The organism is Sphingobacterium sp. B16(2022), assembly GCF_012030425.1.
Taxonomy (GTDB): domain Bacteria; phylum Bacteroidota; class Bacteroidia; order Sphingobacteriales; family Sphingobacteriaceae; genus Sphingobacterium; species Sphingobacterium anhuiense.
In genome coordinates, this window is the sequence record NZ_JAAUVN010000002.1 from 865,071 (window position 1) to 922,741 (window position 57,671).

At 35.7% G+C, this 57,671-nt stretch carries 33 protein-coding genes (2 of these 33 cut by a window edge); 17 read left to right on the forward strand and 16 right to left on the reverse strand.

Features of this window, described 5'->3' with window-relative positions; genetic code table 11:
- From HCX49_RS13820 to HCX49_RS13855, 8 genes are all read left to right on the forward strand, one after another.
- Positions 1-454 carry the 3' portion of an SDR family NAD(P)-dependent oxidoreductase gene (locus HCX49_RS13820; RefSeq protein WP_132842080.1) on the forward strand. Its footprint begins 335 nt before the window's first position, so the window shows 454 of its 789 coding nt (coding positions 336-789); its start codon lies off the left edge, out of view; the stop codon is at positions 452-454.
- Between the two features lie 3 nt (positions 455-457).
- Entirely contained in the window at positions 458-1,606 is a 1,149-nt protein-coding gene (gene dgoD / locus HCX49_RS13825) for a galactonate dehydratase (RefSeq protein WP_168127412.1), read from the forward strand.
- 18 nt (positions 1,607-1,624) lie between these two features.
- Positions 1,625-2,383: an HpcH/HpaI aldolase family protein gene (locus HCX49_RS13830; RefSeq protein WP_168127413.1), complete on the forward strand. Its 759-nt coding sequence runs from the start codon at positions 1,625-1,627 to the stop codon at positions 2,381-2,383.
- Positions 2,384-3,336: 953 nt separating this feature from the next.
- On the forward strand, positions 3,337-6,507 hold the full coding sequence (locus tag HCX49_RS13835; RefSeq protein WP_168127414.1) for a SusC/RagA family TonB-linked outer membrane protein: 3,171 nt from the start codon (positions 3,337-3,339) through the stop codon (positions 6,505-6,507).
- A gap of 11 nt (positions 6,508-6,518) precedes the next feature.
- Entirely contained in the window at positions 6,519-8,456 is a 1,938-nt protein-coding gene (locus HCX49_RS13840; protein ID WP_206368474.1) for a RagB/SusD family nutrient uptake outer membrane protein, read from the forward strand.
- A 12-nt stretch (positions 8,457-8,468) separates the two neighbouring features.
- Positions 8,469-9,662, forward strand: coding sequence for a DUF5000 domain-containing lipoprotein (locus HCX49_RS13845; protein WP_168127415.1), 1,194 nt, complete (start codon positions 8,469-8,471; stop codon positions 9,660-9,662).
- A gap of 9 nt (positions 9,663-9,671) precedes the next feature.
- Positions 9,672-10,358 (forward strand): DUF4998 domain-containing protein, encoded by a 687-nt coding sequence (locus tag HCX49_RS13850; RefSeq protein ID WP_168127416.1) that lies wholly within the window; start codon positions 9,672-9,674, stop codon positions 10,356-10,358.
- A 429-nt stretch (positions 10,359-10,787) separates the two neighbouring features.
- Positions 10,788-13,703 (forward strand): glycoside hydrolase family 2 TIM barrel-domain containing protein, encoded by a 2,916-nt coding sequence (locus HCX49_RS13855; RefSeq protein ID WP_168127417.1) that lies wholly within the window; start codon positions 10,788-10,790, stop codon positions 13,701-13,703.
- A 260-nt stretch (positions 13,704-13,963) separates the two neighbouring features.
- On the opposite strand, the gene HCX49_RS13860 is transcribed toward HCX49_RS13855, so the two are convergent.
- Entirely contained in the window at positions 13,964-15,526 is a 1,563-nt protein-coding gene (locus HCX49_RS13860; protein WP_132770190.1) for a RagB/SusD family nutrient uptake outer membrane protein, read from the reverse strand.
- 17 nt (positions 15,527-15,543) lie between these two features.
- Positions 15,544-18,660 carry a SusC/RagA family TonB-linked outer membrane protein gene (locus tag HCX49_RS13865; protein WP_132842107.1) on the reverse strand — a complete coding sequence of 1,039 codons (3,117 nt, stop codon included), beginning with the start codon at positions 18,658-18,660 and terminating at the stop codon, positions 15,544-15,546.
- Between the two features lie 493 nt (positions 18,661-19,153).
- Between HCX49_RS13865 and HCX49_RS13870 the strand changes: the two genes are divergently transcribed.
- Complete coding sequence (locus HCX49_RS13870) at positions 19,154-20,821, forward strand: glycoside hydrolase family protein (RefSeq protein ID WP_168127418.1); 1,668 nt, start codon at positions 19,154-19,156, stop codon at positions 20,819-20,821.
- Between the two features lie 253 nt (positions 20,822-21,074).
- The gene (locus HCX49_RS13875; protein WP_168127419.1) at positions 21,075-23,981 is read left to right on the forward strand and encodes a glycoside hydrolase family 2 protein; all 2,907 of its coding nucleotides are present in this window, start codon (positions 21,075-21,077) and stop codon (positions 23,979-23,981) included.
- Between the two features lie 124 nt (positions 23,982-24,105).
- Here the strand turns inward: HCX49_RS13875 and HCX49_RS13880 are convergent, their stop codons facing one another.
- On the reverse strand, positions 24,106-24,969 hold the full coding sequence (locus tag HCX49_RS13880; RefSeq protein ID WP_132842111.1) for an AraC family transcriptional regulator: 864 nt from the start codon (positions 24,967-24,969) through the stop codon (positions 24,106-24,108).
- Between the two features lie 908 nt (positions 24,970-25,877).
- Between HCX49_RS13880 and HCX49_RS13885 the strand changes: the two genes are divergently transcribed.
- Positions 25,878-29,087 (forward strand): SusC/RagA family TonB-linked outer membrane protein, encoded by a 3,210-nt coding sequence (locus HCX49_RS13885; protein WP_206368476.1) that lies wholly within the window; start codon positions 25,878-25,880, stop codon positions 29,085-29,087.
- Positions 29,088-29,092: 5 nt separating this feature from the next.
- Positions 29,093-30,874, forward strand: coding sequence for a RagB/SusD family nutrient uptake outer membrane protein (locus HCX49_RS13890; RefSeq protein ID WP_132842113.1), 1,782 nt, complete (start codon positions 29,093-29,095; stop codon positions 30,872-30,874).
- A 345-nt stretch (positions 30,875-31,219) separates the two neighbouring features.
- Here HCX49_RS13890 and HCX49_RS13895 read toward each other — a convergent pair whose 3' ends face one another.
- From HCX49_RS13895 to HCX49_RS13920, 6 genes are all read right to left on the reverse strand, one after another.
- The gene (locus tag HCX49_RS13895; RefSeq protein WP_168127421.1) at positions 31,220-32,218 is read right to left on the reverse strand and encodes a metallophosphoesterase family protein; all 999 of its coding nucleotides are present in this window, start codon (positions 32,216-32,218) and stop codon (positions 31,220-31,222) included.
- 144 nt (positions 32,219-32,362) lie between these two features.
- On the reverse strand, positions 32,363-33,616 hold the full coding sequence (locus tag HCX49_RS13900; RefSeq protein ID WP_237682802.1) for an MFS transporter: 1,254 nt from the start codon (positions 33,614-33,616) through the stop codon (positions 32,363-32,365).
- Positions 33,617-33,622: 6 nt separating this feature from the next.
- Positions 33,623-34,714 carry a zinc-binding dehydrogenase gene (locus HCX49_RS13905; protein ID WP_168127422.1) on the reverse strand — a complete coding sequence of 364 codons (1,092 nt, stop codon included), beginning with the start codon at positions 34,712-34,714 and terminating at the stop codon, positions 33,623-33,625.
- 260 nt (positions 34,715-34,974) lie between these two features.
- Positions 34,975-36,165: an ergothioneine biosynthesis protein EgtB gene (egtB, locus tag HCX49_RS13910; protein ID WP_317166833.1), complete on the reverse strand. Its 1,191-nt coding sequence runs from the start codon at positions 36,163-36,165 to the stop codon at positions 34,975-34,977.
- 7 nt (positions 36,166-36,172) lie between these two features.
- Complete coding sequence (locus HCX49_RS13915; RefSeq protein WP_168127423.1) at positions 36,173-37,150, reverse strand: L-histidine N(alpha)-methyltransferase; 978 nt, start codon at positions 37,148-37,150, stop codon at positions 36,173-36,175.
- 536 nt (positions 37,151-37,686) lie between these two features.
- Positions 37,687-38,523 carry an AraC family transcriptional regulator gene (locus HCX49_RS13920; protein ID WP_168127424.1) on the reverse strand — a complete coding sequence of 279 codons (837 nt, stop codon included), beginning with the start codon at positions 38,521-38,523 and terminating at the stop codon, positions 37,687-37,689.
- A 90-nt stretch (positions 38,524-38,613) separates the two neighbouring features.
- On the opposite strand from HCX49_RS13920, the gene HCX49_RS13925 reads away from it, so the two are divergent.
- The 3 genes from HCX49_RS13925 to HCX49_RS13935 are packed head-to-tail and all read left to right on the forward strand — an operon-like array spanning position 38,614 to position 41,876.
- Positions 38,614-39,597, forward strand: coding sequence for a polysaccharide deacetylase family protein (locus tag HCX49_RS13925; RefSeq protein WP_168127425.1), 984 nt, complete (start codon positions 38,614-38,616; stop codon positions 39,595-39,597).
- A complete protein-coding gene (locus HCX49_RS13930; protein WP_168127426.1) occupies positions 39,597-40,430 on the forward strand; it encodes an acetolactate decarboxylase in 834 nt (277 codons plus the stop codon). The genes HCX49_RS13925 and HCX49_RS13930 overlap by 1 nt, the downstream gene beginning before the upstream one ends.
- 21 nt (positions 40,431-40,451) lie before the next feature.
- A complete protein-coding gene (locus tag HCX49_RS13935) occupies positions 40,452-41,876 on the forward strand; it encodes an L-dopachrome tautomerase-related protein (RefSeq protein WP_168127427.1) in 1,425 nt (474 codons plus the stop codon).
- A 179-nt stretch (positions 41,877-42,055) separates the two neighbouring features.
- Here HCX49_RS13935 and HCX49_RS13940 read toward each other — a convergent pair whose 3' ends face one another.
- From HCX49_RS13940 to HCX49_RS13955, 4 genes are all read right to left on the reverse strand, one after another.
- Positions 42,056-43,216 (reverse strand): PepSY-associated TM helix domain-containing protein, encoded by a 1,161-nt coding sequence (locus tag HCX49_RS13940; RefSeq protein WP_206368478.1) that lies wholly within the window; start codon positions 43,214-43,216, stop codon positions 42,056-42,058.
- Positions 43,217-43,218: 2 nt separating this feature from the next.
- Positions 43,219-45,468: a TonB-dependent receptor gene (locus tag HCX49_RS13945; protein WP_237682803.1), complete on the reverse strand. Its 2,250-nt coding sequence runs from the start codon at positions 45,466-45,468 to the stop codon at positions 43,219-43,221.
- A 311-nt stretch (positions 45,469-45,779) separates the two neighbouring features.
- Positions 45,780-46,199: an SRPBCC domain-containing protein gene (locus HCX49_RS13950; protein ID WP_168127429.1), complete on the reverse strand. Its 420-nt coding sequence runs from the start codon at positions 46,197-46,199 to the stop codon at positions 45,780-45,782.
- Between the two features lie 119 nt (positions 46,200-46,318).
- Complete coding sequence (locus HCX49_RS13955; protein WP_168127430.1) at positions 46,319-47,524, reverse strand: MFS transporter; 1,206 nt, start codon at positions 47,522-47,524, stop codon at positions 46,319-46,321.
- 669 nt (positions 47,525-48,193) lie between these two features.
- Between HCX49_RS13955 and HCX49_RS13960 the strand changes: the two genes are divergently transcribed.
- The gene (locus tag HCX49_RS13960; protein WP_168127431.1) at positions 48,194-49,534 is read left to right on the forward strand and encodes a sulfatase-like hydrolase/transferase; all 1,341 of its coding nucleotides are present in this window, start codon (positions 48,194-48,196) and stop codon (positions 49,532-49,534) included.
- Between the two features lie 78 nt (positions 49,535-49,612).
- Here HCX49_RS13960 and HCX49_RS13965 read toward each other — a convergent pair whose 3' ends face one another.
- Positions 49,613-52,189 carry a DNA-binding transcriptional activator gene (locus tag HCX49_RS13965; protein WP_168127432.1) on the reverse strand — a complete coding sequence of 859 codons (2,577 nt, stop codon included), beginning with the start codon at positions 52,187-52,189 and terminating at the stop codon, positions 49,613-49,615.
- A 343-nt stretch (positions 52,190-52,532) separates the two neighbouring features.
- Here HCX49_RS13965 and HCX49_RS13970 point away from each other — a divergent pair, with 343 nt between their 5' ends.
- The gene (locus HCX49_RS13970) at positions 52,533-54,005 is read left to right on the forward strand and encodes a glycoside hydrolase family 76 protein (protein ID WP_168127433.1); all 1,473 of its coding nucleotides are present in this window, start codon (positions 52,533-52,535) and stop codon (positions 54,003-54,005) included.
- An 87-nt stretch (positions 54,006-54,092) separates the two neighbouring features.
- On the opposite strand, the gene HCX49_RS13975 is transcribed toward HCX49_RS13970, so the two are convergent.
- Together HCX49_RS13975 and HCX49_RS13980 are read right to left on the reverse strand one after the other, a co-directional pair.
- Complete coding sequence (locus HCX49_RS13975; protein ID WP_206368480.1) at positions 54,093-54,869, reverse strand: response regulator; 777 nt, start codon at positions 54,867-54,869, stop codon at positions 54,093-54,095.
- Positions 54,866-57,671: the 3' portion of a two-component regulator propeller domain-containing protein gene (locus tag HCX49_RS13980; protein ID WP_168127434.1), read on the reverse strand. It continues 350 nt past the right edge of the window; only the last 2,806 of its 3,156 coding nucleotides appear in the window; its start codon lies off the right edge, out of view; it ends in the stop codon at positions 54,866-54,868. Before HCX49_RS13980 ends, HCX49_RS13975 begins: the two co-directional genes overlap by 4 nt.

Here is a 57,671-nt window from a genome sequence, read left to right on the forward strand (position 1 = left end):
TACGGATTTGAGAGGTGTATTTTTGTGTACTAAGTATGTTGCCCAGAGTATGATAAAGCACGCTAGCCATGGATCAATTATTAACATATCTTCTAATCATGCTTTCAGAACTTTGCCCGATACAGAAATGTATGCAGCAGCTAAAGGCGGGGTCAATGCCATGACAAGAAGTATGGCGCTAAGTCTCGGGAAATATGGAATCAGGGTTAACTGTGTATGTCCAGGGTTTACGGATACATACCACTATCAAAACTGGTTGGCTGATAAGGATAACCCATCACAAGTCGAGGCTGATGTTGTTAAATTGCATGCAACTGGTAAAATTTCGACACCATTAGATATTGCTCATATGGTTGCGTTTTTAGCTGGCGAAGCAAGTTCTAATATAACAGGAGGTGAATTTATGGTTGATGGAGGATTGACTGCTGGTCTTTATCATGCGGATAAATTTTAATGTATGAAAATAATAGCATACGAGCTTTTTAAAGTACCACCGAGATGGTTGTTTTTAAAAATCGTCACAGACGAAGGGATAATCGGCTGGGGTGAACCTGTTTTAGAAGGTAAGGCAGATACTGTAAGTGCCGCAGTGCGTGAGCTTATGGATACACTTATCGGTAAAAATCCGATGGATATTGAAGACCACTGGAATATGATGTATCGAGGTGGGTTTTACCGTGGGGGACCTATTCTCATGAGTGCAATAGCAGGCATAGATCAAGCACTTTGGGATATTAAAGGTAAATTTTATAATGCACCAATTTATGAATTGTTGGGAGGGAAATGCCGTACCGAGATTGAAGTTTACTCATGGGTAGGTGGCGACGAACCACAGGTTATTTTGGAGGAAATTCAAAAGGTGGTTGATCTCGGTTTTCGAACTATAAAAATAAATGGCACCAATAGAATGCGCTATTTGGATTCTTATGCTGAAATCGATGCGCTTTTGGAGCGGATGGCTTTGATAAGAGAGCGCTTTGGTCATCAGATCAATGTCGGAATTGATTTTCATGGTCGGGTACACAAACCAATGGCTAAGATATTGGTTAAAAAATTGGAAGAGTACAATCCTATATTTATTGAAGAGCCACTGCTTTCTGAAAATATGGAAGGCATAGAGCAATTGGCAAAATTGACCCATATTCCTATTGCACTAGGAGAGAGACTTTTTTCACGCTGGGATTTTAAGCGGGTATTGGAGAGTAGAGCTGTTGATATTATCCAGCCTGACCTTTCTCATGCTGGAGGGATTACGGAATGCCGTAAAATTGCGTCTATGGCGGAGGCTTATGATGTGGCAGTGGCTCCTCATTGTCCTCTAGGACCTATAGCACTTGCTGCCTGTCTGCAATTGGATGCTGTGGCTCACAATGCTGCGATACAGGAGCAGAGTCTAGGTATTCATTACAACACTTCTAACGATCTTCTCGACTATGTCTCGAATAGTGAGGTTTTTTCATATGAAAGAGGGATGGTAAAGATACCAAGTGGTCCCGGATTAGGTATCACGGTTGATGAAGATTATGTTAAAAAGATGAGCTTGATTGGTCATGACTGGCATAATCCAATATGGAGAAATGAGGATGGTTCAATAGCCGAATGGTAGTTTATAGCAAATAAGATTATGAGTTTTAAAGAGAAATTGAAAAATAAGGAAGTGGTGATCGGACCATTTTCTAAGACCTCTGATGCGGGGATGATTGAAGCGATGGGATATGCGGGTTTTGATTTTATAATCATTGATTTGGAACATGGACCTAATGATGTTTTAAACGCGCAAAATTTGGTTCGAGCGGCTGAGATATCAAATACGTTTCCTATTATCCGTGTTGCTGAAAATGGCCCAACGGAGATTGGAAAAGCACTAGATATTGGTGCAAGGGGAGTGCAAGTTCCACAGATCACAAATGCTTCTGAAGCAAAGCAAGCTGTTCAGTATGCTAAATTTGCACCATTGGGTATGCGTGGGGTTTGCCGTTTTGTACGTGCCGCCGCGTATTCCAATACAGACCGATTTGAGTACTTTAAATCTGCAAATGATAACTATTTGATTTTGCAACTGGAAGGGACTGAGGCCATTCAAAATGTGGATGAAATTATTGAAGTGGAAGGTGTTGATGTAATTTTTATAGGTCCCTATGATCTGTCTCAGGCTTTGGGTGTGAGCGGTCAGATCAACCATCCTTTGGTACTGGAAAAGATGAAAGTTATTATTGATAAATGTCGGACAAAGGGATTAGCAACCGGTGTATTTACGGATAACTTGAAAGATGCTAAATCGTGGATCCAATTAGGTGTCAATTATATTTCTTATTCGGTAGATGTCGGCATCATTCAACAAGCTTCGAAAGCGATTTTACAGGAGTTAACTTCTAGGGATTAACATGTAAGTATGGCTAAATATCCGATTCTTATTTAATAGGATTCCAGTCTTACTGGATGAGGATCGGTTTGCTCGTAAATTTTTTTCAGTATAATTCTGATAAACCTAATCGTAATAGTGGGGGTAAATAGAAACCTTTTTTAAAGGTTATCCCTTCTTCATCAATGTGCCAATATTGAGATTCGATTGACAAAAGTTCGAATTATTAGTCTATTTGCCTCACAGTAATGCCATTGAATCTAGAAGCGAATTTCCCTTGGAGTCATTTTTTTTGCTTCATGCTTCACATTAATCTAATGTTAAATTCTACAACTTTAGGTTTTTTTCTTTCATTTTAATAGTATTTCATATGGTGTTATATCTCATTTTTCAATAAGGGGTAATATAGTATGTAATGTGGCTAGTAAAGTTTGAGTATTTCATTTTTGTAATAAACATCTTTGTTTAAACCAATTATGAGATTACAAATATGTATCCATACAGACTGACCAATTTATTTTCACTTTTAATACTTCATGCCATTAAAGGTACTTGGAGACTATATGCCAGTTTTAGTGTTCTCTTATTTCTAGTAAAATTAACATGCGCTTCTCCTCCTATCTGATGAAAAATACGATTAGCTCTATTCTTGGATGCATCTATATTATAAATGAACTAGCATAAATCTACATCTTAAACGTCTTCGTAAATAATGCTTTTTTGTAAATATTAATCTTTAATTATTTGATTTTTATCTTGTTGTGTTTTTTTTTTTTATGCAAGGTTGTTTTGAACAAAATGAAGATAGCTGATTTGTTTCAGTGTGAAGAGTAGGAACTAAAGGGATTGGTAATAATATTATACACAAATTATAAAAAGAAAGGGGGTAAATGAATAAATCGTGGTAAGTGAATTATGATAATTAAATAAACCAATAATTAAAACCAAATCAATTAACTTATAAATTTAAAATTATGAAGAGAGTACTACTCTTGTATTTCTATATTCTATTAGTATTTAAAGTTTTTCCTCAAGAAACTTTGAGTATTAGTGGTACCGTGAAAAGCGATTTAAATGAAACATTACAAGGAGTTACTGTTTCTGTGATCGGACAAAAGGTAACAGTCATCACAAATGCACAGGGGGCCTTTACAATAAAGGTGACAGACCCCAAACTCGCTAAGTTGAGATTTTCATATGTAGGTTTTACAACTAAAGAAATAGCTGTTGGAGAGACGACAGATTTTAACATTATACTTGAAAAAAGTGATGCAACAGCTATGGATGAAGTGACTGTTGTGGCATTTGGAAAAGCTAAAAAAACTTCAATTACAGGATCTGTTGTTTCAATCCGAGCGCAAGATTTGAAGGGGCCGAGCAGCAATTTGACGACCGCCTTGGCTGGAAAAGTACCAGGTATCATTGCCTTTCAACGGTCTGGGGAACCAGGTCAAGACAATGCTAACTTTTTTATTAGAGGAGTTGGAACATTTGGTGCAGGTAAGCAAGATCCTTTAATCTATATTGATGGTATAGAAAGTACTCCTACAGATCTTGCACGTCTAAATCCAGATAATATTGAAAATTTTTCAGTTCTGAAAGATGCTGCCGCAACTGCCTTATACGGTTCTAGAGGTGCGAATGGGGTATTGTTATTGACGACAAAGAATGGTGAATTAGGAAAAACAAAAATTAACTTTCGATTGGAAAATAGAATTTCTGGGAATACAAAAAGTTACAAGTTAGCTGATAATATTACCTATATGCGTTTAGCAAATGAGGCCGTGTTAACCAGAGATATTTTAGGAGCTCCGCCTTATGATCCTAATAAAATTGAAAATACAGCCGCAGGTAAAGATCCTTTATTGTATCCTAATAATGATTGGATGGACTTGCTTATAAAAGATTATACACACAATTTTGCTGCTAATTTAGACGTGAGAGGTGGAAATGAAAAAGCGATGTATTTTGTTAGTTTCACATATGATGAAAATAATGGTTTGTTAAAAGAAGCTAAGTTAAATAACTTTAAAAGTAATGTTAAAACACAGGCCTACTCACTACTATCCAATATCACAATCAACTTTACAAATACTACAAAAGCAACGATAAGTGTTAGGGGAGTATTTGATTCTAATAATTCACCAAGGGGAGGAGGTGCAAGAATATTTACGCTTGCAAATTCTGCGAATCCGGTAGCTTTTCCAGTTCTTTATGATCAAAGTTTTTTACCGTATGCCCAACACCCATTATTTGGTAGTGCATTAACACCTAATTCGACAAACACTTTATATACAAATCCATTTGCGACTTCAGTGTCAGGTTTCCAGCAGTTTAATAGGTCGCAATTAATTCCGAAAATTGAAATTTTTCAAGGTCTAGAAAAGCTCACTGAAGGACTTAGCGCCAGGGTGATGGCTTACACACAACGCGATGCTGATTTTACTTTAGCAAGAGGATATAGTCCATTCTTTTATCAACTCAGACAAATTGGTGGAGAGAATATCCTTAGCTTATTAAATCAAACCACACCGGGACAACCTCAGATTGGGCAGCCGCCTACCGAGTATTTAACTTATGAACCTGGTGCTAAAAATGTCTCAACGATTATTTATGGCGAAGGTGTGCTTGATTATAGAAGAACGTTTAAAGATAAGCATACCATTGGAGGCCGGGTTATCAGTACGATTCGATCATCCCTTAATGGTAATGCAAATTCCTTACAGTTATCACTTCCAAAGCGAAATCTGAACTTAATGGCACAAACTAATTATTCATTTAAGGATAAATATACCGCAGAATTTTCTTTCGGATATAATGGATCTGAAAGGTTTTCAGATCGTAAGCGATTTGGATTCTTTCCTGCAATCAGTGGTGCATGGATCATCAGTAAAGAGAAATTTTTAGCAGATTCAAGAATCATCAATAACTTAAAACTTCGTGCTAGTTATGGTAAAATAGGTAACGATCAAATTGGTGAGGATGCCGATCGTTTCTTTTATTTATCAGAAGTTAGTCTTAATGCAGGAGAGAAGGGATATACATTTGGAGAAAATTATGGATATTTTCGACCGGGTATAAGTACCTCTCGATATGCGAATAGTGAAATTTCTTGGGAAGAGTCTGAGCAAAGTAACATAGGAATAGAAGCAACACTTTTTAAAGACTTCGATTTGACCATTGAGGCATACAAGCAGGAGCGTTCAAGTATCCTCCTGACGAGGACTAATATACCAACGTTAGTGGGTCTTCAAGCTCCTGCAAGAGCAAATATTGGAAAAGCAAGCAGTAAAGGAATAGATGCAAATATTAGTTTTACACGCTATTTTGGAACTGATTTTTGGATGAAACTAATGGGCAATCTCACTTACGCAACTAGTAATTTGATTTTCAATGAGCAGCCGATGTATCCTGATGGTTTAACTCATTTAGATCGTCTTAATAAACCTGTTAATCAAATTTATGGTTTGATTGCAGAGCGATTGTTTACCGATGAAGTTGAAGTTAGAAATTCTCCGACACAAAGTTTTGGTTTATACGGTGCTGGGGACATCAAATATCGTGATATCAATGGTGATGGTAAAATTAGTAATCTTGATATAGTTCCTATTGGGCTTCCGACTGTACCCGAAATCATTTATGGATTTGGCGGGTCTTTTGGAGTTAAGCAATTTGATTTTAGCTTTTTCTTCCAAGGATCAGGCAGATCTTCTTTTATGATCAATGCCAACTCTAATCGAAATGATGCAGGTGATGTATTGGGGATATCTCCTTTTGTAACGGTAGGTGGTTCACAATCTGGACTATTAGATGTTATTGCTCAAAATCACTGGAGTGAAGATAATCGTGATCCTTATGCATTTTGGCCACGTCTAAGTAGTGAAGTGATACAAAATAATGTTCAAAGTTCTACTTGGTGGTTACGTCGTGGTGATTTTTTAAGACTAAAACAAGTTGAATTGGGATACAATTTCTCGGAACGAATAGCTAAAAGAATCGGTTTATCTAATCTTCGATTATATGGGAGTGCTTTAAACCTATTGACCATGAGCAGTTTTAAGATTTGGGATGTCGAAATGGCTGGCAATGGGCTTGGTTATCCTTTACAGCGTGTGTATAATTTTGGAATAAAAGTCATCTTATAGACGTATTTGATATGAAAAATAATTTAAATATAAAAATGCAGTACAAGCGAGTGTTTGTGTCAGTAATGATTTTAATGTGTATCATGATTATTTCAGGATGCACAAAATATTTAAATGTTGCACCTGATAATTTACCTCGAGTAGAAAATGCTTTTGCACTTAGGAGTGAAGCAGAAAAGTACTTATTTACTTGTTACTCTTATATCCCTGATGAGGGAAGTACTGCATCGAATCCGGCTTTTTTAGGAAGCGATGAGATGGTCGCGCCTTTAGTTAGTCGATCTAATAGTTTAGCGGCAAACCTACCTAGAGGAAATCAAAACGTAGTGGATCCTTATTTTAACAATTGGGATGGAAAGAATGGTGGTGTTCCTTTATTTCAAGCGATACGTGATTGTAATATTTTTATAAAAAATATGCAAGATATGAGTAAGGTGCCCGATATAAACCTAGATGAACGAAATAGATGGATAGCTGAGGGACAATTTTTGAAAGCTTATTATCATTTTATTTTGATGCGTGCTTATGGACCAATTCCCATCATGGAAGTAAGTCCTGAGATTGATCAGCCGATCGAAACGATGAAACTTAGTCGTATGCCAATAGATAGTGTAACAAACTTTATTGTTAATTACATTGATTTGGCTGTGCCTAATCTACCCATAGCAATTGCTAATACCGTAAATGAACTGGGGCGGATAACAAGACCTGCAGCATTGATGTTAAAAGCTAAAGTTTTAATCTTAGCAGCGAGTCCATTGTTTAATGGAAATTCAGATTATACTAGTTTTAAAGACAAAAAGGGTCAGCAGCTGATAAGAGCTGATTATGACGCGAGCAAATGGGAAAAAGCCGTTCAAGCTTGTAAAGAAGCAATTTTAATCAGTGAAACAGCTGGAATAAAATTGCACAAATTTAATTCGGAACTGTTTAAGTTAAGTGATACAACAACTTATCAGATGGGTCTACGAAATGCTGTAAGTCAAAAATGGCAAAATTCAGAATTAATCTGGGGTAATTCTAATTCCAATACAAATTATACACAAGCGGTTACTGTGGGACATTTTGATGGTCGTTATGGTAGTAGTAATGGTGCAATTGCAGATGTGGGAGCAACAATGAAATTAGCAGATCTGTTTTATACTGCTAATGGGATTCCTATTGCCGAGGATAAAACCTTGCAATTTGCAGACAAGGGAGAATTGCGTACAGGAGTTAATAAGGAACGCTTTAATAATCTATTGAATTATCAATCTTCACGTTGGAACTTTGATCGTGAGAATCGTTTTTATGCAACACTAGCATTCGACGGCAGCATTTGGTACCAGGAAGGAAGCTTGACTCGAACCGATGAAAATACCTTTAATATACAGTCCAGATTAGGAGGTCCGAGCTCTGGAACACCCCTTCCTCCATCGGGATTTTTTTGTAAAAAATTAATTAACTGGAAGTTTATGTGGAGTGCTGATAATGGTATCAGTTATGAACGTTATCCATGGCCTAATATGCGATTGGCAGATTTGTATTTACTTTATGCTGAGGCACTAAATGAATTGTCTGGACCGAGCGATGAAGTGTATACCTATTTAAACCGAATCAGATCTAGATCAGGTTTGAAGAGTATCGAAGAAAGTTGGAGCAATTATTCTAATAATCCCACTAAGTATCAAAATAAAGAAGGACTGCGACAAATCATTAGACAAGAGCGAGGAATCGAACTAGCATTGGAAGGTAGTCGATTTTGGGATGTTAGAAGATGGAAAACAGCTTCTTTAGAAACAAATGGGAATGTGCAAGGATGGGATATATCACAAAGTTCACCTTCTTTATACTACCGTGTTTTGACATTTTATAGCCAGCGTTTTGTCGCTCCTCGTGATTATTTATGGCCGATTGCTGAAGACAACTTATTAGTTAACGAAAATCTAGTGCAAAATCCAGGTTGGTAATTCTATAATAATATGAAAAAGATTAAAAATATATTTTTCACCAGCATCATCAATTTAGGATTGATGATGCTGAATGGCTGCCAGAGCGATATTTTAAATGCTCCTATAGAAAATAATACTGCAAAACCAGATGTGGTGACCAATATAAAAGTAGAAAATAAAAGTGGGGCTGCTTTGTTGACTTACACCTTACCCTCTTCGGAAGATTTACTCTATATTAAAGCAGAATATGAAATTCGTCCTGGAGTAAAGAGAGAAGCAATCAGTACTTTTTATACGAATCAATTATTGGTTGATGGTTTTCATTCTACTAATGAACATCTGATCACTTTATATGCTGTTAGTCGTAGTGAGATTAAGTCTGATCCGGTAAAAGTGACCATTAAACCATTAAAATCACCTATTCAACGTGTTTTTGAAAGTTTAGCTATTATACCAGGTTTTGGAGGACCGAATATAAAATTTGAAAATAAAGATCGAGCACCTGTTGTTATTATTCCAATTATTAAGGAAAGTCAAGGACAAATAAAAAGTTTAGAAAAAATCTATACTCAAACTTCATCGGGTAATATAACATTACGTGGACAAGAAGCTATCGAAACCAATTTTGGATTTACAGTTTCGGATAAATTTGGAAATTTTACTGATACGGTTTATAAAAATATAACACCTTATAGCGAGGCCAAGTTGGATAGAACTAAATTTGCTGAGTTTCCGTTACCTGGAGATGCGGCCCTAGCGTATGGGACATTTGTGAGGTATTTGTGGGATGGTAATTACACTGGGGCTCGGTGGCCTTGTATATTTACTACAGAATCTGCAAGTACACCGCAAACTATTACAATTGATTTGGGCGTTACTAAAGCCTTAAGTAGATTGATATACTTCCCTAGAACTGAAGATGGAACTAATTTTTACAGAAGAGCTTGTATGAAAACATTTGAAGTTTGGGGAACAAATAATCCCTCATCCAATGGGAGTTTTGACAATTGGACGTTATTGGCCTTAAATACCATTGTTAAACCTTCTGGACTTCCTTCAGGTCAGGAAACTGCTGAAGATAAGGCGTATGCAGAGCAGGGCTGGAGTACGGAGTTTGAACCTGGATTACCTCCATTTAGATATATTCGAATAAAAAATCTTAAAAATTGGGAAAATACTTTCTCGATTATGGGTACACAAATTGAAGTTTACGGAAGCAAATAACATAAATCAATGAAAAGAAATATTATATTGAGTATTATGGCAATTGCCTGGTTTACCTCTTGTAGAAAAATGGATGATTATAAATCATTCCAAGGAGGTAAGGAAATTTATTATCCTGGAATATTGGATTCTGCACGGGTGTTTTCGGGTAATAAAAGAGTGTTATTATGGGGGCTTTTTACATCAGATCCAAAGATTGTTAAGTATAAGGTTTTTTGGAATGGAAAAGAAAGTTCAATAGAAAAGGACATCGTTCGATCTACAGGTATTGACACTGTAGAGTTGTTTTTGAATAATTTGAATGAAGGAGGTATAAGTTTTGAAGTAAGAACGTTTGATGCAAAAGGTAATAGTTCTGTACCTGTTAATGTGAGTGGTATCGTTTATGGAAATAATTATGCAGATGGTTTGATTAATAGAGGCTATAATAGGGGGACGACAGTTTATGATGACAATACTGGAGTGTTGACAATTGATTGGGTTAGTGTTGATCCGACTGCTATTTTTACTCTAGTGGAATACATCGATACTAATGGAGAAAATAGAATATTGAAAGTAACAGATGTTGAAGCTGCAAAAACCTTTATTACAGATTATAGAAAAGGGACTAACATTACCATTAACACTGCATACTTGCCCAATACTACTGCTATTGATACTTTCTATGTCGCAAAAAAAGAAATATTTAAGAGGTAACTATCGTTTCAAATTTACTGCCTCGATTATTTTGTATGATAAGTGAAAATACGAGAATTTAATGATTGTTAATAATTTTTGGTCTCTTAAGCTGCGATATGTAATAAATGCAATTGGGTTTTATTAATCTTATATGGTACAAAGCAAACTAAAGATATTATGTTGTTGCGATAATAGTATAGATAGATTATGATCCTTAAAATTTCTTTTAGAAATTAAGAAGAAAGGTTAATAACAGTCTTGTCATGATAATGGCAAGACTGTTATTATAATAAGTGTTATTTTTTAATATGTGGTTGCTTTTAAAATTATTGTTTAGAGGTAGGATAGTTTACTTAATGATCAATATTGTTTTAGAATCAGCTCTTACATTGATATATCTTGCAGTTATAAGTTTGTTAAGTTATAATCTTCTTAAAAATGCAAATTGTGAAAAATTGTTCAGTATTTATTTTAATGATATTTTTTGCTTCTCATGTGGTTGCCCAAAACTTTATGGCAGGTGGACGACAGCATTTACCACCTAAATCTACTCGGGTAGATGGTATTGATAGCGCTGTGAAAAGTCTGGATGGTGAATGGGAAATTAATCTTACCCCATCTGCTACGTCTATTTCTGATAAGACTGCTTCAGCTAACTGGAATAAAATTATGGTGCCAGGTGAGGCCATGATGCAAGGGTTTAAAATAAAGCATGACACCGCCTTTGTATACCGTAAAAAAATAAACATCACCGAAAATACTAAAGGTAAACGTCATGTTGTGCGTTTCAACGGTGTATTTAATCATGCAAAGGTTTATTTTAATGGGAACCTCGTGCGTGAGCATTTTGGTGGGTTTACCGCTTGGGATGCGGATATAACTAAATTTATCAAACCTGGTCAGGACAACTGGTTGCATGTGGAAGTGACGAATCGTGCGGATGATATTTCTTATGCCTCTGGGTATGCACATCATACTATAGGCGGGATCACACGAAAAGTTGATTACGTTATCTTACCAGAAAGTCCTGTTCAATATCTATACGCTAAATCATTGCTTACTAATAATTATACGGATGGAACATTAAGTATACAGATGGAGTTACCTCAAAGTAAAGACTTAACGGCGCGTTATGAGTTAATGGATCCTTCTGGAAAAAAAGTTTGGGCAAAACCGAGATCTTTAAAAGCTATCGGTAATTTCTGGAAAGACAGTATTGCTGTCCCAAAAGTAAGTTCTTGGACGGCGGAGTCACCTTTTTTATATAAGATGATCTTAAGTGTCATAAAAAATGGTAAGATCCAACAAACGATCGAACAGTTGGTTGGTTTTCGGAGTATCGAAATTAATAAAGACAATGAAATGTTGGTGAACGGCAAAACCGTAAAGCTACGGGGGGCTTGTCGACACGATATGCATCCTACACTTGGGCGTAGTACCAATCGGGCGCAGGATAGTGTTGATGCTGTACTGACCAAAGAATCGAATATGAATTTTATCCGTACTTCACATTATCCTCCAACTGAAGACTTTCTTGAGTTCTGTGATCGATATGGCATCTATGTACAGGAAGAAACTGCGGTTTGTTTTGTGTTGGATTGGCGAGTGGTACCCTACAATAAATTTGAGACACAGAGTGATTCAGCTTATACGGATCGTTACCTTGGTCAGTTAAGTGAGATGATAGATCGGGACAGAAACCATGCTTCTATTGTGATGTGGTCTATCGGGAATGAAAGTAATTGGGGTACTAATTTTCAAAAATCGTATGAGTTTGTAAAATCTGTGGATAAGAGCAGACCCGTTTCTTGGTCTTTCCCTGCTACTGCTTTGGATCAAGGGAAAAGAAATTTTGACATCCTGGTATCGCACTACCCAGCATATAATGGTAAATATAGTGATCTAGGCAAGTACGAGAAAAATATGAAAGGGGAAATGCCGATTATTGGCGATGAGTGGGTACATGTGAACTGTTATAATACCGATTTGAGCACTTATGATCCTAATGTAAGGGATTTTTGGGGAGTGAGTATGGACTCTACCTGGACCTATCGTTTTGATGTGAAAGGCTATCTTGGCGGTGCTATCTGGGGAATGATTGATGAAACTTTTACGATGAAAGATGGTATGACGGGGTACGGTCCTTGGGGAATTGTTGATGTGTGGAGAAGGAAGAAAACCGAATTCTGGAATACTAAAAAAGCATATTCACCGATTAGAGTGCTGGTCGGTGATGTTAAAAAAGCAACAGGTAGTATCATATTACCACTTCATAATCGCTATGATCATACTAATTTGAAAAGTATTAAAGCAACAGCTTTAATTAATGGTAAAGAAGTTGCTATTGTCATGCCAGACGTGGCACCCCATGCTAAAGGTCAAATGATTGTTCCGATCTCGACTTCTACTTCATCCGTAAAGATTCAGTTTAAAGAAAAAACAGGTGCATTGATTGACGAGGAGTTGATCAGTATGGAGGGTGAACATAAAGCCCCTGCAATCGTATCAACAGGTGTCTGGACAGTGGCTGATGAAAGTGGTCAGTTCACATTAAAATCTGGCGATTTTACTTTTAAAATCAATAAGAAAACAGGAGCTATTGATCAGGGATCCGTAAAGGATGTAGCTGTAATTGTAGGTAATCCTCTTCTAGTGGTGAATAGACCTAAAGATGCTGGTGTACTCAAAAATACAGATGCCATATTATCGGGTGATTATCGTATCGCTAACTTTAGTTTTGATCAATTGAATAAAGAGGTCTTTGTAATCTGTAGCAAAGGTGAAGTGGATAAGTATCCGGTTGAGATGGTTACCTCTTTATATCCTAACGGGCAAATTAAAATATCATACAGCGCGGACAGTATTCCTGCCTATACCTGGGATATAGGGGTAGGTGTGCCTGTAGCTTCTGATCTGGATAAAATAAGCTGGGATCGCAAGGGTTATTGGACAACTTATCCTGAGGAACATATGTCAGCTTTAAAGGGCACGGCTAAAAAAGTGTATAACAGCACTGAATCTTTTGGTATCAAACCAAATTTTGAAGTATCTCATTCGATGTCGGACTATTTTCTTACTAAAAAAGATCCTGCGGTATTGTACAAAGCCGAAATGTCAGCATCGGGAATTTATCGAGCTAAGAAAGAAAATATTTATAGTTATACCGTGTTAGTAGATGGGGGTGCCTTAAATGTAATTAGTGATGGTAAGCAAGCTGCAAAAATGAATGTTAATAAAGATGGTGGCCAGCAATTGCTCGTGAGTGATAAATGGGATTATTGGACGATTAGTTGGGGTAATTATCAAGGTACTCGCAATAAAACCAAGAAATATTCAGGAACAGTGTTTTTACAGTTGAAGTAAAAAATTAAAATATAAAGTGTCTTTTTAGTTACCTTATATTTATTGGATTTAAATAATTAGAGGTTGGCTAGAAAAATCATGATAATTACTGACTTGGTTTATGGTCTTTGCCAGTACTATTATAAATCTTCAGCTCCTTTAAATGAGTAGAGAATGGGGTTTTATGATAATGAAGAAAGCACAGCTGCAATTGTAACTGTGCTTTCTTCATATTTAAGGAATTAGTAGGGGAGATATAGATATCTAATTACTCCAAGGTTTTAATACCCTGGATTCTGTTGATCTTTCATGTTTGGAGCATTGTCTATATCTTTTTGAGGGAAAGGCATCAAATAGTCTTTCTCTTTTCTGAATATTCTCTTTTCAATTGATCCTTTGGTTTGTCCACCATTTAATACGATTGATTTATTTAGTATCTCCTCGGCAATTTTCCATCTTCGAATATCTGAATAGTAAAGACCTTCACCAGCAAATTCAATTCTTCTTTCATGTCTGATTCGTTCACGCATCTGTTCTTTAGAGAGACCAGATGGAATAGCAGGCATATTGACCGTAGGCCTAGCTCGTACTTGATTGATCGCTGTGTATACATCATTGGTTGGACCCGAAATTTCATTGAGTGCTTCTGCATACATCAGTAGAACATCTGCGTACCTAATCACAATTCCATTAATTTGTGAAAGACCGGTTCCACCTATTGCATTGCTAAGGTTTGTATTATTATCGTATACAGTGTATTTTTTATAACTATAACCTGTATATACTCCAGGCCAACCATCAGCTGTTACAGGATAAGGAACGGAGTTGTAAAGTACTCCTTTTCTGAAAATCGTCTGATCAAGTCTTGGATCTCTATTATTGTTAGGATCTTTGGGATCAGCAATTGGATTGGTAGTTGTGTATTTACTCCCATCTTTCATTTCGTATTCATCTATCAGATCTTGTGTAGGTTCTATTGAACTCCATCCTGGCGAATTTGTTGGAGCATATATACCTAAATAAATGTCCCAGCTCGTTGGAAATCTTGGTTGCAAAAATTGGATGTCAAAGATTACTTCGCTGTTATTCTCATTTGCTTCTAAAAATAGGCTACGATAATTCGGAAATAAAGTGTAACCCATTTTCATAACTTGAGATGCTGATTGAGCCGATTTTCCCCACTTTTCTTGGTAAAGGTAAATACGAGTCAGAAGACCATATGCGGAACCTTTTGTGACACGACCTTTTTCACTAGCTTCATTTGGAAGCATCTCTGTTGCTGCCGTTAAATCTTTTTCAATCTGTGCATACACTTCTTCTTTTGTGCTTTTTTTTGCATTCATCTGCTCAAGATTAGGGTTGTCCAAAATCATAACAACTCCCCCCCAATAATTAACAAGAATGGAGTAATAATAAGCTCTTAAAAAATATGCTTCTCCTTTCATCGTAGCTTTTCGACCTTCGTCCATTTGAACTTTATCGATATTTGCTAGAAAGTTGTTTGTTGCCGAGATACCTCCGTAAGCACCATTATACATATTTCCCATCCCTCCTAGATCATTGGGTGTCTGTGCACTCAGAGAGATATTTTTCCATCCTTCCCATGGATAATTGCTATATGCGTTAGGAGTTAGTACATCTAGATAGGGCAATACTTCTGTCGTGACATCCCAAAGTGCAGAATAACAACCAATGTTTGCAGCTTTAGCATCTTCTTCTGTTTTCCAAAAGACTTCTGGTGAAATGGAATCCTGCGGGAGTTTGTTTAGGAAATCTTTTTGGCACGAGGTTGTTAGAATAGCTAAAGCAGCTATACTCATTGAGATATATTTTTTAGTGTTCATGATAAGCTTTTTTTAGATTAAAATTTTAGATTTATACCTCCTGTAATCATCCTAACATTTGGATATTGTGCAGGAGACATATTTGCTAAGTCTCGTTCGGGATCAAGCCCTTCAAACTTGGTGAACGTGAAAACATTCTGTGCATCAATATACACTCTAATCCCGCCCATTTTGAGTTTAGAAAGTAGACTGCTAGGCAACGAATAACCTAATTGTATATTCTTAACTCTTAAAAACGAGGCGTCTTGAAGCCAAAAGCTGTTATCTGCATAATTTTGACTGTTGGATGCACTATATTGTACTAATCTTGGTAGTTTTGCATTGGGATTTTCTGGTGTCCATGTATTGCCAGCTTCCCATCTTTTTGATACTCCTGCACCATTTAGGAAAGGAAAATATAATTCACTACCAACATATGATTCAACATCTGCAACACCTTGTAAATTAATACGCAGATCTACTCCTTTATAACTCACGTTAATATTAGCCCCATACGTCCAGGTTGGTATTGGTTTGCCGACAACTTGTCGGTCATGAGCATCGATGATACCATCAGGTTTTCCCTCAGGACCACTGAAATCTTCAAATTTAATATCACCAGGTTTAGTAGGGACAGCATTTTGCTTCGGGCTGGAATCTACTTCTTCCTGCGATTGGAATATACCTAAAGACTTCCACATATAGAATGCATTAATAGCTTCTCCTTGTAATAATGCGTTTCGTCCGATTTGTGGATCAGGTATGTAGTCTATCTTATTTTTTACATGGGTCAGATTAAAGCCAGCATTAATATCCACTTCTCCAATTTTATGAGTATAGTTAGAAGATAATTCCCATCCCTTGTTGCTTACAGTTGCTAAATTTCTGAAAGGGGCATTTCGTATTCCTATGAAATTTGGAAGTTGGATCTGACGTAAAATACCCTCGCGTTTATCCTCAAAGTAGTCAAATGTCACATTCAATTTTCTTTTTAATAAAGTGGCATCAAATCCAATATTTGTTTTTGTACCAACCTCCCATTTAATATTTTCATCAACGATGGACATCTGTGCAATTCCTGTTGCGATATTGTCACTTAAGGGATAAAATCTAGCAAAAGCAAGTGTTGGAATATACGCATACAAATCTCGTTGGTCATTGAACCCCATACGATCATTACCAGATTTACCCCATGAGGCGCGAATCTTTAATTCGTCAATCAATGTCTGATTTTTCATGAAATCTTCTTGTGTAATTCTCCATCCGGCAGATATAGATGGAAAGAATCCCCATCTGTTTTCTGGAGAGAATCGTGAAGAACCATCGTATCGTGCAATACCTTCAAGTAAGTATTTCTCTTTATATGCATAATTAAAGCGCCCTATATAGGAGCGAAGTGCCCAACCATATGTCGTTCCATTTGTTAGTGGTGTAGTAAGCCCGGCATTTATTTCAGTTAATGTATTGTTGACGAATCCCATTATCGATCCCGATAAAGTCCGGTATTCTTCTTCCTCTTGACTGTATATTCCCGCTATCGTAAAATCATGATTTTCTGCAATGATTTTGTTGTAAGTCAAACTACTAAAAAGTGTTTTATATAGAGTCTTATCCCAATTATTGCTCGCATTAGGGCCTGAGGCATTCATTGTTGAAGTGACAGTTAATGTTTTTGGGTTATAGACAAGAGTTTTGGGAACAAAAGTCTGATTATCATTTGTTGAATAATTAACACCTCCTGTAACATTAAATTTTAATCCATCAAGTATTTTATAATTTAAAAATACATTGGTATTAAAGTTTCCATATGCACTGTGGTTCTTTCCTTCATTAACCATAGCGAGTGGATTTCGGAATTGAGCATTGACTGAATTAACCCATGTAGAAGCATATTCACCATTTGAGGTGTAGGTTCCATAGTAAGGAAGTGTACGATAGAGTTCCGTAAATAAATTACCTGAACCATTAAAGGATTCTTTTCTGTTTTGGTAACGAATACCAGATCGTAAACCTACATCTAATTTATCATTGACTTTAGTATCTACGTTGGCTCTGAGATTGTAGAGTTTTGCATTTCCATTTTGCACAATTCCATCCTGATTGGTATAACCCAGTGATAAGTTAAATTGGGTATTTCCTTCCCCGCCAGATATACCTAATTGATTGGTCTGAATGCTAGCATTACGCATGATCAGATCTAACCAATCTGTGTTGGGATAAATATTGGGGTCTTTACCATTTTGGTATTCGTTAATCGTTTCTTTACTAAAAAATGTTGGACTTCCTTGATTTATAAGTGCCTGATTATATAAGTTCATATAATCTACCGAATTTGTAATCATCTCAGGAAGTTTAGTTGCAGTCTGTTTTCCAAAAGATGTAGTGAAATCGATTTTAACTCTGCCTTTAGCACCTTTCTTCGTTTGTACAAGTATAACTCCATTAGCAGCTCGAGAACCATAAATAGCAGCAGAAGCATCCTTAAGAACTGAAATAGACTCAATATCATTTGCATTTACTGCTCCCAGTGATCCCACTATTCCATCAATAATAACTAATGCATCACTTGTTCCTATAGTACCGATTCCTCTCACTCGTATGTTAGCTCCATCACGACCGGGCTGTCCAGACTGTTGGTTTACCCATACACCTGGTACCTGTCCAGAAAGTGCTTGGGTTGCATTTGTAATGGGTCTGTTGGATATTGCATCAGATTTCATTACACTGACGGCACCAGTTAATGTAGCTTTCTTTTGTGTACCGAATCCAACTACTACAGTTTCCTCCAGCATATTAACCTCCGTGTCGAGTGTAATAGTAAGGTTAGCAGGGTTTGTACCGATAGGAACTTCTTTTGAAATATAACCGACATATGTGATAACCAATGTTTGATTGGTTGTAGCATTCAGGTTGAAATTACCTTCTGAATCGGTTTTAGTTCCAATTGACGTTCCTTTTACTTTTATGGTTACTCCAACTAAAGGTTTGCCTGATTCATCAGTAACTTTTCCTTTTATTTGTTGGTTTTGAGAGGTTTGCTGTGCATTTATTAGCGCATAATGTAATGAGCTTGCTTTTGCTATCGGGACAGTCCCAAACAAAAGCACAAATGCAGTCATGCTTCCCGTAATGTTAACGTTTAGCTTTCTTTTCATAGGTTTAATTTTAGTTTATTGTTTTGAGGATATTGTTTACAATCGTTTGTTTAAATAGGCAATGATATTATATGAAAATTACCTACGTAATATCATCCACATTTCTGTTTAGTATCAAAATTTATTGATCGTGATAGTCGTGATTTATATTGAACTGTAAAACTAGTATGAGAAAAAAAGAATAACCAAAACTTTTCTGACATGTATTAAAACTATTTTAACTTAATGATGGGATATGTTAAAACTTGTCAATCGCATAAGGGTAATATAGTGTCATTATAGGGTAAATAACTTTATGTAAAGTAGGCTGTTTACTAGGTCATATATTTTTATGAAGTTTCCTTTGATAATAATTGGAGTTTTTGTCTAGTTAATCTTTTCGATTTAAGATATTAAGTGATAATATTGGATCAAAGCTTGGTAAAATAGGCTTTGCAATATAAAATTGGTCATAAGTATCTTTACATAACTATTATTTACTTCACTTAAGATTATGAAAAAACCGAGAAAATTTGGACTGTATACGACTGCTTTATTTTGCTTGTGGATGATTGCCCCATCTTATGGTCAAATTACTGAAAGGCCACGTCCTAAAGAATGGGATCTTCTTATTGAAGGTGCTCGCTTTAAAGATCGTTTTCTACCTATGCCTAAAGGAAAAGTTATAACTGGAAGTGATTGGGGAGCGGAGGGAGTGCGGAAACGATATATTGATAATGGAAGCGAAGATAGCGAGCGATCGTACTGGGGCGGTAACATCTTAAAAGGCGACGATGGTAAGTTTCATCTTTATGTATGTGGATGGCCTGAAAGTTCAGAGAAAGGACATATGGAATGGCCGAATTCAATTGTATACCATACGGTTAGTGATAATTCAATTGGACCATACAAAATTGTTGATACTATAGGTAAAGGACATAATCCTGAAATTTTCAGAGCGAAAAATGGTAAGTATGTGATTTATGTGATCAATGGTTACTACATATCTGATAGCTATAACGGCCCTTGGAAGTATGAGAAATTTGTATTTGATCAACGGGATCGTCCTATCATCGAAGGTTTGTCAAACCTTACCTTTGCAAAGCGTGAGGATGGATCTAATTTGATGGTGTGCCGAGGTGGTGGTATCTGGTTTAGTGAAACAGGTTTAAGTCCTTATAATCAGATAACAGATAAACGCGTATATCCAGCTGTTGATGGAGAGTTCGAAGATCCAGTTGTTTGGCGCGATCATATTCAGTATCATCTTATTGTAAATGATTGGTTGGGACGAATTGCTTTTTATCAGCGTTCTAAAGATGGTGTAAATTGGATAACTGATCCAGGGGAAGCTTATACCACTGGTATATCTTTTCATCAGGATGGTGTAAAGGAAGATTGGTTTAAGTATGAGCGCATTAAAGTATTGCAAGATAAGTACGGTCGAGCTTATCAGGCAAATTTCGCCGTTATTGATGTTTTAAAGCTGGAAGATAAACCGAATGACCGACATAGTTCAAAAAATATTTCGATTCCATTGAACCCAGGAATGCTGATGGAAATGCTGAATACAGAACTACCATCTTTAAATACAAAATTTGTCCGTGTCAAAGTGTTAAAAGAGCCTAATTTTGATCCTGCTAAGGAATTGGATTTACAAACATTGCGATTTGGAAAATCAGAGCTTGTTAATTATGGAAAAGGGAGCCGTGCAACTAAAATAGAAAATACAAAAGATGGGGTTATCATTACATTTGAGAATAGTGGGCATGGGTTAACTCAAGATGAATTTGCTCCCAAATTAATTGGTAAATCTAAGTCGGGAAAGATTCTTTTTGGTTATACCAGAGTGCCATGGGTGGCGTATAACGAAGCGATTTTATCAGCTAGAAAGCCGATAGTGAATAAAACAAAAGATCAGCAAGTTTTCGAAGTACAGGTGGATAATTTTGGGCTAGTGAAATCTAAGGAAAGTAAGTTAGAATTATATATTCTTGATGGTGAAAAGAAAACTTTGATCGCTAGTGGACTGATAGCTCCACTTGATCCTTATGCCATGAGCAAAATTAAATTAGCAGGAATTATTCCATTAACAAAGGGGGCGAATAATCTAATGAAACTTGTTATTCAGGAAAAAGGTATTCAAAAGTCAACATTTAATTTTGAATTGAAACTTGATTAATCTTATTTTTTGATGTAGGAAATCTAGCAAATGTTTACTTGCTGGATTTTTTAATTTTTAGTGTATGTGGATAGATTTTCAATAATTTATACTGAAAGAGATGTTGTATGGGATATTATGAGGTATTATAGTTTAAGAAAGGGTTAGTTTAGTTGCAGAAAAGACGATTTTTATTATTCATTTTTGAAACGTACATGATCTGTAATCCGGGAGGGATTTTTTTATCATGAGTAAATATCTAAAATCTAAATAAATGAAATCATTATTAGTCCTTTTCTTTGGATTTCTTTCTCCGCTTATAATATGGCCGCAAGATATTGTTGTTCCAAGATTAACGACTTTTCCTGATCATATCCAATCTACAAAAATAGATTTGAATGGAAAATGGTTATTTGATGTTGATCCGAACGAAAGTTTCTGGAAGTCTCCGCAAGCTGTAGATTGTAAGAATATACAGGTTCCGGGCGAATGGGTGATGCAAGGTTTTGAAGTAGAGAAAGGAGCTAAGGCGGGCTATTTTCGTCAATTTGAAATCCCTGTGAGTTGGAAAGGACAGCGTGTCAAGCTTAGAAATAATGGGATTTTTAGTGAAAGTACGGTTTATGTTAATGGTAAGAAAGTAGGAAGTCATATAGGTGGATTTACTCCTTTTGAGATCGATGTGACAGATTTTGTTCACTATGGTGCCACTAACCAGATTACAATAGCTGTACGTAGCGAAAGTTTGGCTGATTCCTTAGCGAGCGCATCACGCTATGCTGTACATGCCCTTGGTGGTATAACTCGAGATATATTTTTGTTTGCGATCCCAGAGACAAATATTTCTTCTTTTCATGTGGTTACTGATTTTGATGCGAGCTATACAGATGCGGTTTTGTCTGCGGATGTGCAGTTGTCAAATGAATCTATTAAAGCCAAAGGTACTCTTAAACTAGCACTTAGTTTGTTGGACACAGAGGGAAGATCCGTTGATTTAGGAAAGTCGGAATATCTAGTTGATGAGTTGAAAAATGGTGTAAATTTAAATCGTAGTCTAAAGTTTCAGATTCGTAAACCTCATCATTGGACATCTGAGTCTCCCTATTTGTACACGTTAATTTGTGAATTAAGTGATGGATCGGGTGTTTTACATCGCACAAAGCGAAGAGTTGGTTTTAGAGAGCTTGAAGTAAGAGGAAACCAGTTTTTGGTTAATGGAAAACCGATCAAGTTAAGAGGCGTTAATAGACATGAAGTGATGCCACTGCGAGGAAGATCTTTGGAAGGTGATATTTGGGCTAAAGATGTTAAGTTATTTAGAGAAGCCAATGTAAATTATATTCGTACATCGCATTATCCTCCTGATGAGAGATTGCTTGAGGCTTGTGACGAGCTTGGCATGTTTGTAGAGGTTGAGGCTCCATTTTGTTGGGCACATGAGACTGCTATTAAAAAAGAGGATATGTACCCTCTTCTGGTGAATCAACATATTGAGATGGTTAACCGGGACAGGAGTCATCCTTCTATTATTATGTGGTCTTTAGGAAATGAGTCTAATCTTTATAAAGAGTATTTTAAGGAAGCTGGTGAAGTTATTAAAAAGATGGATCCATCCCGTCCCCGCATATTCAGTCAATGGGGCCCGGATGCTGATAATGGCGAGCTTGAGGTGACGAACCATCATTATCCTGGTCCAACTGGTCCAGATATGTATCGCAATAGTAAACGTCCGGTAACTTTTGACGAATATATCCATGTAAATTCTTACAATCGTTTTGAACTATCGGCAGATCCGGGTGTAAGAAATATGTGGGGACCGTTATTGGATAAAATGTGGACAGCTATGTACAACAGTCAAGGTGTGCTTGGTGGTGCAATCTGGGCTGGAATAGATGATACTTTTTTCTTACCTAACAACAAGGTTGTCGGATATGGAACATGGGGTCCGTTGGATGGCTGGCGTAGGGCGAAACCCGAGTATTGGAATATGAAAAAGTCATACAGTCCAGTAAAATTAGAACAGCGTGGAAATTTATCAAAGGACGGTGTAGTATCTTTTGATGTCGAGAATCGTCATAATTTTACGGATCTGTCTGCTTGTCGATTTGAATGGCGCTCTGGTCAGGATAGTGGGGTTGTGCAAGTGAATTTACCTGCCAGAAGTAAAGGTCATTTTGATATCGATCTGAAGAATGAAAAACACTTGGATCAGGAAATTTATTTGAGAATAATTTCTCCTTTAGGTTTTGTAATAGATGAATATCTATATTCCTTGAAACCGAAAGTAATGGTCGCGGAGGTTGAAAAGAAAGGTTCTGTCAGTTTTGAAGAAAAAAATGAAGCTATCCTTGTTAAGGACAAGAACAAGGTGTTTGAAATCAATAAGTCTGATGGGCTTTTAAAAGTTTATGATGTCCATGGTAACAATCTGATCAATAAAGGGGCTACATTGATGTTATTGCCGCTCAATTCGGAAGGCAGGGGTATTCAAATGGTTGGTAAAGATCAAAATTTTGAACCTTTTAACCCTGTTTGTGAGAACTGGGTATGTCAGTCGGTGGTCTATAACATACAGAAAGATAGTTTAACTATACGTGTTAAGGGAGCATACAAAGAAGCTGAAGGAGCATATATTTATGTGTTTAAAGCAAATGGCGTATTAACGGTTAGCTATGATTTTGAATTGAGAACTGCAGTATCACCAAGGCAGGTTGGATTGGTATTTGAAATACCTAAAGAATTTAATAATTTAGAATGGAAACGTCATGGATATTGGAATATGTATCCGCAGGATCATCTCGGGTCATTGACTGGTCATGCTGTCGCTTTTAATCCTGATCTACCCGTTTCTGCTTCGGCAGGACCATCTGCTTTACCCCACTTAGGTTGGTCTTTTGATCAGACAGATGCAGGTTCGAACCTCTTTAGGGCAACGAAAGAAAATATTTACTCTGCTGATTTGTCGAATTTAAATGGGAATAAGGTTAAGGTCTTAGGTAATGGTAAACAACATTTTAGAGCTTGGATAAGCACGGATAAAAATAGTATTAATATGTTGGTCGCAGATTACAATAATGCTGGACGTGAAGGTTTTCTATCCTCTCATGCAGAGGTTGACTATCGTCCCTTAAAGAGGGGGGACCGTGTAACTGGAAAAGTAATGTTACGGTTTGAAAAATAAAAGAAATAAAATTATAAATGAGAATATAAAGTCCAGACAGATTAACTTCGACTGGACTTTATATTTATTAATGGTTTTTCGAGTATCAATTTATCGATATTTACTAGCAATGAAGCATTATTTTTTATTTCAGCAACTCATTTTTGTACTCGCTTGGAGTAATTCCTTTTGTAGTTTTAAAAATCTTGTTAAAATTGGATAAACTGTTAAAACCACAATCATAAGCGATATTTCCAATCTGGTTTTTATCTTCATTAATGAGTTTACATGCTTGACTAATACGGACTTCATTGACAAACTGAATAAATGTTTTTTGCGTGCGGGTTTTAAAATATCTACAAAAAGCATGTTTGGTCATATTCGCTATTTTGGAAACTTCCTCTAAATTTATTTCTTTAGAAAAATTGTCGAATACATGTCGGAAAATTTTATCGATCTTTTCATTGTCTTTAGCAATGTAAGTATTTGTATATCCTGGGCTTGAAAGAAAACTATATTCCTGAGAATTTAACATTTTTTGGAAAAGCTCAAGTAAGAGAATCGTTTTTGGGATACCCTCACTGCTTATCATTTTTTGTAAAATACTTTTCAGGTCATTTTTTAATTTACCATGAAATATTAGCCCTCTCTGAGATAGGGCAAAGAACTGCTCGAGTTTGGATGTGTTAAAAAAAAGGGAAAGTGTACTAATTAACTTATCCGGCTCAAAGTATAATGCCATCGAAGATGCCGCATGGTTAATATTTAAATCTTGACTGTCATTGTGCCAGACATGTGGTAAATCTGATCCGATGAAAGTCAGTTCATCACTGGTAAAAGTATCTAAACTATCTCCAATCATGCGACGACCTTCGCTTTTGACAATGTATGTGAATTGACATTCTTTATGAAAATGAAATTCTGTTGAAAAAAAAGGTCGGTTTATTTCACGTGTTACAAATATATTGTTTTCAAATCCTTCTAAAACTTTTGCAAATACGGGCTTCATGTATATTGATGGTTTTTTAGGTTCTATAAATGTACATAGCTAATATAAGATTAGTTTTAAGTAGTCACAAGTATTTCCTGTCTCGTATATTGTAATTCACAGGGTTGTTACATTCTAGTTGCTTCGAAGATATAGTTAGATATTTATTTAATGAAAAATTAGGCTGCGAATTTTTCAATTTATCTTAGTCAATTACGAGTTTATCCAATATTTTATGATTAAAAGTTCTCATAAGTCAGTGTTATTTTTTAATTATTCCTTTTTTTTTGTTAATTAATGCTAAACTTTTAATTTTTTTTCATTTCTCTTTTGTTTTCTTCTTTCATGTTGCTCTAAACGTTTTAATTTGTGTATTTTGTCATTTTTATATAAATTATCTTTGATATTTGAATTATAATATCTATTATTGATGTTAAGCTATATTAAATAATTGTTGGTAATAATATTGCAAATTATTCTTTTTGAGACAAGTTTCAAATTGATCATTTATATCTTACCCTGTTATTTATACCGAGCGTGATTTACTATATAAAACCTGATAAAAACCATTTTTTGCTAATTATTTAAAGATTGTAGAATATAAATGTTCTTCACAAGTCTACTTAATATGAATAAAAAAATTTTTAATTTAATATTGAGTTTAAGTAATGCTAAACTTGAGGCCTTATATTTGGGGAATTAATGTTGTTTTTAATTCATTGTTTTACTATTTGTAAACAGATAAATCATAATATAATAGCTGAAAATTGACATTTTTAATAACACTATTTAAATCATCTAAAATAAAAATGCCTATGGATAACTAGTTACAACATCCTTAAAAAGAAAGGAGATGCGCTAACATCTCCTTCAAGTGTAAGGAAACCAAAAAGTCTAAAAAAATTTTAATTAACCTTAATTGTTCAAATATGAATAAGTTTTCCCTCGTTTCAAAATGGAAAGGTAAATTTTATTGCCCATTGTATCGAGTTTCAACTACCCAAAAAGCATTATCCCTAGGTTTAGTGCTATCCCTAATGCATGTGAAGCAGAATGAAATATTTGCTTCACCACTTCACAATATTGTACAGTCAGAAATCCTTGTCAGGGGTAAAGTAATCAATCAAGGACGAGGTTTACAAGATGTATCTGTCTTTGTTAAAGGAAAGAAATCAATAGGTACTAAAACGAATAGTGCTGGAGAGTTTGTTATGGAAGTTCCAAAAGGATCAACGCTGGTATTTACTTCGGTAGGTTATAAACAACAAGAAATCTTAGCTACTTCTTTATTAAGTATTGAATTACAGGAGGATGCTTCAGTTCTTGATGAAGCTGTTGTGGTAGGTTTTGGAACACAAAAAAAGATTAATTTAACTGGTGCTGTAGATCAGATTTCTGCCAAGCAATTGGAAAATCGCCCTGTCACCAATATCGGAGCTGCATTGCAAGGATTAATCCCTAATTTAAATATTACAAATCCTAGTGGAAACCCTACTGCAGCTGCAACCTTTAATATTAGGGGCACTACATCTATAAATGGAGGTGGTCCATTGATTTTAGTAGATAATGTTCCACATTCGGAAGATGAATTGGCAAGATTAAATCCTAATGATTTCGAAACTTATACGGTCTTAAAAGATGCAGCCGCAGCTGCTATTTATGGTGCAAGAGCCGCATTCGGTGTTGTGTTAATCACTACTAAAACAGCTAAAAGTGATGATGTTCAAGTAAATTTAGGTATCAACACTTCGGTCCGTACTGTAGGTAAAATGCCAGATATTGTAACAGACCCTCTTACTGTTATGGAATATAAGCGTATGGCCGCGGCTCCACTTTATGATTTGTTTCCTGATGCAATTCGAGACTATGCAAAGAAAATGCAGGAAGATCCGTCATTGCCCAATGTTATTCTGGATCCTACCAATAAATTGAATTATATGTATTATGGTTCGACGGATTGGATGGATGAAGCATATAAAAAAACTGCCCCTACTACGACTGTTAATATGAGTGTTGGCAAAAGAGCAGAAAAGCTACAATACTTATTTTCAGGCGAATATTATAAACAGGATGGGATGTTAAAATATGGTGAAGATGTTCTAAAAAGATATAACGTGCGCGGTAAAGCTGATTTTCAAGTAAATGATTGGCTTTCTTTTGGTAATAATACTTTATTGACTATTCGAGATTTTAATTCTCCAGTTTTTATGGATGGTGACTTCTTTTGGAATGTCAATCGTACAAGCTCCTTGGATGTGCCTAAAAATCCTGATGGAAGTTGGACGTCGGCAGGAGCAGGTTTGCTGGGGCGTATGCAAGAAGGAGGACGAACGACACGTAATATAAATGAGTTTCAAACAACATTTAATGCTAAAGCTGCAGTAATAAAAAATATTTGGGATATCAATGCTGATGTTACATTGCGGCGTACAAGTGGAAATACTGATTCATACGATGTGCCAATTCCTTATAAAATTGGACCTGAGACAGAGATTAAGTATGCCGGTTCGACTACCTCATATGCAAGTAAAAGCAATGATAATAACAGATATGATGTTATCAATATTTATTCAAATTTTAATAAAACATTTGGAGATCATAATTTAAGTGCTCTACTTGGTTACAATCAAGAATATAGAAAAAATGAATGGGCATCGTTGCGTAGGAATGATCTATTATCAAGAGATTTACCAACTGTCGAACTGGCTACTGGCACCATGACGACGCGTCATACTATAGATGACTGGGCTGTTCAGGGGATTTTTTACAGGCTGGGTTATAATTACAAGGGAAGATACCTTGCTGAGTTTAATGGTCGTTATGATGGATCGTCAAGATTTCCAAAAGGTGATCGTTGGGGCTTTTTTCCTTCTGCATCAGCAGGATGGGTAATTTCGGAAGAGCAGTTTTTTGAACCGATTAAACCTGTACTTAATATGTTTAAGCTTAGGGGATCATATGGTCAATTGGGGAATCAAAGCGTTGCAAATTATTCGTTTGTACCCACAATGTCGGCGTCGAAAATCGGACAGATATTAGGAAACGAGAGACCAATGTCAATTGGAGCTCCAGGTGAAGTTTCAAATAGTTTAACTTGGGAAAAGGTTTCTACGACGAATTTCGGTGTAGATCTAGCTGCGATCAATAATCGATTGAATTTAAATTTTGATACATATGTGAGAAAAACTGAAGGTATGCTTTCTGCAGGAAGGACCCTACCTGGCGTTTTTGGAACAGCATCACCAAAGATAAATGCTGCAGATCTTAAAACCAAAGGTTGGGAGTTACGTTTGGGTTGGAATGATCAATTTGAGTTATCTAATTCGCCATTTAAATATAATATCACTTTTGTTATCGCAAATAGTAAAGCTGAGATAACAAAGTTTAGTAATCCTGCCGGGAATTTGGGTGACTACTATACAGGAATGAAGCTTGGTGAAATTTGGGGTTTGGAATATGATGGTGTTTTTGAAAACCAAGCACAGTTGGACGCTTTAAATCAAGTTGATATCGGAAATGGTAATCAAGGTAATAACTCTTATATCGGAGATATTAAGTTTAAAGATTTAAATGGTGATAAGCGTATTAATTTTGGTAAAAATACCTTAGAAGATCATGGTGACCGTGTCATTGTCGGAAACTCGAGTACTCAGTATCCGTATAGTTTAGATTTAGGGGGTGATTGGAAAGGATTTAATTTGCGCGTTTTCCTTCAGGGAGTGGGTAAAAAGGATTGGTATCCGGGTGGTGCTCATGTTTACTTTTGGGGAATTTATGCCCAGCCATGGACTAATGTAACTGTACAAAATCTGGATCACTGGACTCCGGAAAATCCAGATGGTTATTTCCCTGCGGTTCGAGCTTATGCTGCAGAAGTTTCTAATCGTTCATTAGCTGTTCCAAATAAAAAGTATATGCAAGATGCGAGTTATTTGCGAGTTAAGAACATAACTTTTGGTTACTCATTACCTAAGCAATGGGTTGAGAAAGCTGGTCTTGGACGAGTGTATTTTTATTTTAGTGGAGAGAATCTATTTGAAAAATCTAATCTTAAAGTTTCGTTAGATCCAGAAGGATTAGGAGGACAGATTTATCCATTTCAACGTACCTACTCTTTTGGTATGAATTTAAATTTTTAATGATTATGAAAAACACAATAATTATTTCTTTGGCATGTGTAGTCGTATTGGCACTCACTTCTTGTCAAAAAGATTTTTTGGATCGATTTCCTCAAACGAGTGTGACTGAGAATAGCACATTTAAGACTCCTGCGGATTTAGAAACATATACGAATGGATTTTACGGCATGATTGGTCCTAATTATAGCGATGGATTTACGGATAATATTGCGGGTATGAGTGGATCGTCAACAACAGATGCAATGGTTAGAGGCAATCTAACAATTGCTAATGCTGGTGGATGGGGAGGATGGGATAACGTGCGTAGAATCAATTTTATGCTACAAAGAGTTGCAAACACGACGGGAGATCAAGCTTCGATTAATCATTATGTAGGTATTGCTCGTTTTTTTAGAGCAAACCTATATTATAATATGGTGATGACTTATGGTGATGTGCCTTGGTACAACCAGGTGATCAAAGATACGGATGAGGACTTGCTGATGAAAAAGCAAGATAGCCGGACTTTAGTTGTCGATTCTATTATGGCCGATTTAGAATATGCTGTCGCGCATATTAAACCTGGAGGAACAAATACTAGAGTGACGAAATGGGTCGCATTGACCTTGCTATCTCGTATTGCTCTTTATGAAGGGACATATCGTAAGTATCACACATATCTTAATTTAGAAGAGACTGCTCATAAATTTTTGGAAAGATCGGCAAGTGCTTCTAAGCAAGTAATGGATCAAGGAGGATTTAGTATCACTAATACAGGTAAGCTTGAAGAAGATTACAGGAACTTATTTGTTAGCAAAGATTTGTCAGCTAATAAAGAAATTATTTATTTATGGAAGAATGGCGAAGCGGATGGGGTAGCTAATAATACGCATACTGTATTTGATTACCAATGGGCATTGAGTAAAGACTTGATGGAGGAATTTTTGATGAAGGATGGTTCCCGTTTTACTTCATTACCTGATTATGATAAAAAACAGGTGACTGAAATATTTAAAAATCGCGATCCTCGTTTAGCAGAGAATATTATGGAGCCTGGTTTTAAAACGAATCCTGATGTTAATATTCCTTATGTATTGAAACCAAGTTATGGTGGATATCTTCAGATTAAATTTTATCCTAGAGACCCGAATCAGCGTAAGGGATGGAACTTAAACTACACGGATCTTCCAATGATGCGTTATGCTGAGGTACTTTTAAACTATGCAGAAGCGCAAGCAGAACTTGGGAAAATAACTCAAGGTGACCTGGATTTAACTATTGGAGTATTAAGAAGACGGGTAGGAATGCCTACTTTAAAACTTGCAGAAGCACAGAGTAATATTGATCCTATTATGGCTTCAAAATATAGTAATGTAAAACATGCTAATAAAGGAATTGTTTTAGAAATTCGTAGAGAACGAAGAATAGAATTAGCCTCTGAAGGTTTTAGGTTTAATGATCTAAACAGATGGTATGTTGGGGAGTTATTTGCAGTCAACCCTAAAGGTATTTATGTGCCTGGCTTTGGAGCACTTGATGTAACAGGAGATGGCGAACCCGATCTTGTTATCTTAGAGAAAGAATCTGATAAAGCTTCATTACCTGAAAAATACAAAGCGTTACCTGGATATTATGTAAGTGAAAATAATATTTATTTGAGTAACGGTAGTTCAGGTCATATTGTCTTTTTTAAAGATAAGAATCAACCGCGTCAGTGGGTTGATGGTCCTAAATATTATTACCGTCCGATTCCAATTGGACAGACTGTCTTGAATCCAAATTTGATACAGCCGTTAGGTTGGAGATAATAGCTGTTAATTTTTTTTGAATATGGTTAGCCCTTGATTTTCGAGGGCTAACTTTTATTATAGTAGATGACGCAAATAATTCTTTTGAGATTTTTTGCTACCAATAGCTCGCTTTAAAACTCATGCCTGTGGTGTATATTTAGATGTTAAAGGAGGTAAGAAATTGGATCGCAATGGAATATTTTTAGCATCGATGGCTTCCGTTGCAGTTATCTTTTTAAGAAGAGAATATCTAAGTTAATTATATTTACGTGGATGATTTTTTTGGTAATGTTAATTGTTTCCAGATATGGTAATGATATTGATTTCATAATAAAGGCCTCTAAAGAGGCCTTTATTATGAAATCAATATTTCAATTTTCTCGAATCAATTTCGGAAGTTATTGGATATACATCTTTGTAAACATCAATTCCTGCATCGCTTAATGGTACTCCAGCCATTTTGGTTTTCGTACCTTGAATACGAATATTCTTTTTATGATCTAGGTCAATTACTGCCCAAATTGGATCTTCATATACGAGTGTATAGCGAAGGATGCCGTGTTTTTTGTAAAAATCATCTGAGAACGCCGTACTTTTAAAGTCTTCTCCTGCCCAATAGTATGATGAACTGTTAATCTGAACATAATGGATCCCATTGATTTCATTGTGATAATTCATATGATGGTGACCTGTTAACACAAGTACTACTTTGTTGAAGCCTGCCTCTTGGTTTATCTGTTCGAATAGATAACGTACCTCCATGCCATTATCTAATCCTCCTAATGTATTTTCAAGTCCTTGATGACAGAAAATAACTGTGCGTAAGGATGTGTTTTGAAGGTCTTTTTTTAGCCAGTTAAGTTGCTTTTTTGTAATAGAGCGTGGATAGCCATCTATTTTCTTCGTTTCACTTTTTTCATTGCCATCTAATACGACAAAATGAAAACCGTTCTTATCAAATGAATAATAAGGATTTGTCGCACCCCAAAAAGCTAAAGCTTGCTCTTTGGAAAATCCACCATCGGTATCGTGATTTCCCAATACGTAATGTTTTTCTCCCTCGAATTTACTCCAAATATCTAGTAAGGGTTTATTCTGAGGTTTAGGTACACAAAAATCACCTAATTGAATTATGAAATCGGGCTTCTCTTTGATCATAGCATCAATAAATAATTGTGCTCTTCGGTCGCTATCATGCATAAGGTCATAATGGAGATCTGATATGACTCCAAATTTAACTCCTTGATTCTTAAGGGTACTTGCTTCAGTACTTTCAACTAGTGGAGCTCCCATGGTTTTATTTACTACTAGTCCTGATAGACTAAGTCCTCCAATTTTTAAGAATGATTTTCTGTTTATCATAATTGACAATATATAATTCGGTTGATAAATTGCTTATTAATATTAGCTGTAAATGCAATAGATACCCATATTATGAATTTATTATATGGGTATCTATTTTTAATTGCATATCGTGTATTTTAATTACGCACCGACTGCTGTGTTTTACTGATCATTTTTAACAGGTGTTGCCGGCTTTACAAATGATATAACTGTAGCGCACAAAGCGCAAATTACAGCTACTACAAGAAAGATGTTTGATGTATCACCAGTGTAGTCAATAATTTTCCCAAATATGGGTTCTCCGATTGCAGCAAACACATATGCGAACATGTTCATAACACCGATACCGGTACCGACGAGTTTGGTACCTAAGATATCTGGACTTAAGGTCCAAAAATTAGCTTGAGGTCCATAAACAAAAAATCCAGAAGTGAACATCAATACTGCAGCAAGTATATGATGTGGAGTAGGAATGAAATAAATTAGCAGTGCAATTGCACTGCTAATCAGCATTCCGGCTCTAATCGACTTACTTCTGTTTTTATTAAATAATAAATCTGAAATATAACCAAATGAAACTGCACCTACAGCCATACCGATAGGAATGAATAAAGTAAGCCATAAATTACCATTTGATTCCTTGTAATTATTCCCTAAGAAATGGATCGGTACCCAGAAAATAAGTCCATATCTTGCCATACTTTGAAATCCGATGGCAAAGGATGCGATCAGAAATTTTTTGTTTCCGAATACGAGCTTATAAGACTCTTTCCAACCTAATTTTGATGTTGAATCGTTTTGTGCACTATCTGATTGTAGCGTAAATCCTTTTAAAGACGGATGACTTCTCGCAATAATTAAAAATAAGACTAAGGCAAAAAGAAGAAAGAGTATGGGGTATCTAAAAAGTGTACGCCAGCTTTGTTCTTGTTGTACTAAAAGTAACGCCATGAAAAATGTAAGCACAGATGAGCTACCTGCTGCCATGGTATAAAAACCAAAAGCTTTACCTCGTTCATTGCTATCCCACCAATTGGAGATTAATTTACTTCCCGATCCCCAGGCCATAGATTGAAAATAACCATTCAGCGTCCAAAGAATAAGTATTACAGCGTAGGTATTGGCATAACTAATAGACAGGTTGCAGACAATAGATAGAAAACCACCTGTTAAGATCATGATTTTGGGGCTTAAACGATCTGCAAGATTACCGTTAATTAATTGTCCTATGGCATACCCCATCAGCATGGAAAAGCTAATCCATCCGATTTGCTGGTAACTTATACCTAATTCAGCTGACATTCCTTTTGCCGCCCAGCCAAAATTATGTCTACCTGTATAGAAAAATAAATAACAGAACATGGTGATAAATAGCATCTTCCATTGCTCTTTTCTGAAGTTTTTTTGAATCTGCATCTTCTGTTATTTGATGTCCATATTGATGCCGACACGTATTGGTTTGTTTATTACAGCGTAGTCGAAAGCTTCATTCACTTCATCTAAAGAAAATTCTTTTTCAACAAGATCAAGAAATGGATATTTCTCGAAATTCTGTACAATAAAATCTACTGCAGTAGAAAAATCTTCATAATTATAATTATGTAAACCTTTAATTGTTAATATGCGTCGGATCATTTGCTCTGCATCGATCTCAAGTTTACGCTGTTTAAACACTGCTCCAATAAATACGGCAACTCCATTTATACCCAATTGTGCTATTCCTGCTTCCATAGCATCTGGTGAGCCACTCATGTCAATAAAGCGATCAATCCCATTTCCTACTTTAACAATTGCTAATTCATCAAGTGTAGTTACCTTAGAATTTAGAGTTTCGTTAGCGCCGAATTTTTTAGCAAGCGCTAAGCGTTTGTCATCAATATCTGTTACTATAATTTCGGATGCACCTGCTTCTTTACACATCGCTACACATACGAGACCCAATAAACCCATTCCGGAAATAAGTGTTTTTTTACCTTTGATGGTTCCAGCTAACCGAATAGCTCCAGCTGATGTAGCAATGGCACAATTGATCGTTGCTGCAATAGGTGCAGGTAATTCTTTTGGAAGAATACGAATGGAAGTATGTGGTCTTAATATAATGTGTGACGCTAATCCTCCATGAAAACTGTCACGATCTGTAATTTGTCTGTGTCCATATTTGTATAGATTTTCATTTTTTTGAGGTGTTTCTGCATTATAACTAGCTGTTTCGGGATCACTAGCAAATACGGTCCAGGTGATAACATCTCCTTCTTTGAGTTCCTGTCCGGAAGCATCTGTTAAAACTGAATTTGAATTTGTCTCCATTATTGTCCCCACTATCTCATGTCCAAGTATAGTTGGGCAAGGTTCTTGACGTAGACCGCAATAAGTATGAAGATCACTGCCACAAAGTGTAGCGTAATTTATTTTGACGAGTATTTCTCCTTCTTCCAGATTTGGTATCGTACTCGATACTGATTGAAGAGGAGATTTAGGTTTTTCAAAAACCAAGAATTTTCCTTGCTTAGCCATAATTGTATTGTAAATATAACATAAAATGTTTTACAATGCTAAACATTGTTTATAAATACTATATCTTTTAAATGTTAAATTTATATTAATTTATGGAAATTAAGGTACATGATTTGGTTTTTTATAAAATTTGTTTGGTCACATAAGTTGTTATCAGTTACGTTCTTTTCAAATTATTAGCCACGGCTTGATAATCCATGTCACCGTTATTTATTATCGTATTTTTTGATATTATAGGGCTGATTTCGTTGTGATCGATATCATCGTGCTAGTCGAATACCCGTAAATTGCCACTGGTGCTGTGTATGAAAGAAATTTCGATATGTCTTTCTACTATGTCCTTTTGACGTAGCTTCCGAAGCACCTCGTAAAACCATTTGATTGACCATGAACTTTCCATTATATTCGCCTACCGCACCAGCTTCTTTTTTGAAACCTGGATAAGGCAGATAGGCACTTCCTGTCCATTCCCATCGGTCGCCCCAATGCATGTTATCAGCCGCGATTTCCCATTCGGCCTCTGTTGGTAAACGCATTCCTTTCCAATTTGCATAAGCAACCGCTTCAAAATAGTTGATATGATTGAGTGCTTCATTGAGATCCAATATTTTTAGACCTGATAATGTATAGTGCATCCATTGATTGTCAATTTTATACCAATATAGTGGTGCATGAGCATCATTTTCTTTTACCCAGTCCCAACCTTCAGCATGCCAATGGCGAAAGTCTTGATACCCTCCGTTTTCTATAAATTCTAAGTATTCCCCGTTGCTGACAACTTGTGTAGCAATTTCGAATTCTTGTAAATAGACGTGATGTCTCCCAAGTTCATTATCGAAACAGAACCCCTTTCCTTCGAATCCGATTTCGTATATTCCGGCTGGAAAGGTAATCATTTCTTTATTTACGAATTCTGATTTTGAAGGTTCTGGATCGCTATTGTAGCATGGGAAAAGCGGATTGTGGCCCAAAATATATTTGATATCTGAAATCAGTAATTCCTGATGTTGCTGTTCATGGTTAAGTCCCAGTTCGAGCAAAGTTAATACTTCCTGTAAGTGATGTCGTTTCTGCTTAAAAAATAACTGCATTTGCTCATCTACGTAAGCTCTATACTTGTAAATATCAGATACGGATGGACGGCTTAAATTTCCACGATCGGTTCGGATGACCCGCGCGCCTACAGTTTCATAATAACTGTTAAAGACATAATTATACTGTGAGTCGAAAACTTGATATTCAGGAAAGTAAGGGATCAATAAAAATGTTTCAAAAAACCAAGTTGTATGCCCTAAGTGCCACTTTGGAGGACTGACATCTACTATTGGCTGCACAACATAATCTTCAATGGCTAAAGGTGCGCATATATGTACAGAGTGATTTCGAATAGTCCAATATTGTTCTTCTAAATCTGTAATGTGATCGGTTATTGTATGTTTTGTATTCATCATCGTTTTTTTACTTGATTTCCCATATTACATCCATAAACCATTTTTTCGAATCGTATAGTTCGCTGACAAAGTTAAAACCTGAGCTATTGGCGAGATCTCGGATGTCAGAAGGTGAGAATTTTTGTGATATCTCCATGTAAATGGGTTCATTTTTCACAAATGAGATCTGCTCCTCGCCGAGTGTCACTTGCTGTTCTGTTAGGCTAATGAGATAACTTTTACATGCGCCATTTAAGGGATCGTAGGTTTGATAATGTTCAAATTGATTTATGTTGAAATTAGCCCCGAGTTCATGATTAATGCGAAGGAGAAGATTAAGATTGAATTTTGCAGTTATACCTGTTGGATCATCATAAGCACGAAGTATCGTTTTAGGATGCTTTTTTAAATCAAAACCTATTAATACATTGTCTCCAGGATTTAGTTTACTCTTCAATTTGGAGCAGAACTGTTCAGCATCCGCAATTTCCATATTACCAATATTGCTCCCTAAAAATAATATTACTTTGCGATTTGACGATATTGTCATTGCTTTTTCGATCATCTCAAAATATTCACCTTTGAGGCAGATGATATTTAAAGCTGGAATTGCATCGTTAAGATTTGTTTTTAAAACTGAAAGGATATTACCAGATATGTCGATCGGCATGTAAGTAAAGTTTGCTTCTCTACGAACAAGGTGTTGCAGTAAAAAGGTGGATTTCATTGCATCGCCTGCTCCCAATTCTATCAGATCAAATGGTTTGCCATCTGTGCTTATTAAATTAGCAATTTCAGCTGTCTGATTTTTGAAGATGTCAAGTTCACATTTTGTCAGATAATAATCTTCCAGTGCCATGATTTTTTGGAAGAGATGATCTCCTTTGCTATCATAAAAATATTTAGAGGATAATCTCTTCGGATTACTTTTTAAATCATCCAATACCTCTTTTTGGAATTTATGATTAGTTATTGTTTCTTTTTCGTTGCGGAGACTGCTGTTCATCTTTCTTGTTTAACTGTTCTTGAAAGATAACAGTTAAAGGCTAGTAGTTGTTTGTTTGAGGGAGCATGTTACTTGTATCTATTATTGTTATAGTATGAAAATAAATAACTCTTTATTGCGGAATTGTGAAAGATTTTTTAACTTTTATACTGCTATCCAAAGACTGGATAATTTTCTCCAAATGCTCTTGATATTACAGCCGATAAACCAGCAAATCCAATTAATAAAACGAAAAAAGACTCTATGATGTTTAGTATTGAAAAGTTTTTCCAGGATTGACTGTTTGATTTATCAGAATATTCCCATAGTCTTAGGATATTCTGTCTTTTTTTATAGGTGAAAATGGGTATAATCAGGACCATTATTCCTACTGAGCTATTGAGAATAAGGTGCCTCATATCATGATATGCGCTTCCAATAATAACGAGAGACATTAGCGTCCATGCTATTATATTCAAGAGAGAGGATATTTTGTAAACAGTTTTCATTGATGAATTATATAATGCAATATCTTATACCGTTTAAAGCAATTGTCTTTACTTTTGTTTAGGACTTGCTCCTGTATATTTCTTGTAAATTTTATTGAAGTGACTTGCATCGGAAAATCCAAGTTTTAGCGCAATTTCATTAATGTTGTACCGACCATTTTTTAATAGTTGACTAGCTGTTTTTATTTTGGTCTGGATGATATGTTGCTGAATGGATTGGCCACTATGCTTTTTGACATAGATACTGATGTAGTTTGGAGACATATTAAATTGGGATGCTATATTGTCAATTTTCATCTTTTCAGGATTCAAGGCATGCATCCGGGTAAAACTCAGTATTTGGCTTAATTTATCTATTTCAGTATTAGAGGGGCATTCTAGTCCAAATTGGACTGTAGACTGCGCTCTGGCCAACAGCATCATGACACCACCAAACAGTTCCAGAAGCAACTCTCTACTATAGGCACAATTGTTTGAAAACTCACGCAATAGAATTTGAAACAAATAGTGGAGATGAATTTTGTCAACCTCATCTTTTACTATGTTTCCATTTATTGTTGAGGCTGTCTGAAGTAAAGTTTGGGTCGTTTCTAACCATTTGGCTGTTTTGCTTCCTGCCAACTTTTCTGTAAATAATTGCTCATTAAATTTTAGAAAGATGAATTTTGTAAATTCTTTTATTTCAAAATAATGTCCATCTTCAGGCCTTAAGATAAAAACATCTCCGGCCTCATAGGACATACGAGCATCATTTAGGATATGATCACCGGTTCCCTTTTCAACGAAAATAATTTCATAAAAATTGTGCTTATGTTCTGGGAAATCCCATTTATCCAGCTCCAGAGCAAATACATTTAATGAGTAATAGCTATTAAACCTTTGCATACATAGTAATTGATTTGTACAAACATACGATGAAAAATTACAGATTTAAGCGCTTGCTTCATAATATTTTTGTAAAAACAAATAATTACTATGTATAAATCATCAATTTCTATTGTTGCTATTTTAGCAATTATACTCGTCTTTGCTTCTTGCAAAAATAATGGACAAAGTTCTGATGTGCAATCTTCAGTTTCTGATTCTATTTCTAGTACCAAGCAATGGCCAAATGGCGCTCAGCTGGTGATATCTGTTTCCATGCAATTTGAAACAGGGGGACAGCCGGCTGGAGCTGAAAGTCCATTTTCAGGCAATCCCTTACCGGTGGGAAACCCCGATTTACCTGCTGAAAGTTGGTATAGGTACGGGGCTGTAGAAGGCGTTTATCGCATGCTAAATCTTTGGAAAAAATACGATATCAAAGTGACTTCTCATGTCGTTGGGACAGCCGCATCGAAATATCCCGAAGTCGCCAAGGCAATTGCTGCAGATGGACATGAGATAGCTGCCCATGGAATTTCATGGGATGACCAATGGAATAAAGATTATAATGAGGAACTAGATTTTGTTAAAAGAGGTGTAGATACTGTGGAGCGTATTACGGGACAAAGAGCCGTTGGATATAATGCAAATTGGTTACGTAGAAGTCCTAATACTTTAAAGATTTTACAAGAATTGGGGTTTCTTTATCATATCGATGACTTGAGCCGTGATGAACCTTTTTTAACAACCGTGAATGGAAAGGACTTTGTGGTCATGCCTTACACGCTTCGTAACAATGATATTGTCAATATAGCAGGCAATCATTGGACTCCAGAAATGTTTCTTTCGCAGTTAAAGATGGAGTTCGATCAACTGTATGAGGAGGGTAAATCAAAAAGAAGAATGATGAGTATAAGTTTTCATGATCGTATTGGGGGAACTCCAGCTGTTGTAAAAGCAATGGATGATTTTATTACATATGTCAAAGATAAAGATGGGGTTGTTTTTATGCGTAAGGATGACATTGCGAAGATGGTGCTCCATGATCCTAAAACACCAAGAGATGATTCCGAACGAAAATATAATAATCAATAATGAAAACTATAAAAACTAATGTTTTGCTGATCCATGATCTATCATTGAATTATGCTTTGATGAAAAAGTATACCATTCTAATTTTATCGATTCTGATCAGTGGATTTAACTTTGACGTCTGGGCGCAGTCGACGGAGACTGTATTTCATTATTCTGTCATGGATGCTATGCGCCATGGTGTTTATACAGGAGATTTAGCTGTTGGTAAGCTAAGAGAGAAGGGGGATTTTGGATTAGGTACATTCAATCACTTGGATGGTGAAATGGTTGCTTTGGATGGTATATATTACCGTGTTATCCCTACCGGTCAAGTTGTTCAAGCTGAAGATGATAGGAAGGTACCTTTCGCCGCTGTTGCACAATTCACGCCTGATATGGTATTTGAAATGGATGGTGATCTAACACTAGCACGGATGCAGGAAGAGATCGTTAAGCGATTACCTTCTTTTAACAAGCCTTTCGGTATTCAGATACATGGACTAATGGCAGAAATTCAATTGGGAGGAGCCCTAAAGCTTGCTGAAAATGATACTACCGGTCTTGCCAAGTTAATGGAAACACGACCGGTCTATCATGTTTCGGGTATATCGGGTACACTGGTGGGATTTTATAATCCTACATTCATGGATAATATTGATCTAACTCCTTTTCATCTGCACTTTATTTCTGATGACCGATCTGTTGGTGGACATGTTATATCGGGAAGGTCTGGTACAACAAAAATAAAAGTCAGTGTGGACACTAAAGTGGGGTATGAATTACTCTTTCCTGAGTCAAGTCCAAGGTTTCAAAAAGAATGGAATACAGGTCGCGCTTCTCAAAGCGCTTATTAAATAATTATAAATTTTTATATTATGTTTTTATTAAAAAAGTCCATTGTACTTGTACTGTTTACATTTGCAGTAATGAATTTTGCTGTCGCTCAACTGCCAAAGGAAATTCAGCATATTAAATTTGATGATTTGGGCTGGGAAAAATTAGCTGACAGACTTTACCGGAAATATGTGTTTGGTGAACAAGGTATGCTAGCCTTGTTCAAAATGGATAAAGGAGCGAAAGTTCCTTTGCACCAGCATTCGAATGAACAAACGACTTATATTACGAAGGGAAGTGTTAAAGTGACTATGCAGAACAAAGATTATATTGTTAAAGCAGGAGAGGTGCTTATTATACCAGGTAATATACCTCATGAGTTTGAATGTTTGGAAGACGGCACATTGGACATTGATTTTTTTGCTCCTCCAAGAAAAGATTGGATTGATGGAACTGCCAGTTATTTTGGAAATGATCAAGAACATAAGAGAGAGCTGGAAGCTGTCGCCCAATTGGACGTTCGCCCTGGTGATGTGGCTGTATCTGCTGAAGGACGCATTTTCTCAACGATTCATCCATTGGGTAGTCAGCAATTACAATTGGTGGAGATTGTGGATGGTAAGGCAGTTCCTTATCCTAATCTTAAAATGCAAAAGAATGGTGCTAAAGCAAGTGATACAACTTTTGATGCGATGTTGGGTCTCATTTTTGACAAACAGAATAGGCTTTGGGTTGTTGATATGGGGTTGAAACTTGGGAAGACCAGACTATGGGCATTTGATATACAGCAAAATAAAGTTATAGAGAAAATAACGTTGCCAAGTCGTATTGCTCCTAAGGGGACATTTGCTCAGGATGTGACCATTGACGAAAAGCATGGTTTTGCCTATTTAGCAGATATTGCCGATCCAGGTATCATCGTCTTAAATTTAAAAACTAAGAAGGCAACAAGATTTAGTAAGCACTTTTCGTTTGATGCCGAGGATAAAGATATGGTTATTGACGGGAAGGTAGTTCATTTTGGAGGAAAACCTGCGCGAGTGGGTATCGATCCTATCACCTTATCGGATGATCGTGAAACTTTATTTTACGGAGCTATGAATGGCACGGGATGGTACAGTATCCCGACAAAAGTATTACGGGGACACCAGCCTGGTCAATTGGTATTTGATCAGATTATTAAGGTCGGGGATAAACCATTCAGTGACGGAGCTCTTACCGATTGGGAGGGGAATCATTATTTTACGAATCTACAGGAGCATGCGATCACTAAAATGGACAAGAAAGGTAAATTGAGTCATATAATACAGGATGATGATAAACTTTTATGGCCAGATAATGTTTATCAGGGGCCTGATGACTGGATGTATATTTCGATAAATCAATTGAATACAGCGCCAGCCTTTACAGGTGGTAAAGATAGTGGAGTCGCTCCTTATTTCATTTATAGATTTAAAAAAAAATAGTAGTTAGTAGTAATAATTAGAACAATATGAAAGCGCATAGGCTTCTAGAAAGTGGTACTGCAATTGGTAAAATTGTTATTAAATATTGAAAATAGAAAAGACAAAAAATAAATTCTTATTAAAAAAGGAAAGCCATCTATTAGGATGGCTTTTCTTTTTATGTTATTATATAATTGAAATTATTTAATTCTTTTTTTGGTTTTCTTTTTCTTCTTGTTTAACCAAATGATTGTTCCTGTAATAGGAAGTGATGCGCATATTGAAGCGATGAAAAAATGTAAAACTTTAGTGGCTATACCTCCATAATTACCCACATGAAGATCATAGTTCATCGCGCCAATTTTATCCCCTATGGGAGCATTTTCTGATTGTTTTATTTTTTCAATCTGACCATTTCCTCTGTTAAAATAATACCAAATAAATTCGCCGGTACGATCTTTAATGAACCGCACTTGAATATCTTGTGGATCTGTTGGAGATTTACGTAAACGAATCGACATCATATCTGCATTTGGGTGTTTTGATATGGTGAAATTGAGCGCATTATCTAATATTTTAGACTGATTCTGTGGTACATATTCGAACTTTTCCTGTTGTTCAATTTCTTTTGTGCTATCGAAACCATTGAGCGATTTTACATAAAAAGTTTTAAATGCGGGAAATGTAAATGCAATACCTGTACATGCAATTAATAAGGCGAAAATGACACTATAAAGTCCTAAGATTTGATGCAGGTCATAGTTTAATCGTTTCCATTTAACTTTAAAATCAAACCAAAGCTGTCTTTTTAATTTTTTGATGGTCCATTTTTTAGGCCACCATAGGATCACTCCTGTTATTAAAATTATTATGAATATGATGACCGAAATTCCTACTACCCAATGTCCTACCATGGCGCCCAATAGTAAGTTCATATGAAGTTGTAAGACGATCTGAAAAAATTCTGTTTTGGAGTTTTCTACCGCTTGTACTTTACCCGAATAAGGATTAATAAAAACTCGTTTATGGTAAATATAATATTGATTATTACCAAAAGCATGTTCATCCGTTTTTAGCGCACGAAATATCCAAGTTCTGTCTGGTGAGAGGTACAGATCTGTTCTACTTATTTTTTCACCTTTAGGTAAAGCGTTTTGAGCAATATCAATCAGCTGTGTTAGTGGGAGTAACTTATTATTTTCTCCAACTGAATCTTGAGTGTAGTATTTTTGAGGATAGACTATTAGTTTAAGCTCATCATAGAATACATAAAAGCAACCCGATAAACTAACAATAAAAACAACTAGGCCTGTAAAGAGGCCTAGCCATTTATGTAGCCATAATAAACCTGCCTTAATCATTCTTAAAATTGATAATGAAGGTTTAATGAAGTGACAGTACCAATACCTTTTACGTACTCGGCATCCAATGCACGGTATTGACTAACTGTAGGGTAGTAAGATGTGTTGAATATATTTTCTATTCCGAAGCCTATTTTCCAATTTTTATTCAGATTGTAGTTACCTGATAAATTGAAGAGGTCTACATTACTGATTGGGCCTTCACTATTGTTATATTTTCCTTTGTCATTGAGCGCAAATCGATCTCTTGCTCCAGTGTGTATCCAAAACAATTGCAGATTTAACTGTTGGTTTGGTTTATAACTTAAAAAACCTGTTGCTTTAGGTGGTGCAATCCGAGATCCATTAAGATAAATTTTGCTACCATCATCCATTTTTGCTTTTCCTTCTACATATGCATAGCTTCCACCGACGCTTAATTTTTGACTCAGTTGCGCATCAAGAGTAACTTCATATCCTTTTACTTCTTCAGGTTCACGCTGAGGCATTAAAAAACCGCCTACATCTACTAAATTAACACCTAAATCCGAAGTACTGATGTAGTAAGAGGCTGAAATATTGAAGATACTAAAACGGCTTGAAAAACCAGCTTCATAGTTATTGGTAATGATCGGGTCTGTTTCTAAATTACCGATTGTGTTTTCTTTAGCACGGCGTAAAATACGACCTAATTCATTGATCGCAAATGCTTGCGAAAAACTAACGAAAGGGTTGAAATAATCGTATTTAGTATAGCGTAATCCTGCATTGAACATTGTCGCTTTATATGGAATATTTCCTCCGCTTACCAATATACTTCCTTCTCCATTCGGACCAGTAGCTATGGTATTGTAATCGTTGACTTTAACGGTTGCATTTTCATACCGAAGCCCAGCTTTAAAGATCAAATTTTCAATGAGGTCGGCTTTTACTTGCGCATAGGGGGCAAAATTAACCATATTCATTTTTGGTATGTATACACGTCCATCTGTTAAATCTTGATAGGTTACATCTTTTAATAAATCTAAACCGTAAGTTACTTCAGTTGGAATAGAAAAAAGCTGAAATGGAGTATTCAGATTTAAGCGCAATCCTTTTTTCTCAGAGTTGATCATGGTTTGTCCTGGACCATACCACGCCGTTCCACTGGCAACGTATCTGTTCATTGAACTGAAGGAATTTAAATAAGCTGTTACATCCAATTGGGTTGAATGAAAAAGATTACTTTTTGAATAGGTTAACATCGCATTGTGATTGTAAGGTGTACCTGCGGGTTTGCCTGGTTCTTCTCCTCTAACTCCAATTGTAGGCGACTGACCATAGATGCCGTTTTTACTGATATATTTGGCACGTTGTGTACTTCCATAATAGTTATAAAATCCAGTCAATGTACTGCTTGAATCAATTTGATAACCTATTTTAATAAAGCCATTGTACTGATAGGAATTGGAAAGACCATCAGTTTGTCCAAGAGGTAAACCATCGGAATCTCTTTGTAAACCGGTGTAGTCTGCCGAACCCGAAACGGTGTAACTCCATTTATTTACCTGTCCTGAAAGCTGTTGTGAAAGTTTGTAACTTAAGGTTTCCTTAGGGTCAAATGGATTTATTGATGTTCCCAAAATGGTCTGACCACTAATCTTTTTACCGTCCTTGTTTTTCTTGGTAATATAATTGATAATACCTCCACCTGAACCATTTCCGTAGATTGAAGTAGCACCTTTTATTACTTCGATACGTTCAATCACACTAGGGTCGATGGTGCGTAGGTCACGTGCTCCATTCATAAGCGGTGTTGATTGCGGGATTCCATCTATCAAAACAAGTACGGCACGTCCACGAAGGGTCTGTCCAGAATTTGTAGCTTTATTGGTCGAGGTACCCAAACCCGGAATTGCATTACCAAGTACCGTAGCTAAATTGTTCGTAATGTTGGTTTGTGCTTGTATATCTTGTTGATTCAAGATTGTGATAGAGGATGGTATCGTTGAAATACTTTCTGGCTTTCTTCCGGCCGTAACAACGATTTCATCCAATACATTTGTACTTGCCAATAAAGTGACGCTGATTAAATTATTGCTGGGTTTATTGGATAAACTGATGATTTTTTCTTTAAATCCTATCGCGGAGACTGATATTTTTTGATTTGCTATTTTTTCATTTGTTGTGATCAACACACCAGCTGTATCTGTACTTCCTAATAGTTGTTGATTTAAACGTACCGTCGCTCCAGCAATTGGAAGATCTTTTTCTGTTTTGACTTTTATAGTCATTTGTTGTGCTTGACAAATGAAAACGAATACCTGTAATGGTATTATTAGAATTAGAAATTTCCATCTATTAGAGATGGAAGGGAATGAAATAGGCATCTGTAATATTCTTATGTTGATTTAGATTTGTTCTAAACAATAGGCAAATATACAATCTATTTAATTCGAGTGAAATTATTATTTGATTTTTTTTAGCAGTAATTAGTTACTAGACATAAACTCTACAGGTCTTATTGTGAGTTTACTGCTCTAAAAAGTTTATGAATTAGATTACAATTGCTTTTTGTAAAATATACCCGCTTTTGGGAAATTTATTAATCTTTTTCGTTAACAAACTTTTTGAGATTGCTGAGAATCTGATCCCATCCGGTTTGATAGTTTTCTGAAGCAAATTCGGGGCCTGCATCATGAAGGTTTTCGATACCTTCATGATGTAAAGTAACAGTTGTTAGTCCTTCATTTTCCTGGAGCAACCAACTGACTGTTGTTACACCCTGACTAAAGGTGGGGTGAGTCCAGGTATGAACTAATTTTTTATTAGGAATAATTTCAAGTATTGTACACTCATGTAAAAATTTATTTTTACCACCAGGCTCATAAAAATGAAATGTTAACCCCTTCTCTAGAGCAAAATCAGGAATGTCAAAATACCATTGCTTGAATTGATTCTTATCGGTCAGTACCTCCCAGATAATTGATGCTTTTTTTTGTATTACTATTGAAGATGTAATCATGATACCTTGGTGAAATATTTAAAAAAGTTGAAACAAAAGCTTATTTTAAGTTGTCTAAAATGTTAAGGTAAAACGTATAATTTCGCCAATTTGTTTTTAGAATAATCTAAAATTAGTGATTACGTCCATTGTTTGTACGCTTTTTTCGCCTTAATTATCATTAGGGTAACGAAACCCAAAACAGCAAATACTGCATAACCAATACCTATCTCAGTCTGTGTTTCTGGGTTAACGAGACTCACGACAATATAACTTAATGCAGAAGTGACGAGGTAAGTTATACCACCTGCTAAGCCACCTGCAATTCCTGCTGATAAAGGAAAACGACCTAAGCAGTAACCGAAATAATTATTAAATATAAATCCTGCGGTAACGTGGATCAAGAAGGCGAATAGTGATAATGTAAAGAGATTTGTGATATACGGAGATATTATAATCATTAAAATAATGAAAGCAATTTGTAAATAATTAGCATATCTTAATTTTGGCAATAGCGCTTTCTTGATTAGTGCACGACCGATAAATCCCCCGGACATCCATGCAAGTCCCATTAATAAGGAAATGTATCCGGTCGTAATGGAGCTATAACCTAAATTGTGTTCAATGAAAAATGGTCCACTTAGATTGTAGAACATAACTAAACCATAGCTTATTCCACACATGAGCACTCCAAACGTAAAGTCTTTCGTTTGAAGCATGGTCTTAAATTCAGTGACTAAATATTCAAATTGAAGTGGATTTTTCTGACGGATTGTTTCACCGGAAAAAATGAGTTCTAATATGAAGAGCACAATGCTGTAAGCTGCTAATAACATAAAATTAGAGCGCCATCCAAATTGTGCCTGTAAATATCCGCCAATGAAAGGAGCAATAATTGGCGCTAATGACCAAACGATAGTGATGGCACTCAGGTATCGTTTTCGCTCTTCACCTTCGTACACATCAACGAAATAGGCGCGTTTTGATACTACAACAAAAGCGGATAGTATTCCCTGCAGTATGCGCATCATATAAATGACAATAATATTATCAGTTGTGGCTGTAATAAAAAAGCTGATTGTAAATAGAAAAAGGGAAATTAAGGTAATCCGATATCTTCCCCATGCATCAACAAGGGCACCGGCAAAGAATTGTGAAATACCATAACTAATTAAAAACAGGGATAAGGTGAGTTGAATCTTACTTTCTGCCAGTCCTAGCTCTGTTGCCATCTGTGGCATGGATGGTAGGTAAATGTCTGTTGCTAAGCCCGAAATTGGAACCAATGCGAATGCAATTAGTGTCGGAGCAAATGATTTTCGTGAATTTAAAGTATTTTCTTGCATGTGTATTGTTTATTGAAAACAAATGAGATAGACGTAAATAGGATTTCTTTAGCTAGCGAATGTTCTTGAGGATATCTGAAATGTCGCAAAAGTTACATATGACATATGTAACCTATTTTTTGAATGTACTCATGTGGCAAAGGTATAAAATTCAATAAAGATGAATACTTGTTTTTTAATATTTACAGAACGTGGATGGTATATAATTTTAGATTTTACATAATTCTTTGATTATTTAATTTCCGAAAATAAATTTTGTTTTTTTATTATAGTATTTGTAATGAGTTGGTTATGTTTTATTTTTCATTTACTGTCTTGCTGATGTTACATGATTTTTTTTATAATCTCATAACGGTTTAATGTTATTTTTACTGCTATGTTTTACATTTAAATGATGTTATTGAAATTGATGGAATGAAATCGTTTTCGTATTTTACTAGATTTTTTATTGTAGGTCGCACAATTTATTAATTATATTGGTCTGCAATTATAAATCAATCCTGCAGTTCTGAAATTGATTATGCCATTTATTTAATATTGGAAGATCGAAAATGTAGTCCCTGCAAAGGTTTTAATAAACATGCAACAGTTTTTAATTTTTATAAATCCTAATTGATTAATTTAAAAAAAGAAATTACTATTATGAGTATCGTGTCGTGTAAAAAAAGAATGTTGTTATTGTTAACGGGTATAAGTTTTTGTTCCTTATTATATGCTCAAAAACAACCTCCTAATATTATTTTTATATTGACGGATGATATGGGGTATTCGGATTTGGGATCTTATGGTAGTCCGAATATTCAAACACCTTTTTTGGATTCGATAGCGAGTAAAGGTGTACGGGCTACAAACTATGTCGTTTCCACTCCTTCATGTACGCCATCCCGTGCGTCATTATTGACCGGACGTTATGCTTCTCGTTATAACTTGCCTCAACCGATCGGTCCTGGCTCGGAATTAGGTCTACCTGATGCTGAGGTAACGATCGCTGAAATGTTAAAGCAGAAGGGCTATCAGACAGCTTTGGTAGGAAAATGGCATCTTGGTGATAAAGCAGAATCGCTACCCAATGCACAAGGATTTGATTTCTTTTATGGTATGCTCTATAGTCATGATTACCGTGCACCTTATGTGAAAACAGATACTGTTATTAAACTTTTTAGAAATCGCAGTCCTGAAGTATTTGCTCCTGATGATTCGGATCTAAGTCAGCATTATCACCGTGAAGCACTACATTTTATCAATAAGCAAAAAAAAGACAAACCTTTCTTTTTGTATTATGCACATAATTTCCCACATCTTCCATTGGCATTTTCAAACAAGAAAAATCCTTATGCCAGTGCACAAAAAGCAGGTCCTCTTGGGGCGGTCTTGTATGAGTTGGATCAGTATATTGCCCAATTATGGCACGCATTAGAGGCTAAAGGTCTGGATAAAAATACCATCTTGATGTTTTCTAGTGATAATGGACCTTGGATTGAGTATCCTGCTCGTATGTCAGATGACGGCGAGACGAAAAATTGGCATGTTGGAACTGCTGGCGTATTTAAAGGTTCGAAAGCGCTGACTTATGAAGGCGGTGCCCGAGTTCCTTTTATTGTTTTCGGAAAGGGAATTATCCCGGAAGGAAAAGTTATTCGCTCTTCTATCAGTAATTTAGATATTTTACCAACTATTGCTTCTTGGACGGGATCTTCTTTACCAGACAGAAAACTGGATGGACAATCAATACGTAATTTACTGGAAGGTAAAGAGACTGATTTAAACTATGTCCATAGACCAATTTTTTTGGTTAATTATGGTAAACCAGAAGCTGTGAAAGTTGGTGATTGGAAATATCGTATTATTAAACAACGAACAAATTTAATCTCAGGGAAAACGGAGGAGACGGTAGAGGAATTGTTTAATATTGCCTGGGATCCGAGTGAAAGAACAAATTTGATTCATGAATATCCTGAAAAACTGACGGAACTAAAAAGGGTATTTAATTCTTTCGATGAAAAGGAATAGTTTTTCAGCAACTCAAGAGAATCTCCAATCAAATGATAAGGTCCATTTGATTGGAGGTTTAAACCCTTAAGATGTAAATTAGGCTATATCTTCAAAGTTGAAAGGGAGGTCTTCCCCCATGATTTTCCTGTATTCGCTAGCAAAGTTTTGAAAACGTATGCGAGCTTCTTGGAGCATGTTTAAAGCAATCATTGCTTTAATTTCGATAAATAACGCATTTTCATTGAGAGGGTCAAATAGAAAAATAACTTCAGCCAATGCTATGCTATCGTTATAGGCATGTTTCTCCATACATTGATAGATTTCAGTGATTAAAAGAGGTGTTATATTTTTCTCTAGATCAGCCTTAGTTGAGTCGAAAATAGGTTGATTGGTACCCTGTAAGAACTTTCCCCTTCGTAATAGATGAATTAACTCATCTCTGTTTTCAGTGTTGTTAATAGACGAAGTGAGTTTCATACATCTCGTATAGTCGCAATAGAAATCGGCATGTTGTTCAATTTTAAAACGCCCTTTCTCATAGCGTAATTCTATCCCATCCAATTCACTTAATGCTTTTCTTAAATGGTTGATTGTAACGCCTCTTGAATTTTTGACTTTATCTTCAGATTTGTCTGGCCATACCAGATGACTTAATAATGCTGATGAAATCCCGGCTTCACCTGCGTGGGTTAAAATCAAACAAAAAACTTGTTTCAGTCGTGTACTAAATAAATGGGATATATCTTTTTGATTGCGATCTAATACCGTAAATTCTCCAAATAAATAGATTGCATTGGCTCGTAAGTTATTTTTCCAGACAGCGGGTTCGTTATTACTTGGTTTTAATTTATCGATGGGTGCTAATTTTTTAGTCTTGATCAACAAATGTTCTTTATTGCTATCAGCTACACCTGCAGGTACTGGTAAGATCATATGTCGCCCTGTTTTTTTATTAGAGATCCTTTTGAGCATGATGTAAGCTCCTATTGCAACAGTTCCTCCGAATAATACAAAAATCAGATATTTAATTTTATTATTTTTTTTTGGATAATTGCTTAATTCTGTTTCTGAGATAGGAGGGGAGTTTAGGGAATAGATTTTTAATGTTGACTTAACATCATCATTTGACTCTTGTACTAAAGCGAGTAGACGTCCAAGTTGATGGTCATAATAAAGCTGTGCCCGTGTTGAAATCTTGTCCGAATATATGGCTACAGAATCACCTAATATTTCATAGCTTCCATCTTGGATTGAAAACCGATAAAGCTTGATTGCTGATCGGGTGAGATGCTCGGGATAACATAAGGCATAAAAGTGTGACTGATCTGGGAATACAATACCGCGTGCAGGTACCACATGCTTATCTTTCCATTGAATATCCCACATTTTTGTCACCTTTTTAGTATCTAAGTTAATTTTGTGTAGATCATAATAGTATTTTCTTCCAACAATGTGCTCTCCAGACTCATTTCCCATTCCTCCAAAAATATATGCTGTACGATTGTTTTCCATATAGCCCGCAGATAGAAAATATCGTGGGAAGAGCTTATCTCCGGTAAAATCTTCAAGTTTTTGCCATTTGGTAGAATCAACGGTATATTGATAGAATTTGTCACTATAGGACATGTTTCCATATCCTCCGAAGATGTAGTATTGCTTTGCTTGTTGATCAAAAAAGAATCCATGGTGATGCAGTTCCTTTTGGACACGATCATAGCTTTCAATAGTCCATGTAAAACTATCTAGATTAAGACTGGCGACGGTGGGGCCCTCATAGGGATAATTATGATACAATTCATAAACATAAAGCTTATTTGCTTTTACATCGAGAAAATTGCTTGCTTGGATCAGATCGACAGGGCATTTTTTTTGAAAAGCAACTTTCCGAGTGTCATTCGTTTTGATATTATGAATAAATATAGAATCGCGATTGAAATAATAAATTTCTTTTCTGCTTTCATTGTAATTAGAGCCTGCTTGAATTGACGAATTGAAGGTCTGTACTAATTGCCATCTGTAAGAATCATTGATCAACCATTCGGGATTGCTTACTAAACCATAGTTATTTCCTTCAAAATCATGAACGATATTACCTTCATTTTCCCTCAAGGGGAACACATATTTGGTGTTTTTATTTCCAATGGATAGGTTTTTAATTCCCATATTTGGGACATCGATCAGGTAATCACTTTTTCCGAAAGTAATGATTGGAAAATAGGGGTTAGGGAGCTTAATTTTTTTGGATGCGAAAACTTTGTTTTTTATTTGAAGTTTAAAAATTCCTTGTGTTAGATTAAAGGTTAATTTAACCGGAAACCAGCTGTTGTTGTCCAATAATCGACGATCTATCTTGGCTATGATCAAACTACTTTTTCCTTCTTCATTTAGTCTGAAGATGCACTGATCTTTTTCTTCGTCATAAAACAGGTTATAGATGGTATTATTTTCCTTGTTTTGAACTCTAAGGATATTCCCCAGTGAGTTGGTGCCATAGATTGCAAGTTGAAAGTCAATATCAAATAGTCCTTCAAATGAAATTGTGTTTTCTCCAAAAACTTCATAAGAAGTACGTTTATCGATTGCGTGATGACCTCCGTTAAATTTAAGTCCTTGTGAAAAGGATAGCGTCGGCAGGAATAAGTAAATAGCAAAATATATATAATAGAATTTCATACAGGGCAATCAAAAACTTAAATCCAGAAGTATGGACGCATCATTCCCTTTAAAAGGCGAGCGTATAAACCTTCGTAGATGATTTAATGGTTAGTAACTAATTTTTCAACATCTTAATACCTTAAAAGTATACAAAAAATTAATCAAATGAAATAAAGACGTTGTTACATGTTTTCTGATTTTTAACACGCAATAGTATTAAAATAAAACCGGGTTATTGTTTTATTTTTGCCTATTAACCCCTTTTTAACCCTAAAATTAATCGACTCTACTTATCTTGTTCCAGAATTTAATGCCTTAATCATGGGCAAAATTCTGACTAATTATAAACCAGATTCTTCTTATGAAATTTTTAAGAAAGCTACAAAGCATTTTTATTCATGCTATTCCACTATTACTGTTTGTACAGTTTTGTTTTTTAACGCCTACCCATGCCACGATTCGAAATGGCAGGGATGGTAAGATTGTTTTAGATCTACAAAATCAGAATTTAGTGCGTTCCATTCAGCTTGTTGATAAATCCATTGCCACCTATTTTTCAGGTGATGAGATGACCATGGCTAGATTTTACAACCCGGATACCAAAGAACTATCTTCTGAAAGGGGGAGTGTTTGGATGTATACAGCTTCGATAGAAGCTGTTAATGCAATTTTAACAAGTCTTAAACTTCAAAAGGAAAATGGCAATGTATTATTGTTTAATCAACATTATAAGCGTTATGTCGATTTGTTAAAGAAACTATTTAATAATGCTGATTATTATCTAGGCACTTTTACGCTGACTTCCTTTACACAAGAAAAAGAGTGGGCAGTCTATGCTGTAGACCGTGTTCGAGAAAAGGGGAAAGCGAATGTTATTGGGATACTGAATGTTTACGATGACCAAATGTGGCTTGTACGTGAATTATTAGACGCCTATCACCTAACGAATGATCAAGTCTTTTTAGAAAAGGCTGAGTATTTGACGGCCTATGTTCTTGATGGTTGGGATAGTACACTAGATGACAGAAATAAAGAGCATGGCGGTATTCCCTGGGGCCCAGGTTATGTGACCAAGCATGCTTGTAGCAACGGTCCAATGGTTAGCCCATTGGTATGGCTGCACGAAATCTATAAGCATAAATCTGATCAGATCGAGCATCGCTATGTCGATAAAAAAGATAAACAATCACGCCGTTCCAAAATGATCAATAAAGGTGATTATTATTTGAATTTTGCACAAAAAGTTTACGATTGGCAAAAACGTTATCTTTTAAACAATCAAGGTGTCTATACAGATATGATGGGAGATTGTTCCCCAGATTGTACTATCGCATATGAAACTGTCCATGGAACGAGATACCGTGCTAATACATTTTTGAAAACTGCTGTAGGTCCCTCATTTTCCTATAATAGCGGGACGATGATTTCTGGAGCTGCAGATCTATATCGCGTAACAAAATCAAAAAAATATAGGGAAGATGCACAGTCATTATCTCATGCTAGTTTCGAGTATTTTGCAAAATTGGGAAAGCAGATTCCGGCATATTACACTTACGAATCCTCCGGATTCAACAATTGGTTTAACGGTATCCTACTTCGGGGATTCTTTAATATTTATCCTAATTATAGAAAAGTAGGAAGTTACATGGAGTCTTTTCAAAAGAATCTTGATTATGGATATGACCATTTCTTGAAGGATGGGTTTTTACCAACAGATTTATTAAAGGGATGGGAAACCGATCAAAATAAAAATAATCTGGAAGGTATGTTCATGTTTACATATGCCGCGCAATATGCTATTTTATCGCAATACGAATTAGACAAATCGAAATAAACCTAAATAGCAGGTTGTGATTTTAGCCAAAAATTAAAGATTGATTTTAAAGACCTCATGTATTTAGCATGGGGTCTTTTAGTTATTTTAGGAGTGTAGTTTTTGTTGTTCTAAAAATTCAGAAGGGCTTACTCCAAATTGTTTTTGAAAGTTCCGTGAAAAATGCGTGGCCGAGCTATAGCCTAGTAAGTTGGATATTTCATAGATTTTGAATTTTCGTTGTGCTAGTAATTCTGCGGCTTTTCGCAACCGGGTCAGGTTAATCAATTCATTAGGAGATAGGCTCGAAACAACATTAATTTTTCGATAGAGTGTTGGTCGGCTCATACACAAAATATCAGCCATACGGTCAACATTGAATTTCGGATCATCTAAATGATTCTGAATAATTTCATCCACTTTTTGAAGAAATTCTTGATCGCTTTGATTTTGCCCAATGCTCTGTATCTGTGATAAAGGGTTACTAACAAAAAAAGCTTTTACTTTTAATCTGTTTTTTAAAAGACTGGCAATTTGTGCTCTTAAAAATGCCGGTGAAAATGGTTTTTCAATATAAGCATCAGCGCCAAATTCTAAGCCTTGGATTTTAGATTCAATACTATTTTTCGCCGTAAGTAAAATTACCGGAATATGGGAGGATGCCATATTTTCTTTAATATGTTGGCACAATTCGTAGCCATCCATTTCCGGCATCATGACATCGCTAATAATTAAATCAAAATTATCCGATTCCATCAATTTCAATGCTTCTATACCATTGTTGCAGGTTTGAACATGATATTCTTCACAGAGATCATCTGCAATAAATTCAAGTAATTCTTGATGATCGTCGATTAAGAGGATATTGGCTTTTGCATTTTTCATGATGATAGTGAGCTTTGATTTAGAGGAAGTATGAGTTTAAATACGTTGAAGGAGGATTCGTCTACTTCATATATTAATGTCCCTTGATGTTTTAAGGTCAATGATCTAGTAAGGGCTAAACCTAATCCACTACCTGAAATACTTTTGCTTCTTTTTAAGCGATTAAAAGGTTCAAAAATATTTTGCTGTTCTGTTGGCGGAATTATTGCCCCGTCGTTCTTTATGATCAATACACATGTTTTTGTGTTTTCATCAGTTTTTAATGTTATTTCTATTCGATGATCAGCATATTTTAATGCATTATTAAGCAGATTATAACAGATTTTTTCGAAAGCGTCCAGATCTATTAAAGCGATAATGCTCTGACTGATATCTAGTGTTAAAACACGATTTTGAGCAATTAAGGTTATGGCAAAATTATTGATAATTTCTTGTAAAATATGGCTTATGTTATGCGGAGCAAAGTTTAATTTAAACCCTTCGGCTTCTACCTTTCTGAAATCCAGTAATTGATTGCTTAATTCAATAAGTTTATTGGTATTGTTTTCCATCGTTAGCAGTAATTTATCTACTGCCGGACTGCGTTCGACTCTATCCATCAATTTTTCTAAAGGGGCCTTTATTAATGTTAACGGAGTTCGGATTTCATGAGCAACATCAGTATAAAAATTGATTTTTGAACGGTATAAATCTTGATCTCTTAAGTTTTGGATTGTTAAGATATGTTGACGATTCCGCTGTTTTATTGCTTCATTAAAATGATGAATTATAAATGCGATAAGCCCGATAATAATAAATCCATAGATAAGATATGCAGGAAGACTTGCCCATATTGGCGGTAATACTTCTATTTTCAAGGTCTTGATTTGTGGAATCGCAGTGCCATTTGGATCTTCAGCTTTAATTATGAATGTGTAATTTCCTGGCGCCAGTTTGGTAAAGTATGCGCGGGGGATACCATTGATAGGGTTCCATTTTTCATCTATTCCTAACATTTTATAACTATAGCGTACAGAATGAGGAGCTTGATAATGTAATGCAGCAAAATCTAAGCTAAATGAGGATTCATCGTGCTTAAGTTTAATACTTTCGGTAAAGAGAATTGATTTTTTGAGAATGGTTGATTCATCAGTTTGACTCACTTCTCGATTATTGACAGTTAAATCTGTAATAAAAATAGGTGTTTTTGCATTGTATTTGATTTGATTTAATTGTTCTGGCTTAAATCGGATCAAACCATTGATAGTCCCAAAGTAGAAATTATTGTTGTTATCATCAAAGGAAGAGTTGTAATTGAACTGTAATGTTGGTAAACCCGATTCCATATTGAATGTCCGTATTTTGTGGTTGACGGGGTTATACCTAACAAGACCTTTGGAAGTAGCCACCCAGATATTATTTTCTTTGTCTTCTAAAAAAGAGAGAATAACGTTGCTGGGCATTCCGTCTTTTATACTTATAGAGCTAAAGCTGTTATTTTCAAATTCTTTTTTTACCATTCCTCCTTCAGTTGCAATCCACAATCTTTTTTTTGAATCTTCAAATAAACTGTTAATTCGATTATTGGGTAGCGCATGTTGATCATGTGTCTGCTGCTTATAATGTTTAAAATAATTGGTCTCTGGATTGTAACAAATTAAACCATCACGCCACGTACCAATCCACAAATTACCCCGGAAGTCCTCTAATATACAGGTGTAAAAAATATAAGCCGGTACATTTTTTATTAAGAAAAATTGTTTGGTATCCAAATTAAAGCGGTACAATCCTCGTGTAGAAGCGGCTAAAATATCACCTTTTTTTGTTTGATAGAGGTGGAATATGAAATTACTTTCAAGTTCTGAATTATGATAACTATTTCTATCCAAATGTTGTGTCACCTGTAAACGTTTTAAATCGAATATATCGAGTCCATTTACAAAAGCACCGACTAGTAATTTGTCTTTAATGGCTAGTAATCCATGAATATTATTATTAGCTAATGAGCTATTTTGACTCGTAAAACTTTGGATCTTATTGGTTGAGAGGTTCCATTTTGATATTCCGCCGTTCTCGGTACCCATCCAAATATTACCTTCTTTGTCTTTTTTAATGGCCCTTACAACCGATCCTTGTAGGTTTGTTGGTTGGTCGCCCGGTAAAATTTTTTCGATGATGCTGTTATGTGCATGATAGTAATTTAGTCCACCAAAATAAGTACCTAACCAGATGCCCTGATCTTTGTCTTGTAATATGTTGTAAATTGCATCGTCGGAAATACCCCATTTATTATGATTCTCCTTACGTAAATGGAGAAAACTTTTAGTGGTGATTTGATAAACAAACAAGCCAGATTCTGTTGCAAACCAATATTCATGGTCATTCGGTTGAAGAATATCCCTTACATATAAAAATTGTTTCAACTGTTTTTGACCAAGAATGGAAGTAAGTGTTCCAGTGCTCTTTTCGTAAGAGAATACACCCGCTTTGGAAGTCCCAATTAGGAGTTGTCCCTGCTTTGTTTCTACTATTTTTTCAATGCTATACCAATCTTTTTTTTCAAATGATTTTGTGAAATCAAGAAATGGAGTAATCTGATACTTTTCGTTAACGAGGTAAATAATACCCTCTGGAGTTCCAAAATAGAGTTTTCCGGATTTTGTGCTGCATAGTGATGTGATGTACAGATTTGATTTTGTAAGTTGTCTTGTTACTTTATTTGTAAGGTTGTGCAGGTAAAGCATTCCATTGGATATAAACCATAGGTTGTGCTTTCCATCTGTCGTAATAACAGGAACTTCTGTGCTTCTAAATTTCTCATCT

Coding starts and splice junctions, on each gene's coding strand:
- dgoD (WP_168127412.1), top strand. CDS start 458: ATGAAAATAATAGCATACGAGCTTTTTAAAGTACCACCGAGATGGTTG.
- HCX49_RS13830 (WP_168127413.1), top strand. CDS start 1,625: ATGAGTTTTAAAGAGAAATTGAAAAATAAGGAAGTGGTGATCGGACCA.
- HCX49_RS13835 (WP_168127414.1), top strand. CDS start 3,337: ATGAAGAGAGTACTACTCTTGTATTTCTATATTCTATTAGTATTTAAA.
- HCX49_RS13840 (WP_206368474.1), top strand. CDS start 6,519: ATGAAAAATAATTTAAATATAAAAATGCAGTACAAGCGAGTGTTTGTG.
- HCX49_RS13845 (WP_168127415.1), top strand. CDS start 8,469: ATGAAAAAGATTAAAAATATATTTTTCACCAGCATCATCAATTTAGGA.
- HCX49_RS13850 (WP_168127416.1), top strand. CDS start 9,672: ATGAAAAGAAATATTATATTGAGTATTATGGCAATTGCCTGGTTTACC.
- HCX49_RS13860 (WP_132770190.1), bottom strand. CDS start 15,526: ATGAACACTAAAAAATATATCTCAATGAGTATAGCTGCTTTAGCTATT.
- HCX49_RS13865 (WP_132842107.1), bottom strand. CDS start 18,660: ATGAAAAGAAAGCTAAACGTTAACATTACGGGAAGCATGACTGCATTT.
- HCX49_RS13870 (WP_168127418.1), top strand. CDS start 19,154: ATGAAAAAACCGAGAAAATTTGGACTGTATACGACTGCTTTATTTTGC.
- HCX49_RS13875 (WP_168127419.1), top strand. CDS start 21,075: ATGAAATCATTATTAGTCCTTTTCTTTGGATTTCTTTCTCCGCTTATA.
- HCX49_RS13880 (WP_132842111.1), bottom strand. CDS start 24,969: ATGAAGCCCGTATTTGCAAAAGTTTTAGAAGGATTTGAAAACAATATA.
- HCX49_RS13885 (WP_206368476.1), top strand. CDS start 25,878: ATGAATAAGTTTTCCCTCGTTTCAAAATGGAAAGGTAAATTTTATTGC.
- HCX49_RS13890 (WP_132842113.1), top strand. CDS start 29,093: ATGAAAAACACAATAATTATTTCTTTGGCATGTGTAGTCGTATTGGCA.
- HCX49_RS13895 (WP_168127421.1), bottom strand. CDS start 32,218: ATGATAAACAGAAAATCATTCTTAAAAATTGGAGGACTTAGTCTATCA.
- HCX49_RS13900 (WP_237682802.1), bottom strand. CDS start 33,616: ATGCAGATTCAAAAAAACTTCAGAAAAGAGCAATGGAAGATGCTATTT.
- HCX49_RS13905 (WP_168127422.1), bottom strand. CDS start 34,714: ATGGCTAAGCAAGGAAAATTCTTGGTTTTTGAAAAACCTAAATCTCCT.
- egtB (WP_317166833.1), bottom strand. CDS start 36,165: ATGATGAATACAAAACATACAATAACCGATCACATTACAGATTTAGAA.
- HCX49_RS13915 (WP_168127423.1), bottom strand. CDS start 37,150: ATGAACAGCAGTCTCCGCAACGAAAAAGAAACAATAACTAATCATAAA.
- HCX49_RS13920 (WP_168127424.1), bottom strand. CDS start 38,523: ATGCAAAGGTTTAATAGCTATTACTCATTAAATGTATTTGCTCTGGAG.
- HCX49_RS13925 (WP_168127425.1), top strand. CDS start 38,614: ATGTATAAATCATCAATTTCTATTGTTGCTATTTTAGCAATTATACTC.
- HCX49_RS13930 (WP_168127426.1), top strand. CDS start 39,597: ATGAAAACTATAAAAACTAATGTTTTGCTGATCCATGATCTATCATTG.
- HCX49_RS13935 (WP_168127427.1), top strand. CDS start 40,452: ATGTTTTTATTAAAAAAGTCCATTGTACTTGTACTGTTTACATTTGCA.
- HCX49_RS13940 (WP_206368478.1), bottom strand. CDS start 43,216: ATGATTAAGGCAGGTTTATTATGGCTACATAAATGGCTAGGCCTCTTT.
- HCX49_RS13945 (WP_237682803.1), bottom strand. CDS start 45,468: ATGACTATAAAAGTCAAAACAGAAAAAGATCTTCCAATTGCTGGAGCG.
- HCX49_RS13950 (WP_168127429.1), bottom strand. CDS start 46,199: ATGATTACATCTTCAATAGTAATACAAAAAAAAGCATCAATTATCTGG.
- HCX49_RS13955 (WP_168127430.1), bottom strand. CDS start 47,524: ATGCAAGAAAATACTTTAAATTCACGAAAATCATTTGCTCCGACACTA.
- HCX49_RS13960 (WP_168127431.1), top strand. CDS start 48,194: ATGTTGTTATTGTTAACGGGTATAAGTTTTTGTTCCTTATTATATGCT.
- HCX49_RS13965 (WP_168127432.1), bottom strand. CDS start 52,189: ATGAAATTCTATTATATATATTTTGCTATTTACTTATTCCTGCCGACG.
- HCX49_RS13970 (WP_168127433.1), top strand. CDS start 52,533: ATGAAATTTTTAAGAAAGCTACAAAGCATTTTTATTCATGCTATTCCA.
- HCX49_RS13975 (WP_206368480.1), bottom strand. CDS start 54,869: ATGAAAAATGCAAAAGCCAATATCCTCTTAATCGACGATCATCAAGAA.